This is a genomic window from Teichococcus aestuarii (genome assembly GCF_003116135.1).
GTDB lineage: Bacteria > Pseudomonadota > Alphaproteobacteria > Acetobacterales > Acetobacteraceae > Pseudoroseomonas > Pseudoroseomonas aestuarii.
The window spans coordinates 54,915-98,250 of record NZ_PDOA01000016.1; the positions used below are offsets into that span (position 1 = coordinate 54,915).

General features: G+C 73.6%; 37 protein-coding genes and 2 tRNA genes (1 of these 39 running past the window's edge). 20 read left to right on the plus strand and 19 right to left on the minus strand.

Going from position 1 to position 43,336, the window contains the following annotated elements:
* Positions 1–29, minus strand: the 5' end (the start) of a protein-coding gene (locus tag CR165_RS18695) for a VOC family protein (RefSeq protein ID WP_109518462.1). Its footprint begins 370 nt before the window's first position; only the first 29 of its 399 coding nucleotides appear in the window; its start codon is at positions 27–29; the stop codon falls past the left edge of the window.
* Between the two features lie 50 nt (positions 30–79).
* Entirely contained in the window at positions 80–1,126 is a 1,047-nt protein-coding gene (locus CR165_RS18700; protein ID WP_109518463.1) for an NAD(P)/FAD-dependent oxidoreductase, read from the minus strand.
* 169 nt (positions 1,127–1,295) lie between these two features.
* Between CR165_RS18700 and tsaE the strand changes: the two genes are divergently transcribed.
* The 3 genes from tsaE (at position 1,296) to CR165_RS18715 (ending at position 3,663) form a co-directional block, all read left to right on the plus strand.
* Entirely contained in the window at positions 1,296–1,754 is a 459-nt protein-coding gene (tsaE, locus tag CR165_RS18705; RefSeq protein ID WP_109518464.1) for a tRNA (adenosine(37)-N6)-threonylcarbamoyltransferase complex ATPase subunit type 1 TsaE, read from the plus strand.
* A 116-nt stretch (positions 1,755–1,870) separates the two neighbouring features.
* Complete coding sequence (locus tag CR165_RS18710; RefSeq protein WP_245906581.1) at positions 1,871–2,941, plus strand: aminoglycoside phosphotransferase family protein; 1,071 nt, start codon at positions 1,871–1,873, stop codon at positions 2,939–2,941.
* Positions 2,938–3,663: a nucleotidyltransferase family protein gene (locus CR165_RS18715; protein ID WP_245906582.1), complete on the plus strand. Its 726-nt coding sequence runs from the start codon at positions 2,938–2,940 to the stop codon at positions 3,661–3,663. Before CR165_RS18710 ends, CR165_RS18715 begins: the two co-directional genes overlap by 4 nt.
* 34 nt (positions 3,664–3,697) lie before the next feature.
* Here CR165_RS18715 and mtgA read toward each other — a convergent pair whose 3' ends face one another.
* The 7 genes from mtgA to CR165_RS18750 all read right to left on the minus strand — a co-directional run bounded on the left by mtgA (position 3,698) and on the right by CR165_RS18750 (position 10,947).
* On the minus strand, positions 3,698–4,387 hold the full coding sequence (gene mtgA, locus CR165_RS18720) for a monofunctional biosynthetic peptidoglycan transglycosylase (protein ID WP_109518466.1): 690 nt from the start codon (positions 4,385–4,387) through the stop codon (positions 3,698–3,700).
* A 5-nt stretch (positions 4,388–4,392) separates the two neighbouring features.
* Positions 4,393–5,022, minus strand: coding sequence for a thermonuclease family protein (locus tag CR165_RS18725; RefSeq protein WP_181378236.1), 630 nt, complete (start codon positions 5,020–5,022; stop codon positions 4,393–4,395).
* 70 nt (positions 5,023–5,092) lie between these two features.
* Entirely contained in the window at positions 5,093–6,079 is a 987-nt protein-coding gene (locus CR165_RS18730) for a YihY/virulence factor BrkB family protein (protein WP_245906583.1), read from the minus strand.
* Positions 6,080–6,231: 152 nt separating this feature from the next.
* The gene (locus CR165_RS18735; RefSeq protein WP_146201943.1) at positions 6,232–8,754 is read right to left on the minus strand and encodes a mechanosensitive ion channel domain-containing protein; all 2,523 of its coding nucleotides are present in this window, start codon (positions 8,752–8,754) and stop codon (positions 6,232–6,234) included.
* Between the two features lie 179 nt (positions 8,755–8,933).
* Complete coding sequence (locus CR165_RS18740; protein ID WP_109518469.1) at positions 8,934–9,860, minus strand: SAM-dependent methyltransferase; 927 nt, start codon at positions 9,858–9,860, stop codon at positions 8,934–8,936.
* Positions 9,857–10,225: a DUF423 domain-containing protein gene (locus CR165_RS18745; protein ID WP_109518470.1), complete on the minus strand. Its 369-nt coding sequence runs from the start codon at positions 10,223–10,225 to the stop codon at positions 9,857–9,859. The genes CR165_RS18740 and CR165_RS18745 overlap by 4 nt, the downstream gene beginning before the upstream one ends.
* On the minus strand, positions 10,225–10,947 hold the full coding sequence (locus tag CR165_RS18750; protein ID WP_109518496.1) for a phosphoribosyltransferase: 723 nt from the start codon (positions 10,945–10,947) through the stop codon (positions 10,225–10,227). Before CR165_RS18750 ends, CR165_RS18745 begins: the two co-directional genes overlap by 1 nt.
* A 115-nt stretch (positions 10,948–11,062) precedes the next feature.
* Between CR165_RS18750 and CR165_RS18755 the strand changes: the two genes are divergently transcribed.
* The 6 genes from CR165_RS18755 to CR165_RS18780 all read left to right on the plus strand — a co-directional run bounded on the left by CR165_RS18755 (position 11,063) and on the right by CR165_RS18780 (position 17,466).
* Positions 11,063–12,670 (plus strand): ABC transporter substrate-binding protein, encoded by a 1,608-nt coding sequence (locus CR165_RS18755; RefSeq protein ID WP_109518471.1) that lies wholly within the window; start codon positions 11,063–11,065, stop codon positions 12,668–12,670.
* Complete coding sequence (locus tag CR165_RS18760; protein WP_245906584.1) at positions 12,667–13,812, plus strand: ABC transporter permease; 1,146 nt, start codon at positions 12,667–12,669, stop codon at positions 13,810–13,812. Before CR165_RS18755 ends, CR165_RS18760 begins: the two co-directional genes overlap by 4 nt.
* Position 13,813: 1 nt before the next feature.
* A complete protein-coding gene (gene nikC / locus CR165_RS18765; RefSeq protein ID WP_109518472.1) occupies positions 13,814–14,731 on the plus strand; it encodes a nickel transporter permease in 918 nt (305 codons plus the stop codon).
* Positions 14,732–14,736: 5 nt separating this feature from the next.
* Complete coding sequence (locus tag CR165_RS18770; RefSeq protein ID WP_109518499.1) at positions 14,737–15,585, plus strand: ABC transporter ATP-binding protein; 849 nt, start codon at positions 14,737–14,739, stop codon at positions 15,583–15,585.
* Positions 15,582–16,331, plus strand: coding sequence for an ABC transporter ATP-binding protein (locus CR165_RS18775; RefSeq protein ID WP_408887541.1), 750 nt, complete (start codon positions 15,582–15,584; stop codon positions 16,329–16,331). Before CR165_RS18770 ends, CR165_RS18775 begins: the two co-directional genes overlap by 4 nt.
* A 151-nt stretch (positions 16,332–16,482) precedes the next feature.
* Complete coding sequence (locus CR165_RS18780) at positions 16,483–17,466, plus strand: Bug family tripartite tricarboxylate transporter substrate binding protein (protein ID WP_181378237.1); 984 nt, start codon at positions 16,483–16,485, stop codon at positions 17,464–17,466.
* A gap of 3 nt (positions 17,467–17,469) precedes the next feature.
* Here CR165_RS18780 and CR165_RS18785 read toward each other — a convergent pair whose 3' ends face one another.
* The 4 genes from CR165_RS18785 to CR165_RS18800 form a co-directional block, all read right to left on the minus strand.
* Positions 17,470–18,453 carry a glutathione S-transferase family protein gene (locus CR165_RS18785; RefSeq protein ID WP_109518474.1) on the minus strand — a complete coding sequence of 328 codons (984 nt, stop codon included), beginning with the start codon at positions 18,451–18,453 and terminating at the stop codon, positions 17,470–17,472.
* Positions 18,454–18,526: 73 nt separating this feature from the next.
* Positions 18,527–18,601 (minus strand) — tRNA-Gln (locus tag CR165_RS18790).
* Positions 18,592–19,512 carry a 4-(cytidine 5'-diphospho)-2-C-methyl-D-erythritol kinase gene (locus CR165_RS18795; RefSeq protein ID WP_109518500.1) on the minus strand — a complete coding sequence of 307 codons (921 nt, stop codon included), beginning with the start codon at positions 19,510–19,512 and terminating at the stop codon, positions 18,592–18,594. Before CR165_RS18795 ends, CR165_RS18790 begins: the two co-directional genes overlap by 10 nt.
* Positions 19,509–21,233 carry a tetratricopeptide repeat protein gene (locus CR165_RS18800; protein WP_109518475.1) on the minus strand — a complete coding sequence of 575 codons (1,725 nt, stop codon included), beginning with the start codon at positions 21,231–21,233 and terminating at the stop codon, positions 19,509–19,511. The genes CR165_RS18795 and CR165_RS18800 overlap by 4 nt, the downstream gene beginning before the upstream one ends.
* Positions 21,234–21,395: 162 nt before the next feature.
* Here CR165_RS18800 and CR165_RS18805 point away from each other — a divergent pair, with 162 nt between their 5' ends.
* On the plus strand, positions 21,396–22,034 hold the full coding sequence (locus tag CR165_RS18805) for a Tat pathway signal protein (RefSeq protein WP_109518476.1): 639 nt from the start codon (positions 21,396–21,398) through the stop codon (positions 22,032–22,034).
* Positions 22,035–22,079: 45 nt separating this feature from the next.
* Here CR165_RS18805 and CR165_RS18810 read toward each other — a convergent pair whose 3' ends face one another.
* Positions 22,080–23,687 carry an electron transfer flavoprotein-ubiquinone oxidoreductase gene (locus tag CR165_RS18810; RefSeq protein WP_181378241.1) on the minus strand — a complete coding sequence of 536 codons (1,608 nt, stop codon included), beginning with the start codon at positions 23,685–23,687 and terminating at the stop codon, positions 22,080–22,082.
* Between the two features lie 110 nt (positions 23,688–23,797).
* Here CR165_RS18810 and CR165_RS18815 point away from each other — a divergent pair, with 110 nt between their 5' ends.
* The 8 genes from CR165_RS18815 (at position 23,798) to CR165_RS18850 (ending at position 33,584) form a co-directional block, all read left to right on the plus strand.
* On the plus strand, positions 23,798–24,694 hold the full coding sequence (locus CR165_RS18815) for a uracil-DNA glycosylase (RefSeq protein WP_109518478.1): 897 nt from the start codon (positions 23,798–23,800) through the stop codon (positions 24,692–24,694).
* Between the two features lie 299 nt (positions 24,695–24,993).
* Complete coding sequence (locus CR165_RS18820; RefSeq protein ID WP_245906586.1) at positions 24,994–26,577, plus strand: lytic transglycosylase domain-containing protein; 1,584 nt, start codon at positions 24,994–24,996, stop codon at positions 26,575–26,577.
* A 187-nt stretch (positions 26,578–26,764) separates the two neighbouring features.
* Complete coding sequence (locus tag CR165_RS18825; RefSeq protein WP_109518480.1) at positions 26,765–27,085, plus strand: hypothetical protein; 321 nt, start codon at positions 26,765–26,767, stop codon at positions 27,083–27,085.
* An 87-nt stretch (positions 27,086–27,172) separates the two neighbouring features.
* A complete protein-coding gene (locus CR165_RS18830; RefSeq protein ID WP_109518481.1) occupies positions 27,173–29,308 on the plus strand; it encodes an ATP-binding response regulator in 2,136 nt (711 codons plus the stop codon).
* Positions 29,305–29,712, plus strand: a complete 408-nt coding sequence (locus CR165_RS18835) for a response regulator (RefSeq protein ID WP_245906587.1) — start codon at positions 29,305–29,307, stop codon at positions 29,710–29,712. Before CR165_RS18830 ends, CR165_RS18835 begins: the two co-directional genes overlap by 4 nt.
* Positions 29,705–31,342 (plus strand): diguanylate cyclase, encoded by a 1,638-nt coding sequence (locus CR165_RS18840; protein WP_109518482.1) that lies wholly within the window; start codon positions 29,705–29,707, stop codon positions 31,340–31,342. The genes CR165_RS18835 and CR165_RS18840 overlap by 8 nt, the downstream gene beginning before the upstream one ends.
* Before the next feature lie 34 nt (positions 31,343–31,376).
* Positions 31,377–31,916, plus strand: coding sequence for a molybdenum cofactor biosynthesis protein B (gene moaB, locus CR165_RS18845; protein ID WP_109518483.1), 540 nt, complete (start codon positions 31,377–31,379; stop codon positions 31,914–31,916).
* A gap of 90 nt (positions 31,917–32,006) precedes the next feature.
* Positions 32,007–33,584, plus strand: coding sequence for an ABC transporter substrate-binding protein (locus tag CR165_RS18850; protein WP_109518484.1), 1,578 nt, complete (start codon positions 32,007–32,009; stop codon positions 33,582–33,584).
* A gap of 49 nt (positions 33,585–33,633) precedes the next feature.
* Here CR165_RS18850 and hemN read toward each other — a convergent pair whose 3' ends face one another.
* The gene (gene hemN / locus CR165_RS18855) at positions 33,634–34,959 is read right to left on the minus strand and encodes an oxygen-independent coproporphyrinogen III oxidase (RefSeq protein WP_109518485.1); all 1,326 of its coding nucleotides are present in this window, start codon (positions 34,957–34,959) and stop codon (positions 33,634–33,636) included.
* Between the two features lie 95 nt (positions 34,960–35,054).
* Between hemN and CR165_RS18860 the strand changes: the two genes are divergently transcribed.
* Both CR165_RS18860 and xdhB read left to right on the plus strand, forming a co-directional pair.
* The gene (locus CR165_RS18860) at positions 35,055–36,473 is read left to right on the plus strand and encodes a xanthine dehydrogenase small subunit (RefSeq protein WP_245906588.1); all 1,419 of its coding nucleotides are present in this window, start codon (positions 35,055–35,057) and stop codon (positions 36,471–36,473) included.
* Positions 36,470–38,770, plus strand: a complete 2,301-nt coding sequence (xdhB, locus tag CR165_RS18865) for a xanthine dehydrogenase molybdopterin binding subunit (protein WP_109518486.1) — start codon at positions 36,470–36,472, stop codon at positions 38,768–38,770. The genes CR165_RS18860 and xdhB overlap by 4 nt, the downstream gene beginning before the upstream one ends.
* On the opposite strand, the gene CR165_RS18870 is transcribed toward xdhB, so the two are convergent.
* From CR165_RS18870 to CR165_RS18885, 4 genes are all read right to left on the minus strand, one after another.
* On the minus strand, positions 38,767–39,183 hold the full coding sequence (locus CR165_RS18870) for an NfeD family protein (RefSeq protein WP_109518487.1): 417 nt from the start codon (positions 39,181–39,183) through the stop codon (positions 38,767–38,769). The genes xdhB and CR165_RS18870 overlap by 4 nt on opposite strands.
* Complete coding sequence (locus CR165_RS18875) at positions 39,180–40,211, minus strand: SPFH domain-containing protein (RefSeq protein WP_109518488.1); 1,032 nt, start codon at positions 40,209–40,211, stop codon at positions 39,180–39,182. Before CR165_RS18875 ends, CR165_RS18870 begins: the two co-directional genes overlap by 4 nt.
* Before the next feature lie 70 nt (positions 40,212–40,281).
* A complete protein-coding gene (locus CR165_RS18880; RefSeq protein WP_245906589.1) occupies positions 40,282–43,110 on the minus strand; it encodes a phosphoenolpyruvate carboxylase in 2,829 nt (942 codons plus the stop codon).
* Positions 43,111–43,213: 103 nt separating this feature from the next.
* Positions 43,214–43,290: transfer RNA gene (locus CR165_RS18885), tRNA-Met, on the minus strand.
* Between the last annotated feature and the right edge of the window lie 46 nt (positions 43,291–43,336).

Below are 43,336 nucleotides of genomic sequence, written 5' to 3' on the forward strand. Positions count from 1 at the left end.
CTCGTCCCCAGCGTGGCGTAGTCGAACATCGGCCGGTCTCCCTGTCCGTGCATTCCTGGCCCCGCGGCGCGCCCGGCCCCTACTCGGCGGGCACGCCCTTCGAGGTGCTGTACTCGAAATGCAGCGCCTCGCCGGGGAAGATCCGCGGGTGGATGGCGTGCGCCGCCATCGCCGCCTCGGAGAAGCCCTGCAGGATCAGCTTCAGCTTGCCCGGATAGGTGGCGATGTCGCCGATGGCGTGGATGCCCGGGGTGCTGGTCTCCAGCGTCGCCGGGTTGACGGTGATGTGGCTGCGCTCCAGCCCCAGCCCCCACTCGGCGATCGGGCCAAGCTCCATGGAGAGGCCGAAGAAGGCCAGCAGGTGGTCGGCCGGCACCGCGCGCTCCTCGCCCTTCAGCGTGGCCAGCACCACCTCGGACAGCTCGCCGCCCGCGCCGCGCAGCCCGTGCAGCTGGTAGGGGATGGCGAGGTCGATCTCGCCGCGCGCGGCGGCGGCCTCCATCTGCGCCACGCTCTCCGGCGCGGCGCGGAACTTGGGGCGGCGGTGCACCACCGTCACGCGGGCGGCGATGTCCTTGAGGCTCAGCGCCCAGTCCACCGCCGAATCGCCGCCGCCGGCGATGACCACGCGCTTGCCGCGCAGCTCCTCGCGCCGGGCCACCATGTAGCGCACGGCGCCGCTCGCCTCGTAGGCGGCCAGGTCGTTCAGCGGCGGGCGGTTGGGGCCGAAGGCGCCGGCGCCGGCGGCGATGATCACCGCGCGGGCGCGCACCACCTCGCCCTTGCTGGTGCGCAGCGCGAAGCCGCCCTCCTGCGGGGTCAGCGCCTCGACCCGGCGGCCCAGAAGGTGGATGGGGGAGAAGGGCGCCGCCTGCTCCTGCAGCCGCTCGATCAGCGCGCCGCCCGAGATGGCCGGGTGGGCCGGGATGTCGTAGATCGGCTTCTCCGGGTAGAGCGCGGCGCATTGCCCGCCGATCGCCTCCAGCGTGTCGATCACCACGCATTTCATCCGCAGCATGCCGCATTCGAACACCGCGAACAGCCCGGTCGGGCCGGCGCCGATGATGGCGACATCGGTCTCCACCGCGACATGGGGGGCGGCATCATGGGGCGTGGCGTCGGCCATGGGGCGTGATCTCCGCAGAGGGGGCGGGCAGGCATAGAGGCTTTGCCGCCGAGGGGCAAAGGGCAGGAAGGCAAAGGGCGGGGAGGGCAAAGGGTGCATCCCGCGTGCACGGCCCTGTTGTGCGGCGCACCCCGGCGCGGGCACATTGCCCGTCGGAACACCCGAGATCATGCCCGAGACACTGACCCTCCGCCTGCCCGACCTCGCCGCCACCGAGGCGCTCGCCGCCCGCGCCGCCGCCCTGGCCCGGCCGGGCGACGCGCTGCTGCTGGAAGGGCCGCTCGGCGCCGGCAAGTCGGCCTTCTGCCGCGCCTTCCTGCGCGCGGCGGCGGGCGACCCGGCGCTGGAGGTGCCCTCCCCCAGCTTCACCCTGGTGCAGGGCTACGAACTGCCGCACGGCCCGGCGCATCACTACGACCTCTACCGCCTCTCCGGCCCCGAGGAGCTGGAGGAGCTGGGATGGGAGGAGGCGCGCGAGGGCATCGTGCTGGTGGAATGGCCGGACCGGCTGGGCTGGCTGATGCCGGAGGACGCGCTGCGCATCGCCCTCGTTCCGCTGGAAGGGGGCGATGCGCGCGCGGCGCGGCTCTCCGGCTGGGGCGCGCGGCTGGCCGGGCTGGCCGGCTGAGCGGGCGGGGCATGGGCACGGCGCCGCACCGCCCCTGGCCACCGCCGCCCCTGGCCACCGCCGCCCCTGGCCCCCTCCTCCGGCCGTGCCGCAACCGAGACGGGCGCAATCGGCGCTTGGCAAGCGGCGCCGGCTGCGTCACCACCTGCCCCGACATGACCCCCGTGGATTCCTTCCTCGCCGCCCAGGGCTACGCGCAGGCCGAACGCCTGGCGCTGCCGCAGGATGCCGGCCACCGCCGCTACACCCGCCTGCGCGGCGGGCCGCGCCCCGCCCTGCTGATGGACTGCGCCGACGCCCCGCGCGTCGGGCTGACGCCGGAGGAGGATCTGCTGCCCTTCCTGCGGCTGGCGCGGCACATCGGCGGCATCGGCCTCTCCGCGCCCGCGGTGCTGGCCGAGGACACGGCGCATGGCCTGCTGCTGGTGGAGGACCTCGGCGAGGACACCCACGCCGCCCTGCTCGACCGCGGCGCCGACCCGCTGCCCCTCTACGCCGAGGCGGCCGAGGCGCTGGCCGCCCTGCACGCCGCCCCGCCGCCGCCCGGCCTGCCGCTTTGGGAGACGGAGCGGATGGCCGCCACCGCCGCCGCCACCTTCCTCGACTGGTGGTGGCCCGCCACCTTCGGCGCGGCGCCCGCCGATGCGGTGCGCGCCGAGTTCGCCGGCGCGCTGCGCGCCATGCTGGCCCCCTTCGCCGGCGCCGGCTGCCTGGTGCACCGCGACTACTTCCCCGCCAACCTGATGCGCCTGGAAGACCGCGACGGCCCGCGCCGCACCGGCATCCTCGATTTCCAGGACGCGGCGCTCGGCCACCCGGCCTACGACCTTGTCAGCCTTGTCGAGGACGCCCGGCGGGACGTGGCGCCGGCGGTGCGGGAGGCCACGCTGGCCCGCTACCTGGCGCTGCGGCCGGAGCTGGACGCGGCGGATTTCCACGCCGCCCTGGCGGCGATGGCGGCGCAGCGCCACCTGCGGGTGGCCGCCCTCTGGGTGCGGCTCGACCGGCGCGACGGCAAGCCGCGCTACCTGGCGCACGGGCCGCGCTGCTGGGCGCTGCTGGCGCGCGCGCTGCGCCACCCCGCCACCGCCCCCCTCGCCCGCTTCCTCGACCGGCACGTGCCGCCCGCGCTCCGGCGCAACCCGGACGCAACGCCCGCCAGCCCCACCAAGGACCCCGCCGCGTGATCACCCTGAACTCCGCCATGGTGCTGGCGGCCGGCCTCGGCACCCGCATGCGGCCGCTGACCGAGGCGACGCCGAAGCCGCTGCTGAAGCTGGCCGGCCGCACCCTGCTCGACCACGCGCTGGACCGCATCGACGCCGCCGGCATCGGCACGGTGGTGGTCAACGCCCACTGGTTCCCCGAGCAGGTGGAGGCGGTCTGCGCCGCCCGGCCCAACCCGCCGCGCGTGCTGCGCGAGGAGCCCATCCAGGAGACCGGCGGCGGCATGCGCGACGCCCTGCCGCATCTGGGCGGCGCGCCCTTCCTGGCGGTGAATGGCGACGCCTTCTGGCTGGACGGCCCGACGCCCACCATCGAGCGCCTGGCCGCCACCTTCCGCGCCGGGGAGATGGACGCGCTGCTGCTGCTGGTGCGCGCCGCCACGGTGGAGGGCGAGGTGGGCCGCGGCGACTTCCTGCTCGACCCGCTCGGCCGGGTGCGGCTGCCGAAGGAGCGCGAGATCTCGCCCTATGTCTATGCGGGGGTGCAGATCGTGCATCCGCGCCTGCTGGAGGGCGCGCCGGACGGGCCGTTCGGCACCATGCTGCTGTGGAAGCGCGCCATCGAGGCCGGGCGGCTGTTCGGGCTGGTGCATGACGGGGCGTGGTTCCACCTCTCCCGCCCGATCGACCTGCGCAAGGCGGAGACGGCGCTGGCGACGGGGTTGCAGCGGGTGCTGTTCTGAGCGCCGGCCCGGCGCGGCTTCCCCGCCTGGGCGGCTACTCCGCGCAGGCCAGCAGCGGGCCGAGCTGCCCCATGCGGCGGCGCACCGTGGCGGCCCGCTCGCGCAGGTAGGGCGTGGGCGCCGCCGCCGACCATTGCAGCGGCGCGGGCAGCACCACCGCCAGCTGCGCCGCCTGCTGCGCCGTGAGATCGGCGGCGGGGCGGTTGAAGAAGGCCCGCGCCGCGGCCTCGGCGCCATACACGCCGGGGCCGAACTCGACGATGTTGAGATACACCTCCAGCACCCGCCGCTTCGGCCAGAGCAGCGCCACCTGCGGCGTCAGCCAGGCCTCCAGCACCTTGCGCAAGGGGTCGCGCCCCGGCCAGAGGAACAGGTTCTTGGCCACCTGCATGGTGATGGTGCTGGCGCCGCGCGGCCGCTCCCCCTCCAGCGCCGCCGCCACCTGGCCGCGCAGCGCGTCGAAATCGAAGCCCAGCATCTGCTCGCAGAACAGGTTGTCCTCGGCGGCGATGACGGCGCGCGGCAGGGCGCGGTCGATCCGCCCGTAATCCACCCAGTCCTTCGCCAGGCCGTGGCCCTGCACGGCGCGGATCAGCATCAGCGGCGTCGCCGGCGGCGGCACGAAGCGGAACAGCAGGATCAGCAGCGGCGGGCCCAGCAGCAGCAGCAGCAGCGCCGCGCGGAGCAGCCAGCGGCGCCATCCTCCGCGCCCGGCGCCGCGCATGCCGCTCAGCGCCCGCAGGCGCCGGCCCGGTCGCGGTGCGACCAGGGGTAGGTGAAGCGCCCGGCCCAGGCGCCGGCCTTCTCCGCCTTGGCCGCCGCCTCCTCCTCCGCGTAGCGGCCCTTGGAGTAGCGCGTGCAGTCGAAGGCATAGCCGGAGCGCACCATGGCGGCGTTCAGGTCGATCTCCCGCCCGCCCTGCGACACGGTGCAGACGGCCACGCTGCGGCCATAGGTCGAGCTGCCATCCGGCGTGCAGGTGATGTCGCGCCCGTCGATCAGCGCCGCCAGCTGGTCACGCGCCGCGCGGCCGCAGGCGTAGCGGCCGCCGGGGCGGTTGCATTGCTGGTCGCCCTCCAGCGCGTCGATCCCCTGCATGCGGACGCGGATGCCGGCGATGTCGAGCGTGTCGCCATCGAGCACCCGGGCCTGGCCGGAGAAGGGCGCGGTGGGCAGCTCCGCCTCGCCGCGCGGTGCGCGGCGGCGCGGCGCCTCCTCCTCCTGCGTGGTGACGACGCGCCACAGCGCGCGGCCGAGGCGCATCCAGTCCGCCTCGGTGATCTGCGAGGCGCCGAGCAGGCCGGCGATGGCAGCGGCGAGCGCCACCCAGGGGGCCGCGGTGCGGCGTTGGCGACTCATCGGCCGGCATCCAGCGGAAGCGTGGTCATGCCGCATGCCCTATCGGGCCGGCCGCCGGATGAAAAGGGGTTCAGGCGACGGGCGGCAGGTTGATGGGCGGGCGCTCGGGAATCTCGCAGGGCTCCTCCGCCGGCGCCTCGCCCTTCTCCGCCCGCTCGGCGGCCACCTCTGCCGCCGCGGCGGCCTCCGGCGCGGTGGGCGGGCGGCCGCGCGCGTGCCAGGCCTCGGCGTCGCGGCGGATGGCGTAGGCCTTGGTGAACTCCGCCCCCAGCAGGAAGATCTGCGCCGAATAGTAGATCCACAGCAGCACGATTACCGCCGAGCCGGCCGCGCCGTAGGTGGAGCCGATGGCGCTGCTGCCGAGGTAGAGGCCGATCAGCGTCTTGCCCACGTTGAACAGCAGGGTGGTGACGACGGCGCCCACCAGCACGTCGCGCCATTCCAGCCGGCGGTCGGGCAGGAACTTGTAGATGGCGGCGAACAGCGCGCAGATCAGCGCGAAGGAGATGACGGCGTTGGCCAGCCGCACCAGCACCGCCACCGCCGGCAGGCTCTGGTCCAGCAGGCTGCCCAGCGCCGTCAGCGCGGCGCTGACCACCAGCGAGACCATCAGCAGGAAGCCCAGCGTCGCCACCAGCCCGAGGCTCGCCGCGCGCGCCCGCAGCAGGCGGGAGACGGTGTCGCCCTTCAGCTCGGCGCGCCAGATCATGTTGAGGCTGGCCTGGATCTCGCCGAACACGCCGCTGGCGGTGATGAACAGCGTCAGCACGCCGAACACGCTGGCCAGCATGCCGGAGGTGGGGTTGGAGGCGCTGAGGATGATGCTCTGCACCATCTCCGCGCCGCCCGGCCCCATCAGCCCCTGCAGCTGCGCGACGATGGCGCCGCGCGCCGCATCCTCGCCGAAGGCGAGGCCGGCGATGGCAATGGCGATGAGCAGCACCGGCGCCAGCGAGGTGACGGTGTAGAAGGCGATGGCCGCGCCACGGCTCAGCGCCTCGTCCTCGATGAATCCCAGCACGCTCTGCCGCGCCAGCCACCAGGCCTTGCGCATCATCCCGCCCCTCCCCTGGAACCCACTGGCCAAGGAACGGCTCCGGCCAAGGCGGGGTTGCCGGCAGGAGAGCCTTGGCCGGTCCGCGTGGCGCTTTCGCCACACCTCTCCGGGTGCCACCGCCCGGCGGCTACCGGGCCGGGGTGGTCCTGCCCTCAGTCACGCCGGGTCCTGGCCCGCCAGGCCATGGCGCGGCGCAGCCAGGTGGGTCTGCCGGCCGCCGCGGCGGGCTCCGGGCCGGAGGAGGCCGGGCCGGACGGGGATGGGCCGGGGCGTGGGGCGGCGGCCGGCGGGGTGTCGGGCGGGTCTCCGTCCGCAGGAGCAGCGGCAGGCCCGGGAGCGGAGGGCGCCGGGGCCGAGGACGCCGGGGCGGCGGGGGCCGTGGCAGGCGCCGGCGGGCCGGCGGCGGGCGGCTCGGCCCGCCCCCCCGTCGCCTTGGCCTCCGTCACCTTGGCCTCGATCACCCTGGGCGCGGGCACCGGCGCGGCCGGCGCCGGGCGGGCGGGCTGCCGCGCCAGGTGCAGCGGCGGCGCGTTCCCCTGCTTGTCCTCGCCCATGTAGAGGGTGATGTGCGGGAAGGGGATCTCGATGCCCCGCGCGTCGAACACCTCCTTCAGGATCTCGTTGTAGGCACGGCCCGCGCCCCAGTGCTTGCCGGCGACGGTCTTGATGCGGGCGCGCACCATCACCGCCGAATCGGCGAAGGCGGTGACGCCCTGCATGTCCAGCGGGCCGATGATGGAGGGGCCGTGCTCGGTCTTCTGCAGCCGCTCGAAGGCCTCCTGCATGGCCGCCTTCACCTCCGGGATGCTCTCGCGGTAGGCGACGCCGATCTCGGCCACGTGGAAGGCGAAGTCCTTCATCATGTTGGAGACGGTGTCGACCGAGGAGAAGGGCACGAGGTGCAGCGTGCCGTTCAGGTCGCGGATCGAGAGGGAGCGGATGGTCAGCTTCTCCACCACGCCCGAGACGCCGCCGGCGGCCACCACGTCGCCCTCGTTCATGGCGTTCTCGAACTGGATGAAGGCGCCGGTGATGATGTCCTGCACCAGCTTCTGCGCGCCGAAGCCGATGGCCAGGCCGATGACGCCGGCACCCGCCAGCAGCGGGCCGATGTTCACCCCCAGCTCGCTCAGCGCCAGCATCGCCACCAGGATGAAGAGCGCCACCGTGGCGGCGTTGCGGAACAGCGACAGCAGGGTGCGCTCCCGCGGGGTCGGCACCGTGCCGTAGTTGGGGTTGAGCCGGTACTCCACCCAGGAGGAGAGCGCGACATAGACCGCCATGCCCACCAGCACGATCAGCGAGGCGGAGACGAGGGCGGCGACGAAGCGGTGCCCCGCCTCGGTGGAGAGCCAGCCCAGCACGTCCAGCACGCCCCAGGCCTGCGCCACCGCCAGCAGGATGGCCACCCCGACCAGGCCGCGCACCACCCGCAGGATGGCGGGGATGAAGGTGTTCAGCCGGCGCTGCAGCAGCGGCAGGCGCTCCTGCACCGTCTCCGGCACATGCACGCCGCCGGCGAAGAGGCGGCGCGTCAGGTGCAGCACCACCGCGCCCGCCACCACCGCCGCCACCGACTGCCAGGTGGCGGAGAGCATGAAGCCCAGCGCATGGCGCGGATTGGCGACCCAGGCCAGGAACAGCGCCAGCAGGTAGAGGATGGCCAGCACGTGCCAGGCATGGCCGAGCGCCGTCCAGCCGCGGCCGAAGGCGCGCAGCCCCCGCACATCCTGCCGCTGCGCGATCCAGCGCTGCCCGGCGCGGCGGTGCCGCAGCACGGCGAAGATGCCCATCAGCAGCGCCGCCAGCATCACCACCAGCCGCAGCGACTGCGCGGCGGCAACCGAGGCGTTGCTGTTCAGCAGCGGCGCCAGCAGCATGAAGGTGTAGCCGATCAGCGAGGCGGCGCGGCTGAGCCAGAAGGACCAGGCGCGGGCGCCCTCGTCGCCCAGCGGCAGCAGGCGCAGCGCCGGGTAGCGCGGCATCAGCGCCGCGCGCACCAGCGCCTTACCGCCCTCCACCACCAGGAAGGCGTTCAGCAGCAGCGTCTGCTGCACGGCGATGACGCCGGTGGTGCCGTAGTTCAGCGCGAAGAGGTAGCCGGCGCCCCAGGCCAGCAGCACCGTCATCGCCTCCACCAGCAGAGCGCTGAGCAGGATGGCGGCGCGCACCAGCGGGCTGCGCCCGGCGGCGCGGCGGGCGATACCGGCCAGCAGCGGCGCCGCCAGCAGCCGCAGCGCGTAGAAGCCGCCCAGCACCACCGCCACCAGCAGCAGCAGGGTGGCGGCGCCGCTCCACAGCGCCGCGCGGTCCGCCTCCGCCAGCTCCCCGACCAGCTGCCTGAAGCCGCGCGCCAGGGAGACGGTGTGCTGCACCAGCCCGGCCGCCTGCTCCGCGACGTCGCGCGAGTATTCGGCGAGCTGGCGGGCGAAGGTGGGCTCCGGCTCCGGGGCGAGCAGGGCGGGCATCTCCGGCGTGGCGCTGCCCGTCGTGGCGCCGGCCGCGCGCAGCCGGGCGATCAGCGCGGCGCGGCTGGCGTCGTCCTCCAGCAGCCTGGCCAGCGCCTCGGGCGAAAGCTCCGCCGCCGTGCCGGCGGGGGGTGGGCTTGCCGTCTGGGCGCGGAGCGGGCCGAGGCCCAGCCAAAGGCCAAGCAGGACGAGGAGGAACAATCGCATCGGGCGGGGATATCTCCGGTCGGAGGCGGGAAAGGGACCGCCATCCTAGGAACCGGGTCCGCCAAGTCCACCCGCGGGCCGATCAGAGCCTCATGAGGTGCCTTGCCTGCGGTTGACCGCAACGCCCACGCATGGGGCCCCTTCGCCGCGATTCCAGGACTTTGGCGGCCGGCGCGGACTCATTCCCGGATCGTCTGGTCGAGCAGGCAGAACATCAGCTCGTGCTTGTTGTGGGCGCCGTGGAAGAGCTGCGCGCCGGGGATGGCGGCGAACTCGGCCGCCGTGTCGTGGTCCGTCCCGCCCTGGAACTTCAGGGTGCAGACGAAGTGCCGCGCCGCCCCGGCCGCCATCCAGCGCCGCACCAGCTGCAGCAGCCGGGCGGGGTAGCAGATGATGTCGCTGAACAGCCAGTCCACCGGCGGGTGCTTCTCCGGCTCCAGGCCGAAGGCGCTCTCGGTGCGGATGGCGACGTTGGGCAGCGCCGCCACCGCCGGGTCCATCTGCGCCTTGTCCACCGCGATGACCGGCCCGCCGAGCTGCGCCAGCGCCCAGCTCCAGCCGCCCGGCGCGGCGCCGAGGTCGAGGCTGGTCTCGCCCGGGCCGGGCCAGCGGCCGATGCGCGTCAGTGCCTCCCACAGCTTGAGGTAGGCGCGGGAGGGTGGCCCCGCGCGGTCCTCCTCGAAGCGCACGGCGCCGCCGAGGAAGGGGCTGGTCTTGGTCGGGCTGGCCAGCATCCGCTCCGGCGAGAGCAGCGTCCAGGCGCCGAGATGGCCGGTGGGCGCGGGCTCGGGGAAGCGCAGCGCGCGGCCCTTCACCGGCGGCAGCGCCGCCTCGATCAGCGCCGCGCGGCGGTGGTGCAGCACCGGCAGCAGCGACCAGTTGCGCTGGATGGCGCGCAGCGCCGCGGCACCTCCCTTGATGGAGGGGATCTCGATCTCGCGCGGGTCGGTCCAGACGTCGAGCGCCCAGGCGGCACCCACGGGCGGCGCCCCGGAGAGCGCCAGCGGGCCGTGCCAGCGGTCGATGGCGACGCCGGCGCGGCGCAGCTCCTCCTCCAGTTCCGGCTCGAAGCCCTCGGCGGCGAGATAGGCGCTCTGGATGCTCATGCCGCGGGCCTCCGCAGCGCGGCCAGCGCCAGCAGCAGCCAGCCCAGCATCAGCAGCGTGCCGCCCTGCGGCGCGACGCCGAGCGACTCGCCGCGCAGCACCAGCCACCAGACGGCGCCGCAGAAGCCGAGCGAACCCAGCGCGAAGCAGCCGCCGGCCAGGTGCGCCAGCCGGGCGCCGGGCCGGCGCTCGGCCAGCAGGCCCACGGCCAGCAGCGCCAGGGCGTGCCAGCCCTGCATGGTGAGCGCGCTCTGCACGCGGCGGTGATCCGCCTCGTCCAGCACCAGCCCGTGCGCGGCCCAGGCGGAGAGCGCCACCGCCAGCAGGCCGGACAGGGCGCCAAGGACGAGCCAGAGGCGGGGCATCAGCAGGGCTCCTCGGAGATCGGGGGCCGGGGTATAGCCCGGCCGGCGCCGGATGGCAGGGCCAGGCCGCGCGGCAGGGTGGACCAGTCCGGCACCCAGCCCTGCGGCGCGCGGCGAAACAGCGGGGTGGCGAAGGCGGCGGCCACCGGCAGCGCCGCCGGCCAGTCCGGCACCCAGCGGTCGCCCTGCGCCAGGGCGACGCACAGCGCCACCGGCTCCACCCCCGCCAGCCGCAGCAAGGCGAGGCCGGCCAGCGCCGAGCTGCCGGTGCTGATGACATCGTCCACCAGCAGCACGCGGCGGCCGGCGAGGCGCGGCAGCAGGCGCGGGTCCAGCCACATCCGCCGCGCATCCGGCGCGGTGGAGGAGGAGGTCGGCACGGAGAGCGCCGGGTCGTACCATTTCTTGCGGGAATAGCCGGGCGCCACCCAGTTGGGGTGGCCCAGCGCCTCGGCCACCGGGCCGCCGAACACATGGCCCAGCGTCGGCAGCCCCACCACCACCTCGGCGCCGAAGGGGCGGGCGGCTTCCGCCATCCAGCCGCAGAGCGCGCGCTGCACGGCGAAGCCCGCCTGGTTGCCGATCAGCCCGGTGACGGCGATGGCGCCATAGTCGCGCAGCGGCAGCACCAGCGCCCGGCCGTCCGGCATCGGCGCCGGGTAGTGCTCCGCATGGGCGGCGGCCGGGCGGGGCGCCGGGATCAGCTCTTGCCAGAATTCCATGACCGGCCCCGATGCCACGCCGCGCCGCGCCGCGCCAGCACCCTCACGCACGCTGTGCATGGCGCCGCCCCCCCGCGCCGCGCTAGAAGGCGTCCATCGCAGGAGGTCCTTCACCATGCTGTCACGCCGTTCCTTGCTGCTCGCCTCGGGCGCCGCCGCCATGGCGCCCGCCGCCCTTCCCTTCGCGGGCAGCCCCGCCGCGGCGCAGACGCCGCCCGGCGTGCTCGTCTTCGCCAAGCAGATCGACGACATCATCTCGCTCGATCCGCACGAGGCCTTCGAGTACACGGCCTCGGAGCTGGCCGGGAACGTCTACCAGAAGCTGGTGACGACGCCGAATTCCAACCCCTCGCAGATCGAGGGCGAGCTGGCGGAGAAGTGGGAGGTCTCGGGCGACAGCAAGACCTTCACCTTCACCCTGAAGGACGGCCCGAAATTCGCCTCCGGCAAGCCGGTGACGGCGGAGGACGTGGCCTTCTCGCTCACCCGCGCCGTGGTGATGAACAAGTCCCCCGCCTTCATCATCAACCAGTTCGGCTTCAACAAGGACAATGTGGGCGAGCGCATCCGCGCCACCGGCCCGCGCACCCTGGTGCTGCAGACGGCCGAATCCACCGCCCCTTCCTTCCTGCTCTACTGCCTCTCGGCCGCCGTCGGCTCGGTGGTGGAGAAGGCCGCCGTCATGGCCAAGGCCCAGGGCGATGACTGGGGCAATGGCTGGCTGAAGCAGAACAGCGCCGGCTCCGGCAGCTACGCCGTGCGCCAGTGGCGCGCCAGCGAGAGCGTGGTGCTGGAGGCCAACCCGCACAGCAACGTGGCCCCGCAGATCAAGCGCATCATCATGCGCCACATCGCCGACCCCTCGGCGCAGCTGCTCGGCCTGACCAAGGGCGACTACGACATCGCCCGCAACCTCGGCGCCGACCAGATCCGCCAGCTCGAGGGGGATTCGCGCTACACCGTGCAGTCCGCCCGCAAGGCGAGCGTGATGTATCTCAGCCTCAACCAGAAGAACGCCAACCTGGCCAAGCCCGAGGTGCGGCAGGCCATCAAGCTGGCGCTGGACTACGAGGGCATCCAGAAGGCCATCGTGCCCACCACCTACGCGGTGCACCAGTCCTTCCTGCCGGCCGGCCTGCCCGGCGCGCTGACCGAGCACCCCTTCAAGCGCAACGTGGCCGAGGCCAAGGCGCTGCTGGCCAAGGCCGGGCTGGCCGAGGGCTTCGAGCTGGGCTTCGACTATTCCTCCGCCGCGCCCTTCTCCGACATCGCCCAGGCAGTGCAGGCCAACCTGGCCGAGATCGGCATCCGGCTGCGGATGCTGCCGGGCGAGCAGCGCGCCGTCATCACCAAGACCCGCGCCCGCACGCACGACATCGCCATGGTCCGCTGGGGCTCCGACTATTTCGACCCGCACAGCAACGCCGAAGCCTTCAGCATCAACACCGACAACAGCGACGATGCGCGCAACCGGACGCTGGCCTGGCGCGCGAGCTGGCTGATCCCCGAGCTGTCCGCCCGCACCGTGGCGGCGCTGAAGGAGACGGACGCCGCCAAGCGCACCGCGCTCTACGAGGCGCTGCAGCGCGACCACCAGCAGCAGTCGCCCTTCGTCATCATGCTGCAGGACATCGAGATCTCGGTCTCCCGCGCCGGCGTGAAGGGCTTCGACATGGGCCCGATGAACGACCGGCACTCCTACACCAACATCACCAAGGCATGACGGAAGACAACACTCACCGGGCGGCCGCCGCGCCGCCCGGCGCCTCTGCGCCCGCTGCCTCTGCGCCCGCCGCCTCCCCGGTCGTGCCCTCGGGCGCGGCCGCCACGGCGCGGTCCCGGCCGAGCGCCGCGCGGCTGCGCCTGCAGGCCCTCTCCGCCACCGTGGCGAGCGTGCCCATCACCCTCTTCGGCCTCGCCCTCGTCACCTTCCTCATCGGCCGCGTGGTGCCGATCGACCCGGTGCTCGCCATCGTCGGCGACCGCGCGCCGATGGAGGTGGTGGAGCGCACCCGGCTGGAGCTGGGGCTGGACCAGCCGCTCTACATCCAGTTCTGGAAGTATCTCGGGCAGATCGTCAGCGGCGACCTCGGCCGCTCGGTGATGACCTCGAACCCGGTCACGCAGGACATCGCCCGCTTCTTCCCCGCCACGCTGGAGCTGGCGACCGTGGCCATCATCGTCGCCGTGCTGGTCGGCGTGCCGCTCGGCGTCTGGGCGGCCACGCGGCAGGGCAGCTGGATCGACCAGGGGGTGCGGCTGTTCTGCCTGGCCGGCCACTCGCTCCCCGTTTTCGTGCTGGGGCTGCTCTCGCTGCTGCTGTTCTACGCCACGCTGGAGATCGCCCCCGGCCCCGGCCGGCAGGGCGTCTATTTCGAGGGCATGATCGACGAGCGCACCGGCATCCTGACGCTCGACACGCTGCTGGCCGGCGACATCCCCGCCTTCCGGGACGCGCTGTGGCACCTGGCGCAGCCCGCCGGGGTGCTGGCCTTCTTCAGCCTCGCCTACATCGCGCGGATGACGCGCGCCTTCATGCTGGCCGAGCTGAAGAGCGAGTACGTCACCACCGCGCGCGCCAAGGGGCTGTCGCGCGGACGCATCGTCTGGGGCCATGCCTTCCGCAACATCGCCGTGCCGCTCGTCACCGTGCTGGCCATGACCTATGCCGGGCTGCTGGAAGGCGCGGTGCTCACCGAGACGATCTTCGCCTGGCCCGGCCTCGGGCAATACCTCACCGTGTCGCTGCTGAACGCCGACATGAACGCGGTGCTCGGCGCCACGCTGGTGGTCGGCCTTATCTATGTGGCGCTGAACCTGCTGGCCGACCTGCTCTACCGCCTGCTGGACCCAAGGGTGCGCTGAGATGAGCGGAACCACACAACCCGCCGGCACCCGGCGCGACTGGCTGCTCTCCGATACGCCCGCCTCCCGCGCCCAGGCGCGCTGGGGGCGGCGCTACCAGCTCTGGCTCGCCTTCCGCCGCAACCCGCTGGCGGTGGCCGGCCTCGCCGTGGTGCTGGCCATGCTGGTGCTGGCCATCGCCGCCCCCCTGCTCGCCACCCACGACCCCGGCGCGCAGAGCCTGGCCAACCGCCTGCAGCCGCCCTCCGCCGAACACTGGCTGGGCACGGACGAGCTGGGGCGCGACACCTGGTCTCGGCTGCTCTATGGCGGGCGCGTCACGCTCGGCATGGTGGTGGCCGTCGTCATCCTGGTGGCGCCGCTCGGCCTCGTGGTGGGCTGCGTCGCCGGCTATGCGGGCGGGCTGCTGGACAAGGTGCTGATGCGGGTGACGGACGTGTTCCTCGCCTTCCCGCGCCTGATCCTGGCGCTGGCCTTCGTCGCCGCCATGCGGCCGGGGGTGGAGAGCGCCGTCATCGCCATCGCGCTCACCGCCTGGCCGCCCTATGCGCGGCTGGCGCGCGCCGAGACGCTGACCATCCGCAACACCGACTACATCGCCGCCGTGCAGATGACCGGCGCCTCGCCCTGGCGCATCATCTGGAAGCACGTGGCGCCGATGTGCCTGCCCTCGCTGACGGTGCGCGTCACGCTCGACATGTCGTCGATCATCCTCACCGCCGCCGGGCTCGGCTTCCTCGGCCTTGGCGCGCAACCGCCGATCCCGGAATGGGGTACGATGATCGCCACCGCCCGCCGCTTCATCCTGGAGCAGTGGTGGGTGCCGGTGATCCCGGGGCTTGCCATCTTCACCGCCTCCCTCGCCTTCAACCTGCTGGGCGACGGGCTGCGTGACGTGCTGGACCCGAAGCAGCGGTGAGCGGCATGAGCAACGGCAACCTCGTCGAGATCCGCGACCTGCACGTGGATTTCCCCAACCCGCAGGGCTTCACGCCGGCGGTGCGCGGCATTTCCTTCAGCATGGGGCGCGAGAAGCTCGGCATCGTCGGCGAGAGCGGCTCGGGCAAGTCGGTCACGGGGCGGGCGCTGATGCGCCTGCTGCCCGAGGCCGCCCGCGTGCGGGCCGGCGCGCTGCGCTTCGACGGCACCGACATCCTCGCCGCCAGTGAGCGCCAGATGCGCGGCCTGCGCGGCGGCCGCATCGGCCTGATCATGCAGGACCCGAAATACTCGCTCAACCCGGTGATGACGGTGGGCGCGCAGATCGCCGAGGCCTGGCGCGCCCACAACAAGGGCAGCAAGCGCGAGGCCCGCGACGCGGCGCTGACCCTGCTGGAACAGGTGAAGATCCGCGACCCCGGCCGGGTGCTGGACAGCTACCCGCACGAGGTCTCGGGCGGCATGGGCCAGCGGGTGATGATCGCCATGATGCTCGCCCCCAACCCGGACCTGCTGATCGCCGACGAACCCACCAGCGCGCTCGACGCCTCCGTGCAGGCCGAGATCCTGAAGCTGATCGAGGACCTCGTCTCGGCGCGCGGCATGGGGCTGATGCTGATCAGCCACGACCTGCCGCTGGTCGGCCGCTTCTGCGACCGGGTGGTGGTGATGTATGCAGGCCAGGTGATGGAGGAGCTGCCGGCGCGCGACCTGCACCGCGCGCAGCACGCCTACACGCGCGGCCTGCTGGACTGCATGCCGAGCCTGAGCCAGAAGCGCGACCGCCTGCCGGTGCTGACGCGCGATGCCGCCTGGCTGGAGAAGCGCGCATGAGCGAAACCCCCATGATCGAGGCGGCCGGCCTCGACGTGCATTTCGGCAGCAACCACGTGGTGCGCGACATCGCCTTCCAGGTGGCGCCGGGCGAGACCTACGGGCTGGTGGGGGAGAGCGGCTCCGGCAAGTCCACCGTGCTGCGCACCATCGCCGGGCTGGTCACGGGGTGGGACGGCACGCTGCGCGTGGCCGGGCAGCAGCTCGGGCCGCGGCGGGACCGCGCCTTCTTCCGCCGCGTGCAGATGGTGTTCCAGGACCCCTACGGCTCGCTGCACCCGCGCCAGACGGTGGACCGCATCCTGGCCGAGCCGCTGGAGGTGCACGGCATCGAGGGCGCCGAGGCGCGCATCGCCCGCGCGCTGGAGGAGGTGGCGCTGCCCCGCGCCGCGCGATTCCGCTACCCGCACCAACTCTCGGGCGGGCAGCGCCAGCGCGTCGCCATCGCCCGCGCGCTGATCGCCGACCCCTCGGTGCTGCTGCTCGACGAACCCACCAGCGCGCTCGACGTCTCGGTGCAGGCGGAGGTGCTGAACCTGCTGGCCGATTTGCGGGTGGCGCGGCAGCTCACCTGCATCCTCGTCTCGCACAACCTGGCGGTCATCGGCCATCTCTGCGGGCGGCTGGCGGTGATGCAGCATGGCCGCATCGTCGAGGAGCTGACCGAGGCACAGCTGCGGGCGGGCGAGGCGCAGCACCCGCACACGCGCGACCTCATCGCCCTCTCCCACGAGCTGGAAGGCTGACAAGGCGGGAGGGGCGCCGCCCCTCCCGGACCTGCCCCCCACGCATCGTCCCCGGCCGCATATTCAGGGTGGCCCTCTCCCCGGCATGGCGGCAGACTGCGAACTGTCGACGATTCGGCGCACCAGACGCCGAACCAGGGGAATACGATCCATGCTGCTGCCACGCCGCGCCCTGCTGGGCGCCGCCACCGCCCTCGCCCCTTCGGCCCTGATCCGGCCGGCCCGCGCCCAGGACAACTACCCGAGCCGGGCCATGACCATGCTGGTGGGCTTCGCCCCCGGCGGCGGCACGGACATCATCGCCCGGCTGCTCGGCCCCTCGCTGCACGCCGAGCTGGGCCAGCCCGTCACCATCGAGAACCGCCCCGGCGCCAGCGGCACCGTGGCCGCCGCCGCCGCCTCCCGCGCCCGGCCGGATGGCTACACCCTGCTGATGGGCACCGTCTCCACCCAGTCCGTCGTCGGGCCGCTGATGCGCACGCCGCCCTACGACCAGGACAAGGACTTCACCCCCATCGCCCTGGCCGGCACCGTGCCGCTGGTGGTGGTGGTGCCCGCCAACGCGCCCTACAAGGACATGAAGGGGCTGATCGAGTTCGCCCGCGCCAATCCGGGCAAGCTGAACTACGCCTCCTCCGGCGTCGCCACGCAGCAGCACCTGGCGGCGGAGATGCTGTGCCAGACGGCCGGCATCCAGATGACCCATGTGCCCTACCGCGGCACCGGGCAGGTGGTGAACGACCTGATCGCCGGCACGCTGGACCTCGCCATCGACACCATGCCGACGCACCTGCCGCATATCCGCAGCGGCACGACGCGGGCTCTGGCCACCACCCTGCCGCAGCGCGTGGCCGCCCTGCCCGACGTGCCGACCGTGGCCGAGAGCGGCTTCCCCGGCTTCGAGATCAATGTCTGGTACATGCTGCTGGGCCCGGCCGGGCTGCCGGAGCCGGTGGTGCGGCGCTGGTCGGCGGCGATGAACAAGGCGCTCTCCGACCCGGAGATCCGCGGCAAGCTGGAGGCGGCCGGCTTCATCCCCGGCGGCGGCTCGGCCGCGGATGCCGTGGCCCTGGTGCGGCGCGATGCGGAGCGCTACGGCGCGCTGGTGCGCAAGGCCAATATCCGCATCGAGTAGCGCCTACCCCGCCAGCGCCGCGCGGTCATGCGGCGCGGCGAGGTCCTGCGCAGGCCCGACCGGCACGATGCCGGTCGGGTTGATGCTGCGGTGGCTCTCGTAATAGTGCCGCTGCATGTGCCGGAAGTCGCAGGTCTCGCCGAAGCCCGGCGTCTGGAACAGGTCGCGCAGGTAGGGGAACAGCGCCGGGTAGTCGGCGATCCGCCGCAGGTTGCACTTGAAGTGCCCGTGATAGACGAGGTCGAAGCGCACCAGCGTGGTGAACAGGCGCACATCCGCCTCGGTCAGCACGCCGCCGCAGAGGTAGCGCTGGCGGGCGAGGCGGGCGTCGAGTTCGTCGAGCGCCGCGAACAGGGCGCGCGCCGCCTCCTCATAGACCTCCTGCGTCGTGGCGAAGCCGGCCTTGTAGACGCCGTTGTTGACCCGGTCGTAGACCAGGGCGTTGACGGCGTCGATCTCGCCGCGCAGCGCCTGGGGGTAGTGGTCGCCCGGCGCGGCACCGGCATCGTCGAAGGCGTGGTCGAACATCCGCAGGATCTCGGCGGATTCGTTGCTGACGATGGTGCCGCGCGCCTTGTCCCACAGCACCGGCACGGTGACGCGGCCGGTGTAGTCCGGCCGGGCGGCCGTGTAGACCTGGTGCAGGCAGCGCGCCCCGTGCAGCGGGTCCGGGATGACGCCGGGGCCGTCCTCGAAGGTCCAGCCATCCTCCAGCATCCGCCAGTGCACCACGGAGAGGCCGACCATCCCCTCCAGCTTCTTCCGCGCGCGCAGGATCAGAGTGCGGTGCGCCCAGGGGCAGGCCAGCGAGACATAGAGGTGGTAGCGCCCTGCCTCGGCCCGGAAGCCGCCCTCGCCGGAGGGGCCGGGGGCGCCGTCCGGCGTCACCCAGCTGCGGAAGGCGCTGTCCTTGCGCTCGAAGCGGCCGCCGGTCGATTTCGTGTCGTACCACTGGTCGCGCCAGACGCCATCCACCAACAGGCCCATGCGTGCTCTCCCTTCGCTCCTGGCACGGCAACGCGCGGGAGCGGCTTTCGGATGGCGGGAATGGCATGGGAGGTGGTTGGGGCGCCAGGATTCGAACCTGGGAATGGCGGTACCAAAAACCGCTGCCTTACCGCTTGGCTACGCCCCAGCAGGCTGACGCTCAGGCTGCTCGGCTGCTGAATAAAGGGGTTGCCCCCCCGCCGTAAAGCCCCCTCCCCACCGCCACCAGGCAGCCGGCAGGTGGCCGGCGGCGCGGGCCGCCCCGGCGGGGGTGGCGAACAGGCCGAAGCAGGTGGCGCCCGAGCCGCTCATCCGCGCCAGCAGGCAGCCGGGCAGCGCGCGCAGCGCCGCCAGCACCTCGGCCACTGCCGGGCAGAGGCCGATGGCCGCCGCCTCCAGGTCGTTGCCGCAGGCGGCGAGGCCGCGCGCCATGGCGGCGGCGTCCGGCCAGGAATCCGGCAGCGCGGCCGCGGCCGAGAAGCCGCCCCGCCGCGCCTTGAACACCGCCGGCGTGGCGAGCGGGATGCGCGGATTGGCCAGCACCAGCCCCGCCGCCGGCAGGGCGGGCGCGGCGGAGAGCAGCTCCCCCACCCCGCCCATCCGCGCCGCGCGGCTGTCGAGGCAGACCGGCACGTCGGCGCCGAGGCGCGCGGCCAGCGGCGCCAGCCGCGCCGTGCCCCAGCCCAGCCCCCAGGCGCGGTTCAGCAGGCGCAGCGCCGCGGCGGCATCGGCCGAGCCGCCGCCGATGCCGGAGGCCACGGGCAGGTGCTTCTCCAGCACCAGCCGCCCTTCGGGGGCACGGCCGGCGGCCTCGGCCAGCAGGCGGGCGGCGCGCAGCACGAGGTTGTCCGGCTCGGCCTCCAGGGCGCCGGCCTCCGGCCCCTCCAGCGCCAGGGCGAGCGGGCCGCCGGGCTGGTAGCGCAGCGCATCGGCCGCGCCGGCGAAGGCGGCGAGGCTGTCCAGCAGGTGGTAGCCATCCGCGCGCCGGCCGGTGACGTGCAGGTGCAGGTTGATCTTGGCCGGGGCGGTCTCGGCCAGCGGCGTCTCCGGCACCGTCAGCGCGGCGTGGTGGCGGGGGTGGAGGCGGCGGGGGTGGCGGCCGTGTCCAGCCCGTCGCGCAGCTTGGCGGCGATGCGCGGCGCGTCGCCCGGCTCCGGCTCCAGCGTCAGGGCGCGGCGCCACTGGTACTGCGCCTCCACCCGCCGGCCGGCGGCCCAGTAGACGTCGCCCAGGTGGTCGTTGATGACGCTGTTGCGCGATTCCAGCTCCACCGCCTTCTCCATCCAGCGGATCGCCGCCGGCAGGTCGCCCAGCTTGTAGAGCGCCCAGCCCAGGCTGTCGGCGATGTTGCCGTCCTGCGGGCGCAGCTCGGCGGCGCGTTCCAGCATGGCGCGCGCCTCGGGCAGCCGCGTGCCATGCTCCACCCAGGTGTAGCCCAGGTAGTTCAGCACGTAGGGCTGCTCGGGCGAGAGCGCGAGGGCGCGCTGGAAATCGGCCTCCGCCTGCTCCCAGCGGCCGGCGCGCTCCAGCGCGATGCCGCGCGCGTAGAACAGCGGCCAGTGCTCCCGCCCCGGCTGCGGCACCCGCGCCAGGGCGGCGGTGTAGGCCTCGGCGGATTCGGCCCAGCGCTCGCGGCCGCGCAGCAGGTCGCCCAGCCGCGCCTGCGGCTGCAGCGATTGCGGGCGCTGCTCGGCCAGGCGGCGCAGCGTGGCGATCGCCTCCTCCGGCCGGTCCAGCCGGTCCAGCAGCGTGGCGCGGCGCAGCGCCACCAGCGGCGCCAGCGGGTCGTCCCGCGGCACGTCGCGCAGCACGGCCAGCGCGCTCTCCGGGTGGCGCTCCTCGGCCAGGGCGTCGGCGGCGAGCAGCATGGCGGGGGCGAAGTCAGGGCGCAGGCGCAGCGAGAGGCGGGCCAGCAGCAGCGTCAGGTCCGGCGCCGCCTGGCCGCGGAGCGCGCTGGCCAGCGCCAGCTGCGCCTCCGCCATGCCCTCCACGGCCGAGGCCACGGCGCGGCCGCGCAACAGGCGTCGCCGCTCCTCCGGCGTGCTGTACAGGGACAGTTCGTCGCCGCTGGCGGTGACGCTGTCCACCAGCCGCATCGCCTCCACGGACTTGCCGCCGCGCTCCAGGATGCCGGCCACCACCTGCACCAGCCGCAGGTTGAGGTCCGCCGTCTCGGCCAGGGCGATGCGGGCGAGCTGCTCCGCCTCGCGCGGGCGGTTGGCGAGGTCGGCGATCATGGCGGCGTGCAGCGCGGCTAGGCCGCGCAGGCGATTGCCCTCGATCTGCGGCCGCAGCGTGGCGAGCGCGGCATCGGTGGCGCCGCGCCCGGCCTGGGCCCAGGCCAGCAGCAGCGGCTGCAGCACCTGCCCCGAGCCGCCGCGCGGCATGGCGCGCAGCCGCGTCTCGGCCCGCTCCCAGCGCCCGGCCATGGCGTCGGCGCCGACCAGCAGCATGTCGGCCAGTTCGCTGCGCGGCAGGCGCCGGGCCAGCCGCACCGCCTCCGAGCGGCCATCGAGCACGGTGGCGAGGAAGGCGCGGTTCAGCACCTCCTCCTCCTCCGGCGCCAGGCGCAGCGCTTCCAGCAGCTGGTCGGCGGCGCTGGCGGTGTCGGTCTCGGCGGCGGCGAAGCGGCCGGCCAGATAGGCTCCGGCGGCGGTGATGCGGGGCGGCGCGCCGGCCCCGGGCGGGGCGGCGGCATCGGGCGCCCCGCCTGCCGCGCATCCGGCGAGCAGGGCGGCGGCCAGCAGGGCGAGGCGACGCGGGGAGACGAGCATGACCATGCCCCGCAGCCTAGAACCTTTTCGCTCGTGCGGGAAACGCTTCGGAAAGCTTGGGCGTGACAGTCATGGCGGAACCTGCCGCGGCATGGCAGGATCGTTGCGACGGCAGGATGGCCGCCCGCCGCCCGCCGCCCCATCGACGACTCCGTGGAGGACCCCCTCATGCGTGCCCTGATGGCCGCGCTGGCCCTGTGGCTGGCCGCCGCCACCCTCTCCCCCGCCGCGGCGCAGAACCGCTTCTGGCTGGTCAACCAGTCCGGCCAGACCATCGAGAGCGCCTACGTCTCCCCCTCGCGCCTGAGCAACTGGGGGCCGGACATCCTCGGCCAGTCCGTGCTGCCGCCGGGCGAGCAGGTGCATGTGACGCCGCAGGCAAGCGACTGCGTGCTCGACATCCGCGTCCGCTACCAGGGCGGGCGCGAGGAGGAGCGGCGCAACGTCAACGCCTGCAGCCTCTCGCGCGTGGTGTTCGGCAATGGCGGCGGCGCGGGGGCCACGGTGCGCAACGGCGGCGGCGGCGCGGGCGGCAGCGTCTCGCGCGCCGCGGGCGACCCCTCCTTCAGCTTCGTCAACCGCACCGGCTCGGTCATCCGCGAACTCTACGTCTCGCTCAGCACCGAGCGGAACTGGGGACGCGACCGGCTGGGCGACGAGACGCTGGACCCGGGCAGCGACCACTGGGTGGAGCTGCCCTCCGGCCGCAGCTGCACGGTGGACATGAAGGTGGTCTATGCCAACGGCCAGTCGCAGGAGCGGCGCGGCATCGAGACCTGCTCGCGCGCCGATTACGGCTGGCGCTGAGGCGGCACGGGCCGGGGGAGATGCCCCCCGGCCCGCGCGGCGGCGTCACATGCCGCCGATGTAGTTCGGCCCGCCGGCGCCTTCCGGCGTGCACCAGTCGATGTTCTGGTCCGGGTCCTTGATGTCGCAGGTCTTGCAGTGCACGCAGTTCTGCGCGTTGATCACCAGGCGCGGCTCGCCCTCCTCGGCGCCCACCGCCTCGTAGACGGCGGCCGGGCAGTAGCGCGATTCCGGGGAGCGGTAGGTCTCCCAGTTCACCGGGCGCCACTTGGCCGGGTCCTTCAGCTTCAGGTGCGCCGGCTGGTCCTCCTCGTGGTTGGTGTTCGACAGGAACACCGAGGAGAGGCGGTCGAAGGTCAGCTTCCCGTCCGGCTTGGGGTAGGCGATCTTCTCGGACTGGGCGGCGGGCTTCGTCGCCTTGTGGTCGTAGTGGTGCGGCAGCGTCCAGGGCGCCTTGCCGCGGAACAGGTAGGTCTCCAGCGCCGCGTTGACCATGCCGCCATACAGCCCCCACTTGGCGAAGCCGGGGCGGATGTTGCGGACGGAGGAGAGCTCCTCCCACACCCAGCTCGCGCGCAGCGCCTCGGGGTAGCTCTCCAGCACCGGCGGCGCGGCCTCGTCGGCCAGGGCGGCGGCGGCGGCCTCGGCGGCCAGCATGCCGGTCTTCATCGCGGTGTGGGTGCCCTTGATCTTGGGCACGTTGAGGAAGCCCGCCGTGTCGCCGATCAGCGCGCCGCCCGGGAACACCAGCTTCGGGATGGATTGCAGCCCGCCCTCGTTCAGCGCGCGGGCGCCGTAGGCGATGCGCTTGCCGCCCTCCAGCATCTTGCGCACCTCGGGGTGGGTCTTGAAGCGCTGCATCTCGTCGAAGGGGGAGAGCCAGGTGTTGGGGTAGTCGAGCCCCACCACGAAGCCGATCGAGACCAGGTTCTCGCCCAGCATGTAGAGCCAGGCGCCGCCATAGGTGTCGCTCTTCAGCGGCCAGCCGACGGAGTGCCACACCTTGCCCGGCGTGTGCCGCTCCTTGGGGATCTCCCACAGCTCCTTGATGCCGAGGGCGTAGGTCTGCGGCTGCACCCCCTCGCGCAGGCCGAAGGTCTCGTGCAGGCGCTTGGTCAGCGAGCCGCGGCAGCCCTCGCCGAACAGGGTGTAGCGGGCGCGCAGCTCCATCCCCGGCTGGTAGTTCGGCCCTTCCTCGCCCTCGCGCGTGATGCCCATGACGCCGGCGACGACGCCGCGCACCACGCCCTCCTCGATGATGGTCTCGGAGGCGGCGAAGCCCGGGTAGATCTCGACGCCCAGCGCCTCGGCCTTCGCCCCCAGCCAGCGGCAGACATTGCCCAGGCTGACGATGTAGTTGCCGTGGTTGTTCATCTGCGGCGGCGTCGGCAGCTTGTAGGCCTTCGTCTCGGTGAGGAACATGAAGCTGTCCTCGCCGGCGGGGGTGGCCAGGCCCGGCGGATCGTCGCGCCAGTCGGGCAGCAGCTCGTCGAGCGCGCGCGGCTCGATCACCGCGCCGGAGAGGATGTGGGCGCCGACCTCCGAGCCCTTCTCCACCACGCAGACCGCCGCCTCCGGCGAGAGCTGCTTCAGCCGGATCGCCGCCGCCAGCCCCGCCGGGCCGGCACCGACGATCAGCACATCGAATTCCATGCTCTCGCGCTCGGACACCTTGCCGTTCTCCCTTTGTCGTCCCGCACCCAGCGCCTTAGCCCGATCGCGGGTTGCGCGGAACCCCATCGCGCCCCGATATGGCGGGAGCCATGAACGCCGCCCCCCGCGACCTCTCCGAGACCGAGGCCCTGCTCGCCGCGCTGCGGCTGCAACTGGACTGGGGCGCGGACGAGGCGCTGGCCGAGGCGCCGCTGGACCGGCTGGCCGCGCCGCCGCCCCGCCCCTCTGCCGCCCCGGACGGCATGGCCACCCCGGCGCCCGCCGGGCCGCCGCCGCCACGGGCGCCGCGCCGCCCGGCGCAGCCCGCCGCCCCCTCCCTGCTGCCCGGCGCGCCGCCGCCGCAGCCGGTGCAGGCCGCCGCCAGCCTGGCCGCCGCCGCGCACAGCCTGGAGGCGCTGCGCGAGGCGATGCGGGAAGTGCCCACCCCGCTGCGCGACACCGCCACCAACCTCGTCTTCGGCGATGGCAACCCGGAGTCCGGGCTGATGCTCATCGGCGAGGCGCCGGGCGGCGACGAGGACCGGCTCGGCCGCCCCTTCGTCGGCGTCTCCGGCCAGCTGCTCGACCGGATGCTGGCCAGCATCGGGCTGGACCGCGCGGCGGAGGAGCCGGCGCGCGCCTTCTACATCACCAACATCCTGCCCTGGCGCCCGCCGGGCAACCGCACGCCGACCGATGCCGAGATCACCCAGTTCCTGCCGCTCGTGCTGCGCCACATCGCCCTGGTGAAGCCGCGCCATGTGGTGATGCTGGGCGGCGTCTCGGCCAAGGCGCTGCTGCGGGCTAAGGAGGGCATCACCCGGCTGCGCGGCCGCTGGCACGCCATGCCGGTGGAGCAGGCGGGCGAATCGGCCACGCTGCCGGCGCTGCCCACCCTGCATCCCGCCTATCTGCTGCGGAATCCGGCCGCCAAGCGCGAGGCCTGGGCCGACCTCCTGTTGCTGCGGCGCACGCTGGACGGCGAAAACCCGCCCGCCGAGGGATAGATTGACGCCATTGTGATTGAACTTTTTCGTCGTTTCTCCTGATATCGCGCAGTTCGTCTCTTGACGTGGGATTTGTCGCGCGTTCCGAAGTTGCCCGAACGCTTCCATCCGGTTAACGCCAATCCGCCATGCGAGCGTTCTGCACCATGGCCCTGCGTTCACCTGTCCTCGCCCTCGGGCTGGGATGGGCGGCGTCGCTGTGTGTCGGGGCTCAGGTCCCGGCCATGGCGCAACGGGCCGGAGAGACCGCCCCCCTTGAGCGGGCTTTGAGTGTCCCACACCCCACCCTGGAGACAGGCGTGGCGGGACTCCCACATCCCCTGGCCCCGTCCGACGCGGCGCGCCTGACCCGGATCTTCCGGTTGCAGGCGCAAGGCGACATGGTCGGCGCGGCCCGGGAAGCCGAGCGGTTGGAGGACCGGCGGCTGATGGGCCATGTGCTGGCCGACCGCTGGCGCCAGCCGGGCGCGGCGGAGCCCACGGTGCCGGAGCTGTACGCCTGGCTGGCGGAGTATTCCGACCACCCGGACGCCGCCCTGGTGCACGCCATGCTGCGCCGCCGCCTGCCGCGCAACGCGCCGCAGCCCCCCGCCCCGCCCGACGAGTACCTGGCGGCCGAGACGGATGTGGTGCCGGAGGAGCGCGAGCCCGCCGCCCGCGCCCTCAGCGCCGAGGCGCGCGGGCAGAGCGAGGCGGCGCTGGCCCTGTTCCACAAGGGGCGCGACGAGGAGGCCCACCGCCTCGCCGCCCAGGCCGCGCGGCGCTTCCCGCAGGCGGCGCAGCCGGCCTTCGTCGCCGGCCTCTCGGCCTGGGGCATGGGACGGCCGGACCTGGCGCTGGCCCAGTTCGAGGCCGCCGCGCGGGCCGACAGCGCCACCCCCGCGCTGCGCGCCGCCGCCGCCTTCTGGACGGCGCGCGCCGCCATCCGCACCCGCCGGCCGCAGCTCTACGTGCCCTGGATGCTCCAGGCCGCGCAGGAGCCGCGCACCTTCTACGGGCTGGTGGCGCGGCGCGTGCTGGGGCTGGCCCCCGGCTTCGCCTGGGAGCGCGAGCTGGCCGGGGCCGCCGAGGGCGCGGCGCTGGCCGAGACCGCGGCCGGCTGGCGGGCGCTCGCCCTGCTGCAGATCGGCCAGAGGGAGCGGGCGGAGCAGGAGCTGCGCCGGCTCTGGCCGATGGCGCAGGGCAATTCCGGCCTCTCCCGCGCCATGCTGGCGGTGGCCAGCCAGGCGGGGATGACCGACCTCGCCGCGCAGGTCGCCGCGCTGGCGCAGACCAATGACGGCCGCCCGCGCGACTACGACCGCTTCCCCATGCCGCAGCTGGAGCCGCTGAGCGGCTTCCGGGTGGACCCGGCCCTGCTCTACGGCCTGGCGCTGCAGGAATCCCGCTTCGACCCGAAGGCGGTCTCGCCCGTGGGCGCGCGCGGGCTGATGCAGATCATGCCCGCCACCGCCGCCTACATCCTGGGCGACCCCAGCCTGCGCGGCGCCGGCGGCCTGCGCCGGCTGCACGACCCGGCCTTCTCGCTGGAGCTGGCGCAGCGCTACCTGCACCACCTGACGGCGCGCGAGGTGGTGGATGGCGACCTGATCCGCCTGCTCGCCGCCTACAACAACGGCCCCGGCAATGTCGGCCGCTGGGCGCCGAACGTGCGGCACCAGGACGACCCGTTCCTGTTCCTCGAATCCATCCCGGTGGGCGAGACGCGGGTCTTCGTGCAGCGCGTGCTGTCCTATTCCTGGATCTACGCCAGCCGCCTCGGCCTGCCCTCGCCGAGCCTGGACGCGCTGGCGGGCGGCGACTTCCCGCGCTTCGGCAGCGCGCCTCTGGAACTGGCCGAGCAGCCGCCGCTGCGCGGCGTGACGCGCACGGCCGCCCGGTGAATGGCCCGGGCCGGACCGCCGCCCGGCGGCCCGGCCCGTCCAGAAATTCGCGAATTGTGCTGATTTTTTTGAAAAATCGCTGCTATTTCCGGTAGTTGCACGGCGCCCCCTGCGCGTGCGAAGTGCAGCGGGCGCATCCCGCGCCGGAGCGGCATCCGCCGCTCTCCGCCTGCCACCGGATTGCACCATGGCCAGCCCGCTCCGCCGTATCCGCCTCACCACGCTCGGCGTCTCGGTGGTGCTCCTGGCCTTGCTGCTGACGGGCGCCATGGTGGTGGGCCGTGTGCTGAGCGACGGCCGCGCCCAGCGCGAGGCGATGGATGGCAGCCACCGGCTGGTGGCCGGGCTGCTGGAGATGCGCAACACGCTGTTCGAGATCGTGGTGGAGCGCAACCTCATCCTCTCGCGCAATCCCGCCAGCTCGCGCGCCACCTACGAATCCAACCTGGCGCGGCTGAGCGAGCGGCTGGAGACGCTGAAGGAGCTTGCGGCCGACAGCCCGCTGTAGGCGGCGGCCGCCGCCGAGCTGGGCGAGGCGCTGGACCTGTTCGTCGCCCGGCTCAACGGGACCCTGGCGCGCGATCTTGGCGAGGGAATGGACCTGGCGATGCTGCTGCGCGAGACCAGCGGCGAGCGCAACCGCCTGACCAGCCGCATCGACGTGATGGTGGCCCATGAGCGGGCCGAGCTGCAGCGATTCAACGAGAACTACGCCGGGCGGGTGGCGCAGCTGCGGCTGGTCTTCGTCCTGCTCTTCGGCGCGCTGCTCGCGCTCTCCCTGGCGGCGATCTGGGGCTTCTACCGCTACCTGCACGGCAACGCCCTGCGCTACCAGGCGCTGGAGGAGGCCAAGCAGGCGGCCGACGCCGCCAACGCCGCCCTGTGGGACAGCCGCGGCCAGCTGCAATCCATCCTCGACCATGCGCGGGACCCGATCCTGCTGGTCGATGCCGGCAGCCGGGTGCAGGTGGCCAATGCCGCCGCCGCGCGGCAGTTCCGCCAGCCGCTGGCCGAGATCATCGGCAGCCCGATCCAGGCGCTGGTGCCCTCCTATGGCGCGCGCTCGGGCGAGGTGCAGGCCCGCCGCGCCGATGGCAGCGTCTTCACCGCCGACCTCTCGATCGGCCGCTACACCGAGAGCGGCAACAGCGCCGCCGTCTGCGTGCTGCGCGACGTGACGGAGCGGCGCCGGCTGGACGAGCTGAAGAGCGAGTTCGTCTCCACCGTCAGCCACGAGCTGCGCACCCCGCTCACCTCGATCCGCGCCTCGCTCGGGCTGGTGGTCGGCGGCGTCGCCGGCGCCCTGCCCGAGGAGGTGCGCGAGCTGCTCGACATCGCGCACAAGAACTCCGAGCGGCTGGTGCTGCTGGTCAACGACATCCTCGACATCGAGAAGATCGAGGCGGGGCGGCTGGAGTTCCGGCGCGAGCGGGTCTCGGCCCATGCCCTGCTCGATCAGGCGCTGGCCGCCAACGCCGCCTACGCCGCCCAGTTCAACGTGCGCTTCGAACGGCAGGATGCCGGCAGGGCCGATGCCGATGTCTATGCCGATGTCGCGCGCATCCAGCAGGTGCTGGCCAACCTGCTCTCCAACGCCGCCAAGTTCTCCCCCGCCGGCAGCAAGGTCGAGCTCTCCCTCCTGGTCGAGGCAGGCGACGTGACCTTCCAGGTGCGCGACCATGGGCCGGGCATCCCGCAGGCCTTCCGCGGCCGCATCTTCCAGCGCTTCGCCCAGGCGGATTCGAGCGATGTGCGGCAGAAGGGCGGCACCGGCCTCGGCCTCTCCATCAGCCGCGCCATCATCGAGCACCACGCCGGCAGCATGGGCTTCACCGATGCCGAGGGCGGCGGCACCGTCTTCTTCTTCACCCTGCCCCGGCTGGTGGACCGCGAGGTCCTGCCCCTGCCGCCCGCGCAGGAGGCGCGCCGCCCGCGCGTGCTGATCGTCGAGGACGAGCCCTCGGTCGCCATGCTGCTGCAGATGCTGCTCGACGAACATGGCTGGGACGGGATGATCGCGCACAACGCCGAGGAGGCCTTTGCCTGGCTCGACCGCCAGTCCTTCGACGCCATGACGCTCGACCTGATGCTGCCGGACGTGGACGGCATCTCGCTGTTCCGCCGCCTGCGCCAGCGCCCCGACGGCAAGGCGCTGCCCGTGGTGGTGATCTCCGCCACCGCCGCGCAGGGCCGGCGGGAGCTGAACGGCGACGCGGTGGGGGTGGTGGACTGGCTGGACAAGCCGATCAGCCAGAGCCGGCTGCGCGACGCGCTGCGCCGCGCCCTGCAGGGCAATGAGGGCCCCGCCCGCATCCTGCACGTGGAGGACGACCAGGACATCACCCGCGTCGTCTCCGCCGTGATGGGCGAGGAGGCGCAGCTGGTGCCGGCGCGCAACCTGGCGGAGGCGCGCGCGGCGCTCGCCGGCACGCTGCGCTTCGCCCTGGTGATCATCGACCTCGGCCTGCCGGATGGCAGCGGGCTCGACCTGATCAAGGATATCCGCGCCATGGACCGGCCGCCGCCGGTGCTGATCTTCTCCGCCACCGACGCCGACCAGCACACGGCGCGCGAGGTGGCCGGCACGCTGGTGAAGAGCCGCACCGAGAACCGCGTGCTGCACGACACCATACGCCACCTGATGGACGCCGCCCGCCCGCCCGGGGCCGAGGCCGGCCCCGAGGCACGACAGAACCCCGAGGCACGACAGAACACGGAGACGCTGGCATGAGCCATGGCGGCATGGGCGGCGAGGCGCTCTCGCGCATCCTCTACGTCGAGGATGACCACGATGTGCGCAAGGTGGCCACCTTCGCGCTGAAGATGGTGGGCGGCTTCACCGTCGAGCCCTGCGAATCCGGCGAGCAGGCGCTGGAGAAGGCGGAGGGCTTCGCGCCGCAGCTGCTGCTGCTGGACGTGATGATGCCCGGCATGGACGGCCCCACCACGCTGGAGCGGCTGCGCGCCCTGCCCGCCATCGCCGGCGTGCCGGCGATCTTCATGACCGCCAAGGTGCAGCCGCAGGAGGTGGCGCGCTACCGCGCCCTCGGCACGCTCGACGTCATCTCGAAGCCCTTCGACCCGATGACGCTCTCGACCATGGTGCGCACCATATGGGCCAAGCGCGATGACTGAGCTGGCGGGCGCCGAGACGGAGATGCGCGATGCCCTGCGGCGCCTGCGCGCCGACGGGGTGCAGCGCCTGGGCGAGCGGGTGCGCGAGCTGGTGGCGGGCTGGGCGGCGTTGCAGCCCCGCCGCCCCTGGGACGCGGTGGACCGCGCCCGGCTGGGCGAGCTGGCGGCCTCGGCCCACCGGCTGGCCGGGGCGGGCGGCACCTTCGGCTTCCCCGGCCTCTCCAAGGCCGCGGCGCCGCTCGAGCTGCTGCTGCTCGGCCTGCGCGACACCCCCTCGCCGCGCGGCGACCGGCTGCGCCAGGCCAGCGCCCAGGTGGAAGCCGTCGCCGCCGCCTGGGCGGCCGGCTCCGCCGGCGCCGAGGAGGCCGGCGACGCCCCCGGCCAGGCCAGCCAGGCCGAGCATGGCGAGCCCATCTTCCTCTTCGCCGAGCCGGAGGAGCAGGCGCTGCTCTCCGCCGTCATCGCCAATCTCGGCTACGGCGTGAGGCGCGCCTCGGAGCGCGAGGTACTGGAGGGCATGCTGCCCGAGAGCCGGCTTTCCGCCGCGGTGATCGACGATGCGGTGCCGGACCCGCTGGCGGTGTGCCGCCGCCTCGCCGGCCGCTGCCCGCTGATCCTGCTGGCCGAGGACAGCTCCTTCGAGAACCGCCTCGCCGCCGCCCGCGCCGGGGTGGAGGCGCTGGTGGCCAAGCCGCTGGAGGTGAACGAGCTGGCCGACTGGCTCGACCACTTCGCCGGCGCCCGCGCCGAGACGCGCTACAGCATCGTCATCGTCGACGACGACCAGCTGCTGGCCGCCGCCTATGCCATGGCGCTGCGCCAGGCGGGGATGCAGGTGACCAGCGTCTCCGACCCCGCCCAGGCGATCGAGGTGATCGCCGCCGCGGCGCCCGACCTGATCCTGATGGATCTGCAGATGCCGGGGATCGACGGCATCGAGCTGGCGCGGGTGATCCGGCAGACGCGGCGGCATCTCTCGCTGCCCATCCTGTTCCTCTCGGCCGAGCAGGACACGCAGCGGCAGATCCTGGCCCGCCGCCTCGGCGGCGACGACTTCATCCCCAAGCCGGTCGATCTCGACCGGCTGGTGACGCTGGTGCGGCTGCGCGCCGAGCGCGCCCGTTCGCTGCGCGCCGTGATGGAGAGCGACAGCCTGACCGGCCTGCTCAACCATGCCCGCTTCAAGGAGCGGCTGGTGCTGGAGCTGGAGCGCGCCCGCCGCCACGGCCACACGCTGAGCCTGGTGATCTTCGACCTCGACCACTTCAAGTCGGTGAACGACAATTACGGCCATCTGGTGGGGGACCGGGTGATCCGCGGCCTGGCGCGCAGCCTGCAGAAGCGGCTGCGCCGCACCGACGTGATCGGCCGCTATGGCGGCGAGGAGTTCGCCGCCCTGCTGATCGGCACCGCGCCGGCGGAGGCGCACGGCATCATCGAACACCTGCGCGAGCGCTTCGCCGCCGCCTCCTTCGACACGGAGAGCGCCAGCTTCAGCGTCACCTTCAGCGCCGGCATCGCGGGCAATGCCGGTGGCGTGGAGGCCGAGGCGATGATATCGGCAGCGGATGCCGCGCTGTACGCGGCCAAGCGCGCCGGGCGGAACCGGGTGATGGTCGCCCCCGCCTGAGCCGCGCGCCCCAGACCGCGAGAGGGCCCGCCACATGCCGATCGACGAATCGCTCCGCTTTCTGCCCGTCTCCATCGCCGTGCTCACCGTCTCCGACACGCGCGACCTGGCCACCGACCGCTCCGGCGCGCTGCTGGCCGAGCGGGTGGCGGCGGCCGGGCACAGCCTGCATTCCCGCCGCATCGTGCGCGACGAGCCGGACGCCATCGAGGCGGTGCTGCGCGAATGGGTGGCGGACCCGGCGGTCGATGTCGGCATCACCACCGGCGGCACCGGCATCACCGGCCGCGACGTGACGCCCGAGGCCTTCGCCCGCGTGCTGGAGAAGGAGATCGGCGGCTTCGGCGAGCTGTTCCGGATGCTGAGCTACGCCAAGATCGGCACCTCCACCATCCAGTCCCGCGCCCTGGGCGGCGTGGCGGGGGGCACCTACCTGTTCGCGCTGCCCGGCTCCTCCGGCGCGGTGAAGGACGGGTGGGACGACATCCTGCGCTTCCAGCTCGACAGCCGCCACAAGCCCTGCAACCTGGTGGAGCTGATGCCGCGGCTGCAGGAGCACCTGCGCGCCGGCTGACCCCCGCGCTCTCCCCGCGCTCCCCCATTGCGGGCCGCCGAAAAGGCCTTAACGTCCGTGGCCAAACGAATCTCCAGGGAGCCGCTTCCGATGCGCCGTATCCTCCTCGCCACCGCGCTGCTCGCCGGCACGGCGCTGGCCGGCCTGCCGGCCGATGCCAAGACCTTCCGCTGGGCCAATGACGGCGACGTCAACTCGATGGACCCGTATACGCGGCAGGAGACCTTCCTCCTCTCCTTCATGGCCAACATCTACGAGCCCCTGGTGCGGCGCGACCGTGACCTGGAGCTGGAGCCGGCCCTGGCCGAGAAGTGGGAGCAGACCAGCCCGACCTCCTGGCGCTTCACCCTGCGCCAGGGCGTGAAGTTCTCCGACGGCACCCCCTTCACCGCCGACGACGTGCTGTTCAGCGTCCAGCGCGTGCGCTCGAAGGGCTCCAACCTGCAGTCGGTCATCGCCTCGGTGTCCGAGGTGCGGAAGATCGACGACCACACGGTCGACTTCATCACCCGGATGCCCGACCCGATCCTGCCCCAGGGCCTCACCAACTGGGCGATGATGTCGAAGGCGTGGGCGGAGAAGAACAACGCCACCACCCCGGCCGACCTGACCTCGCGCGAGGAGAATTTCGCCACCCGCAACGCCATGGGCACCGGGCCCTTCAAGCTGGTCAGCCGCGAGCCCGACCGCCGCACCGTGCTGGAGCCCAATGCCGGCTGGTGGGACAAGCCGCAGCACAACCTGACCCGCGTCGAGCTGAACATCATCGCCAATGACGCGACGCGCGTGGCCGCCCTGCTCTCGGGCGAGGTGGACATGCTCTACACCGTGCCGCCGCAGGACGTGGAGCGCATCCGCCGCGCGCCGAACACCCGCATCCTGCAGGGGCCGGAGCTGCGCACCATCTATCTCGGCATGGACCAGCTGCGCGACGAGCTGCTGAAGTCCGACGTGAAGGGCAAGAACCCCTTCAAGGACGTGCGCGTCCGCCAGGCCTTCTACCACGCCATCGACATCGAGGCGATCAAGAGCCGCGTCATGCGCGGCCAGTCCCGCCCCACGGGCCAGATCTTCGGCCCCGGCGTCAACGGCTTCGAGGAAGCCAACGACACCCGCTACAAGTACGACCCCGAGGCCGCCAAGAAGCTGCTGGCCGAGGCCGGCTACCCGAACGGCTTCAGCCTGACGATGGACTGCCCGAACGACCGCTACGTGAACGACGAGGCGATCTGCACCGCCGTCGTCTCCATGCTGGCGCGCGTGGGCGTCAAGGTGACGCTGAACGCGCAGACCCGCGCGCGCTACTTCGCCGAGATCAACCCGCCCAACTACAACACCAGCTTCTACATGCTGGGCTGGACGCCGACGACCTACGACGCGCACAACGCCTTCTTCAACCTGGCCGGCACGCGCGACGGCACGCGCGGCGTGTTCAACAATGGCGGCTTCTCCAACGCCGCGCTGGACAAGCTGATCCAGGACATGTCGGTCGAGTCCGACGAGACCAAGCGCAACGCGATGATCACGCAGGCCAGCAAGATCATCCACGACGAGGCCCTCTACCTCCCGCTGCACCAGCAGCAGGTGGTGTGGGCCACGCGCACCAACATCGAGCTGGTGCAGCCGGCGGACAACTACTTCCCGCTGCGCTACGTGCAGGTGAAGTAACGCCGCGACGGGACCGGGGCGCGCCCGCCTGGGGGCGCCCCCTCCTCTCTCAGGCCGCCTGGCTGTGGCGGCCGGGGCCCTGGCCCAGATAGGCGTCGAACGCCGCCGCCACATGGCGCAGGAAGCGCCGCTCCCGCACCAGCAGCCAGCCGCGCCGCTCCGCTACCACGCCATCGGCCCGCAGCGCGTCGAGGCGCGGCCGTGCGGCGGCCAGCACCGCCTCCGGCACGGCGGCGAGGTCCAGCTCCAGCTCGCACATCAGCCGCTCGATCAGCCGGCCGCGCAGCCGGTCCTCGTCCGAGAGGGCGCGGCCGCGCGCCACCGGCAGCCGCCCCTCCGCCACCGCCGCCAGCCAATCCCGCTCGCCCGCCAGGTTCTGCGCGAAGCCCGCCGGCGCGCGGCCGATGGCCGAGGCGCCGAGGCCGAGCAGCACCGGCGCCGTGTCCGTCGTGTAGCCCTGGAAGTTGCGGCGCAGCGTGCCGGCGGCCGCCGCCCGTGCCATCGGGTCCGAGGGCCAGGCGAAATGGTCGAGGCCGATGCGCAGATAGCCCGCCCCCTCCAGCACCGCGGCGGCGGCCTCCGCCTGCTCCAGCCGAGCCATGGCGTCGGGCAGGGCGGCGCTGTCGATCGCTTGCTGGGCCGGCTTCATCCAGGGCACATGCGCGTAGCCGAACACCGCCACCCGATCCGCCTGCAATTCGGCGGCGAAGCGCGCGCTGGCCTCCACCTGGGCGATGCCCTGGCCCGGCAGGCCGTACATCAGGTCGAGGTTGATGGCGCCGATGCCCTGCCCGCGCAGCATCGCCACCGCCCCGGCCACCTGCTCGTTGCTCTGCACCCGGCCGATGCGCTGCTGCACGGCGGGGTTGATATCCTGTACGCCGAGGCTGGCGCGGTTGATGCCGCCCTCCGCCAGGGCGGCGGCGATCTCCGGCGTCAGCACGCGCGGGTCCAGCTCCACCGCCAGCTCGGCCGTGTCGCGGAAGGCGAAGCGGTCATGCAGCCCGGCCAGCAGCCGCGCCAGCCCCGCGGCGCCGATGGCCGAGGGCGTGCCGCCGCCGAGATGCAGCGCCGAGACCCCCGCATAGGCCGGCAGCGCCGCCGCCAGCAGCGCCGCCTCGTCGAGCAGCGCCCCGGTGTAGCGCGCGAGCCGCGCGGGCTGGCGCGTCACGCTGGTGTGGCAGCCGCAATACCAGCAGAGGCTCTCGCAGAAGGGAATGTGGACGTAGAGCGAGAGCGCCTCCGCCGCGCCGATGCCGGCCAGCCAGCGGCGGTAATCCTGCTCGGCGAGCGGCTGGAAATGCGGCGCGGTGGGATAGGAGGTGTAGCGCGGCAGCGCGGCGGCGGCGTAGCGGGCGGCGGTTTCGGGCGACATGCCGCTGGATTAGTCTGCCGGCGCCGCGCCCGCCTTGCGCTGGATCAAGCCGGCGCCGGAAAGCCGCGTGGCGCCGCGGCGCGGGATTTGCTTCGATGGCCGGCATGAGCAGCCGCATCGCCCTCACCCTGAACGGCCAGCCCCGCACCCTGCCGGCGGACACGCCCCCCGGCATGACCCTGCTCGACTGGCTGCGCGGCCCTGCGCCGCGGGGGGCGGGCCTCACCGGCACCAAGGAGGGCTGCGCCGAAGGGGATTGCGGCGCCTGCACCGTGGTGATCGAGGCGGCGGATGGCGCCCGCACCCCCGTCAATGCCTGCCTGGCGCTGCTCGGGCAGATGCATGGCCGGGCGCTCCGCACGGTGGAGGGGCTGGTGGCGGCGGATGGCGCGCCGCACCCGGTGCAGCGCGCCATGGCCGAGAATGATGCCACGCAATGCGGCTTCTGCACGCCCGGCATCGTCATGTCCGCCTGGGCGCATTCCCGGTGCGGCGGCGCGGCGCATGAGGCGCTGGCGGGCAATCTCTGCCGCTGCACCGGCTACCGCCCGATCCTCGGCGTCTTCGCCGCGCTGGAGGATGACGGCGCGCCCGCCGCCCCGGCACCCGCGCTGGAGGGCGGCAGCGAATTCGCCGTGCCCGGGCAGGTCTTCCACGCCCCCGCCACGCTGGAGGCGGCGCTGACCCTGCGCGCCGCCCACCCCGAGGCATGGCTTCTGGCCGGCGGCACCGATCTCGGCCTGCGCGTTTCCGAGCACCGCGAGCGGCCGGCGCGCATCCTCTCCCTCGGCGCCGTGCCGGAACTGGCAGAAACGCGGCTGGCGCCGGGGCTGCTCACCGTGGGCGCGGCCCTGCCCTATGCCCGCCTGCTGGACCTGCTGGCGCGGGCGCCGGAAATGGCGCCACTGGCCGCGCATCTGCGCCGCCTCGGCTCGCGGCAGATCCGCGGCCTCGGCACGCTAGGCGGCAATCTCGGCACCGCCTCGCCGATCGGCGACACGCTGCCGCCGCTGCTGGCGCTGGGGGTGCGGGTGGTGCTGGGCTCGGCCCGGGCGGGCGAGCGCGTGCTGGATCTGGCCGAGTTCATCACCGGCTACCGGCAGACGGCCCTGGCGGCGGACGAGATCATCCTGCGCGTCGAGATCCCGCGCCCGCCGGAGGGCGCCGTCTTCGCCTGCGAGAAGCTCTCCAAGCGGCATGACCAGGACATCTCGGCCGTCGCCGCCGGCTTCCTGCTGCGGCTGGAGGGGGGCGTGGTGGCGGAGGCGCGGCTGGCCTTCGGCGGCATGGCCGCCACCGTGGCCCGCGCCCCGCGCGCCGAGGCGGCGCTCGCCGGCCAGCCCGTGACGGAGGAGGCCTTTGCCCGCGCGGCGCAGGCGCTGGCGGAGGATTTCGCCCCGCTCTCCGACTGGCGGGCGGGGGCGGAGTACCGGCTGCATAGCGCCCAGGGGCTGCTGCGCCGCCTCCACTGGCGCATCGCCCGCCCCGACCTGGCGCTGGAGGTGCAGGCATGACCGACGCCCCGCCCCCTCCCGCCGCCACCCGCACCGGCATGGGCGCCGCGCTGCGGCAGGACAGCGCCCTGCAGCACGCCACCGGCGCCGCCCGCTTCACCGACGACCTGCCCGAGCCGCCCGGCACGCTGCACGCGGCGCTGGCCCTCTCGCCCGTGGCCCATGGCAGGCTGGCGCCGCTCGACCTCGCCCCGGCGCGGGCCGTGCCCGGCGTGGTGGCGGTGCTGGGGCCGGCGGAGGTGCCCGGCCGCAACGACATCTCCCCCAGCGGCAAGGCACTGGAAAAACTCTTCGCCGAGGGGCTGGTGGAGCATTGGGGGCAGCCGCTCGCCCTGGTGGTGGCCGCCACGCGGGATGCCGCCCTGGCCGGCGCCGCCGCGCTGCGGCCGGAGATCGCGCCCCTGCCGCCCATCCTCTCCATCGAGGCCGCGCTGGAGACCGGCGCGCTGCTGATGCCGCCCCAGGTGATCGAACGCGGCGGCTGGCAGGCGGCGCTGGAGGCCGCGCCGCTGCAACTGGCCGGGGAGTTCCGCTGCGGCGGGCAGGAGCATTTCTATCTGGAGGGGCAGATCACCCTCGCCGTGCCGGGCGAGGATGGGGACATCACCCTGCACGCCTCCACCCAGCACCCGACGGAGGTGCAGCACATCGCCTCCCGCGTGCTGGGCTGCGACTACAACCGCGTCACCGTGCAGTGCCGGCGCATGGGCGGCGGCTTCGGCGGCAAGGAGAGCAACGCCTCCTGGATCGCCGCCGCCGCCGCGCTGGCGGCGCGCGCCACGGGCCGGCCGGTGAAGCTGCGCCTCTCCCGCAAGGCAGACATGGCGGCCACCGGCAAGCGCCACCCCTTCCTCTTCCGCTGGCGCGCCGGCTGCGACGCGGAAGGCCGCCTGCTGGCGCTGGACGCGACGCTGGCCGCCGATGGCGGACACAGCCTGGACCTCTCGGCCGGCGTCATCTTCCGCGCCGTGACCCACGCGCTGAACGCCTATGACGTGCCGGCGCTGCGCGTGACGGGCCTCGCCTGCAAGACCAACACGGTGAGCAACACCGCCTTCCGCGGCTTCGGCGGCCCGCAAGGGGCGCTGCTGATGGAGGATGTTCTGTTCAGCATGGCCCGCGCCACGGGGCGCCCGGTGGACGAGTTGCGCGAGCGGAACTTCGCCGGCGGGCCGAACGGGGCGGAAACACCCTATGGCCAGAAATTGGAGGGCGAGCTGATCCGCCGCGTCTGGGCCGAGGCGAGGCAGGGCGCCGATTGGGAGCGCCGTCGCGCGGCGGCGGAGGCCTTCAACGCCGCCCACCCCACCCTGCGCCGGGGCCTGGGCGGCTTCGCGCTCGCCTTCGGCATCTCCTTCGGCATCATGGCGATGAACCAGGCGGGCGCGCTGGTGCATGTCTACACCGATGGCTCGATCCGCCTGAACCATGGCGGCACCGAGATGGGACAGGGGCTGTTCATCAAGATCGCCCAGGTGGTGGCGGAGGTGTTCGGCGTGGAGGTGGAGCGCATCCGCATCACCGCCACCTCCACCGCCGAGGTGCCCAACACCGCCCCCACCGCCGCCTCCACCGGCTCCGACCTGAACGGATGGGCGGCGCACCAGGCGGCGGGCGCCATCCGCGCGCGCATGGCCGGCATCGCCGCCACGGCCTGGGGCGTGCCGGAGGAGGAGGTGATCTTCGCCGATGGCCACGTCTCGGCCGGCAACCACCGCATGCGCTTCGGCGAGCTGGCGCAGCTCTGCTGGGCGCAGCGCGTCAGCCTCTCCGCCACGGGGTTCTACAGGACGCCCGACATCCACTGGGATCCGGTGGCGATGCGCGGCCACCCCTTCTTCTACTTCTCCTACGGCGCCGCCCTGGCCGAGGTGCTGGTGGACACCCTCACCGGCGAATACCGCGTGCTGCGCGCCGACCTGGTGCAGGATTGCGGCCGCAGCCTGAACCCGGCGATCGACCGCGGCCAGATCGAGGGCGCCTTCCTCCAGGGCCAGGGCTGGCTGACCTGCGAGGAACTGTGGTGGGACGCGGACGGGCGGCTGCGCACCCTCGGCCCCTCCACCTACAAAATCCCCGGCTCGCGCGAGATGCCGGCCGAATTCAACCTGCGCCTGCTGGCGGACGCGCCGGCGCGGGCCAACACCATCTTCCGCAGCAAGGCGGTGGGCGAGCCGCCGCTGCTGCTGGCCACCTGCGTGTGGAACGCCCTGCGCGACGCCGTGGGCGGCGCGCGGCTCGACCTGCCGGCGACGCCGGAGCGGGTGCTGGCGGCGCTGCGGGCGGGCGGCGCCTAACCCTCCGGCCGCACCAGCAGGGTGAGGCCCTCCACCGCCACCACCCGCACCGTGCTGCCGGGGGCGGCGCCCTCCAGCGGGCGGGCGGGCCAGTCGGAATCCCCGACGCGCACCCGGTCGGCGGCGAGCATCACCCCGGCGCGGCCGACCAGCCCGGAGCCGGGGGCGTTCACCGTGCTGCGCCGGGCGGCGGCGCGCGGCCGCAGCCAGACCAGCGACAGGCCGATGCCCAGCCCCAGCAGCAGCACGAAGGCCAGCAGCGCCACCGGCAGGGAAGGGTCCAGCAGCAGCACCAGCAGCCCGGTGCCCAGCGCCGCCGCCCCCACCCAGATCAGGAAGGCGCCGGGCAGCAGCATCTCGGCCGCCATCATCAGCAGCCCGGCCACCACCCAGACCGACCAGGGCAGGCTCACGGGGCGGCGCCCGGATCGGTCCAGGGGCCGGGCCGGGTTTCCGGCACCGGGCCACGGCGAGGGGCACCCCCTGGCGCCGGGCCAGGCACGGCCGGGCCGGCGGCCATGGGCGGCAGGGTGGCGTTGCGGAACATCTCCACCGCGCCGGCGATGCCGCCCGCCAGCCCGGAGGCCTCCATCGGCACCACCACCAGCTTCGAGGCCGGGTTGCCGGCGAGCTGGCCGAAGGCGGCGATGTAGCGCTCGGCGATGAAGTAGTTCAGCGCCGCCTCGCCGCCCTCGCGCGCCGCGGCGGCGACGGAGCGGGTGGCGGCGGCCTCGGCCTCGGCCAGCCGCTCGCGCGCCTCGGCGTCGCGGCGCGCGGCCTCCAGCCGGCCTTCCGCCTCCAGCACCTGGGCTTCCTTCTCGCCCTGGGCGCGGGCGATGGCCGCCTCCCGCTCGCCCTGCGCCCGCATCACCGTGGCGCGGCGCTCCCGCTCGGCGATCATCTGCGTGTTCATGGCGATGACGAGGTTGGCGGGCGGCTCGATCTTGCGGATCTCGACGCGCGTCACCTTGGCGCCCCAGGGGTCGGTGGCGCCGTCCAGCACGCCGAGCAGATGGGTGTTGATCTTGTCGCGCGAGGAGAGCGCCGAATCGAGGTCCATCTCGCCGATGATGGCGCGGATGTTGGTCATGGCCAGTGCGGTGAGCGCCTGGGTCAGGTTCTGCACCTGGTAGGCGGCCTTCTCCGGGTCCATCACGCGGTAATAGACGACGCCATCGACCGAGACGTTGGCGTTGTCCCGCGTGATGACGGCCTGTTCGGGGATGTCGAGCACCGTCTCCTGCACGTTCATGCGGCGGCCGATGACGTCGATATAGGGGATGATCAGGTTCAGCCCAGGCGGCAGGACGCGGGTGAAGGCGCCGAAGCGCTCCACCGTCCAGGCCTCGCCCTGCGGCACGGTGCGGATGCCCTTGAAGGCGGTGAGGACCGCCAGCAGCACCAGCACCACCAGCGCGATCAACGTGCCGTTCACGTCCATGCATTCGTCTCCCCCCGCCCGGAAGGGCGGCGGGGGGAGGATAGGCCCGTCCCGCCCGGGCGGGCCAGCCTCAGCCGAAGGCGCCGCATTCCAGCGAGACCACCGCGCTCACCTCCCGCACCAGGCTGAACAGCTCGCGCAGCGGGCGGATGATCTCCTCCTGCTCGCGGCCATAGCCGCCATGCCGGGGCGCGGGCGGCTCGGCGAAGTCCAGCTCGGCGCCGGGCGGGTCGGCCATGGGGAAGACCTGGTCGAGCAGGGCCACGGCGCCCTCCACGTCTAGCCGCAGCAGGCGCTGCACCAGCCCTTCCCGCGTGAGGCCGTGGCGGGGCGAGAAATCCGGCACCTCCACCGCCAGCAGCCAGATGCGGTGGATCAGGCAGAGGCGCAGCGCGTGCAGGGCGAAGAGCCGGTCGCTCATGCGCGGCACACCGGGGCCGCCGCCGATGGCCCCCGGCGGGATCGGCAGGTCGGACGGCCAGGCGGCGCGGAGGGCGAGGTCGTCCGCCTTCAGGCGGCGGAACACGGCGCGGGCGGGGTCGCCCAGGCGCAGCTCCTCCAGGGCGGTGGCCACGGCCAGCAGGGCGGCGGCGCGGCCGGGGCGGCGGGTCTGCGCGGCGCGGGCCAGCCAGGTGGCGGGGTCGAGGCTCGCCACATAGCCCAGCAGCACATCGGCATCCGAGAGGGCGAGGCCGGCGCGGGCGAAGGCCAGGGCGTTGGCGAAGCGCGGGCTGCGGCGCAGCAGGTCGGCGAAGGCCTCCGTCTCCTGCACCGCGCCATGGCCGAGGCCGTGCATCAGGTTGGCCGGAAAGCCGAGCTGCTGCAGGACGGCGTTGTTCGGGATGGCGCGCAGCTCGCGCGGGTGGCGGATGGTGGCGGGGCCGCCCGTGTCGCTCTGCCGGTTGGCGGGGCGGCTGCCGGTGCGGTCCAGCAGCGCCGGGCCGAAGGCGCCGAGCAACGCGGCATAGCCCGGATCCTCCACCAGCCCGTTGAAGGCGGCCCGCGCCCCGGCGAACAGGTCGGTGGCGAAGCCGCCCTCGGCATAGACCGGGTCCGGCTCGCCCCCGGGGAGCGGCGCGAAGGCGTGCTCGGCGATGCGCGCCACGGCGGCGTGCGCCAGGGAGGGGGTGCCGAAGAGCAGGTAGCCGTCGCCGCCCTGGAAGGAGGTCTCCACCCGCGTCGGGATGCCACGGGCGGCGAAGGCGGCGCGCACGGCAGGCGGGTCGAGGTAGTCGAAGCGCGCCGCCAGCCCGTCGGGGTGGCCACCGCGGCCGAGGCCCTCGCCATGGGTGTCGAACAGCACCACCTCCAGCGATTGCAGCCCGTGCCGCGCCAGCAGTTCCACCACCCGCAGCTTCAGCCGCTCGATCAGGTGGGTGGCGGCGACCTGGCCGACATAGCGGCCGGAATCGGAGTAGCCGAATTGCAGGCAGAGCCGCCCCACCCGGCGCAGATGCGCCCGCCAGTGCGGGCTGCGCAGCGCCTCCTCCACCACCCGCTCGCCGCGCCGCTCCAGCGCCTCGGCGGTCTCGAAGAGGGGGGAGATCTCCACATGGTCCTCGACGCCGGCGAGGCGCGCCAGCAGCAGGGCGGCGAGCAGGGTGTAGCCGCTCTCCGTCTCGGCCACGAGGAAGCGGACGGGCTGGCTGGCGTCGATATGCTTGGCGATCTGCGCCACGGTCATCATCAGCCGCGCGGCGGAGGCCTGCTCGGCCATCAGCCCGCCCATGTCGACCGGCTCGGCCGAGACCTCCTCCAGCGCCGTGTTGATGGCGGCGAAGAGGGCGCGGCGGCGCGCCGGGTCCTCCGGGCCGCTGCCGAGATGCGGGAAGCGCAGCCGCGCGGCGTTGTGCAGCTGGGCGGCGTTCAGCCGCACATGGGTGTGCGCCAGGGAGAGGCCATGCGCCACCAGCCCGGCCCGGGCGACGCAGAGGGCAAGCCGTGTCTGCTCCTCCGGCGCGGCGGCGATGGCGGCGGGGAAAAGCTCGACCAGCGGCTGCGGCGTGGTGAGGGCGGCCTCCCGTTGGCCGACCAGGGCCTGGGCGAAGGCCTGCGCCGCTTCCGGCTTCACCGGCCCGGTGGGAGGGCAGGCTTCGATCTGGGCCTCGACCGCCGCCAGCGCCTCCTCCAGCCGGCCGCGCAGGGCGGCGGTGCAATCCTCCGGCAGGGCGGCGATCTGGGCGGCGAGGCGGGCCAGTTGCAGCCGCTTCATCCGCAGCCGCAGGCGCAGCGTGTCGTGCCAGCCGATATCGGTTCGGCCATCCGTGTCATAGCCCACCCAGGAGGCCAGGATGACGGGGCGCGGGTTGAGCTGTGTCCAGCGGTCCGGCCAGATGGCGCGGGCGGTGCCGAGGAAGGCGGCGGCCAGCCGGTCGAGCGCATCGCGGCCATTGGCGATGGCGGCGGCGGCCTGCTCGAACTCCTCGGTGAGGGTGGGCGCGGTGGGGCGGAGCGGCAGCGGATCGGGCAGCGGCAGGCCGCCCGCCGCCTGGGCCAGCGCCCGCGTCGATTCCCGCGGCAGGCTGAAGGTCGGGTGGGCGGTGAAGACGGCGGCGGCGCGGGGCCGCTCGCAGGCGGCGCGGAAGGTGGCCAGCGGCACCGGGCTGTCATCCGGATCAGGACGGGCCAGGCGGGTGGCGAGGCCGGCCAGCGCCGCATCCGCCCCCGCCAGCCCGGCGCCGGCGGCATGTGCCAGGCGTTGCGCGCGGTCGAGGAAGGCGGCGCGGCCGATCTGCCGCAGCGCATCGGCCATATCCGCATGGGAGGCCTGGCCCTCGTCCAGCTGCCGGCTCAGGGCCAGGGCGACCGACAGCACCGGATTGGCGAAGGGATCGCCCCGGCTGGCGGCACGGGCGGCGGCGGCGAGGGCGATCAGCCCGGCTTCGGTGAAGGACGGCATGGCGCGCATGCTGCACAAGCGAAAGAACTTTGTCGCCTGCGGATTTGTCTCGGGAAGACCGAACGCAGAAAGCCACCCTTTTGGGGTGGCTTTTTGTGTGATTTGGATGCGGGGACAGGATTTGAACCTGTGACCTTCAGGTTATGAGCCTGACGAGCTACCGGGCTGCTCCACCCCGCGGTGGTGAGAGTATCCGTGTGTTTGTTAAGTTCCGGCTTGGTGGCCC

Coding starts and splice junctions, on each gene's coding strand:
- CR165_RS18700 (WP_109518463.1), bottom strand. CDS start 1,126: ATGGCCGACGCCACGCCCCATGATGCCGCCCCCCATGTCGCGGTGGAG.
- tsaE (WP_109518464.1), top strand. CDS start 1,296: ATGCCCGAGACACTGACCCTCCGCCTGCCCGACCTCGCCGCCACCGAG.
- mtgA (WP_109518466.1), bottom strand. CDS start 4,387: ATGCGCGGCGCCGGGCGCGGAGGATGGCGCCGCTGGCTGCTCCGCGCG.
- CR165_RS18725 (WP_181378236.1), bottom strand. CDS start 5,022: ATGAGTCGCCAACGCCGCACCGCGGCCCCCTGGGTGGCGCTCGCCGCT.
- CR165_RS18730 (WP_245906583.1), bottom strand. CDS start 6,079: ATGATGCGCAAGGCCTGGTGGCTGGCGCGGCAGAGCGTGCTGGGATTC.
- CR165_RS18735 (WP_146201943.1), bottom strand. CDS start 8,754: ATGCGATTGTTCCTCCTCGTCCTGCTTGGCCTTTGGCTGGGCCTCGGC.
- CR165_RS18740 (WP_109518469.1), bottom strand. CDS start 9,860: ATGAGCATCCAGAGCGCCTATCTCGCCGCCGAGGGCTTCGAGCCGGAA.
- CR165_RS18745 (WP_109518470.1), bottom strand. CDS start 10,225: ATGCCCCGCCTCTGGCTCGTCCTTGGCGCCCTGTCCGGCCTGCTGGCG.
- CR165_RS18750 (WP_109518496.1), bottom strand. CDS start 10,947: ATGGAATTCTGGCAAGAGCTGATCCCGGCGCCCCGCCCGGCCGCCGCC.
- CR165_RS18755 (WP_109518471.1), top strand. CDS start 11,063: ATGCTGTCACGCCGTTCCTTGCTGCTCGCCTCGGGCGCCGCCGCCATG.
- CR165_RS18760 (WP_245906584.1), top strand. CDS start 12,667: ATGACGGAAGACAACACTCACCGGGCGGCCGCCGCGCCGCCCGGCGCC.
- nikC (WP_109518472.1), top strand. CDS start 13,814: ATGAGCGGAACCACACAACCCGCCGGCACCCGGCGCGACTGGCTGCTC.
- CR165_RS18770 (WP_109518499.1), top strand. CDS start 14,737: ATGAGCAACGGCAACCTCGTCGAGATCCGCGACCTGCACGTGGATTTC.
- CR165_RS18775 (WP_408887541.1), top strand. CDS start 15,582: ATGAGCGAAACCCCCATGATCGAGGCGGCCGGCCTCGACGTGCATTTC.
- CR165_RS18780 (WP_181378237.1), top strand. CDS start 16,483: ATGCTGCTGCCACGCCGCGCCCTGCTGGGCGCCGCCACCGCCCTCGCC.
- CR165_RS18785 (WP_109518474.1), bottom strand. CDS start 18,453: ATGGGCCTGTTGGTGGATGGCGTCTGGCGCGACCAGTGGTACGACACG.
- CR165_RS18800 (WP_109518475.1), bottom strand. CDS start 21,233: ATGGTCATGCTCGTCTCCCCGCGTCGCCTCGCCCTGCTGGCCGCCGCC.
- CR165_RS18805 (WP_109518476.1), top strand. CDS start 21,396: ATGCGTGCCCTGATGGCCGCGCTGGCCCTGTGGCTGGCCGCCGCCACC.
- CR165_RS18810 (WP_181378241.1), bottom strand. CDS start 23,687: ATGGAATTCGATGTGCTGATCGTCGGTGCCGGCCCGGCGGGGCTGGCG.
- CR165_RS18815 (WP_109518478.1), top strand. CDS start 23,798: ATGAACGCCGCCCCCCGCGACCTCTCCGAGACCGAGGCCCTGCTCGCC.
- CR165_RS18825 (WP_109518480.1), top strand. CDS start 26,765: ATGGCCAGCCCGCTCCGCCGTATCCGCCTCACCACGCTCGGCGTCTCG.
- CR165_RS18830 (WP_109518481.1), top strand. CDS start 27,173: ATGGACCTGGCGATGCTGCTGCGCGAGACCAGCGGCGAGCGCAACCGC.
- CR165_RS18835 (WP_245906587.1), top strand. CDS start 29,305: ATGAGCCATGGCGGCATGGGCGGCGAGGCGCTCTCGCGCATCCTCTAC.
- CR165_RS18840 (WP_109518482.1), top strand. CDS start 29,705: ATGACTGAGCTGGCGGGCGCCGAGACGGAGATGCGCGATGCCCTGCGG.
- moaB (WP_109518483.1), top strand. CDS start 31,377: ATGCCGATCGACGAATCGCTCCGCTTTCTGCCCGTCTCCATCGCCGTG.
- CR165_RS18850 (WP_109518484.1), top strand. CDS start 32,007: ATGCGCCGTATCCTCCTCGCCACCGCGCTGCTCGCCGGCACGGCGCTG.
- hemN (WP_109518485.1), bottom strand. CDS start 34,959: ATGTCGCCCGAAACCGCCGCCCGCTACGCCGCCGCCGCGCTGCCGCGC.
- CR165_RS18860 (WP_245906588.1), top strand. CDS start 35,055: ATGGCCGGCATGAGCAGCCGCATCGCCCTCACCCTGAACGGCCAGCCC.
- xdhB (WP_109518486.1), top strand. CDS start 36,470: ATGACCGACGCCCCGCCCCCTCCCGCCGCCACCCGCACCGGCATGGGC.
- CR165_RS18875 (WP_109518488.1), bottom strand. CDS start 40,211: ATGGACGTGAACGGCACGTTGATCGCGCTGGTGGTGCTGGTGCTGCTG.
- CR165_RS18880 (WP_245906589.1), bottom strand. CDS start 43,110: ATGCCGTCCTTCACCGAAGCCGGGCTGATCGCCCTCGCCGCCGCCGCC.